58 protein-coding genes and 2 pseudogenes (1 of these 60 only partly in view) are annotated in these 57,087 nt (G+C 44.0%); 45 read left to right on the top strand and 15 right to left on the bottom strand.

Annotation, left to right across the window (positions count from 1 at the left end; genetic code table 11):
- Positions 1-174: the 3' portion of an energy transducer TonB gene (locus AB6E78_RS11155; protein ID WP_008219721.1), read on the top strand. The gene continues 447 nt to the left of window position 1, outside the view; only the last 174 of its 621 coding nucleotides appear in the window; the start codon falls outside the window, past its left edge; it ends in the stop codon at positions 172-174.
- The gene (locus AB6E78_RS11150; protein ID WP_372133455.1) at positions 171-1,349 is read left to right on the top strand and encodes a tetratricopeptide repeat protein; all 1,179 of its coding nucleotides are present in this window, start codon (positions 171-173) and stop codon (positions 1,347-1,349) included. Before AB6E78_RS11155 ends, AB6E78_RS11150 begins: the two co-directional genes overlap by 4 nt.
- Positions 1,350-1,479: 130 nt before the next feature.
- Here AB6E78_RS11150 and AB6E78_RS11145 read toward each other — a convergent pair whose 3' ends face one another.
- Positions 1,480-1,800, bottom strand: a complete 321-nt coding sequence (locus AB6E78_RS11145) for a hypothetical protein (protein ID WP_017062547.1) — start codon at positions 1,798-1,800, stop codon at positions 1,480-1,482.
- Between the two features lie 343 nt (positions 1,801-2,143).
- On the opposite strand from AB6E78_RS11145, the gene AB6E78_RS11140 reads away from it, so the two are divergent.
- The 9 genes from AB6E78_RS11140 (at position 2,144) to AB6E78_RS11100 (ending at position 8,832) form a co-directional block, all read left to right on the top strand.
- Complete coding sequence (locus tag AB6E78_RS11140; protein ID WP_017062546.1) at positions 2,144-2,773, top strand: PepSY-associated TM helix domain-containing protein; 630 nt, start codon at positions 2,144-2,146, stop codon at positions 2,771-2,773.
- 71 nt (positions 2,774-2,844) lie between these two features.
- Positions 2,845-3,363, top strand: a complete 519-nt coding sequence (locus AB6E78_RS11135; protein ID WP_017062545.1) for a DUF2271 domain-containing protein — start codon at positions 2,845-2,847, stop codon at positions 3,361-3,363.
- A gap of 118 nt (positions 3,364-3,481) precedes the next feature.
- On the top strand, positions 3,482-4,318 hold the full coding sequence (locus tag AB6E78_RS11130; RefSeq protein WP_136981836.1) for a DUF4198 domain-containing protein: 837 nt from the start codon (positions 3,482-3,484) through the stop codon (positions 4,316-4,318).
- Between the two features lie 116 nt (positions 4,319-4,434).
- Positions 4,435-4,770 (top strand): hypothetical protein, encoded by a 336-nt coding sequence (locus AB6E78_RS11125; protein WP_017062543.1) that lies wholly within the window; start codon positions 4,435-4,437, stop codon positions 4,768-4,770.
- Entirely contained in the window at positions 4,767-5,345 is a 579-nt protein-coding gene (locus AB6E78_RS11120) for a DUF6162 family protein (RefSeq protein ID WP_029235381.1), read from the top strand. Before AB6E78_RS11125 ends, AB6E78_RS11120 begins: the two co-directional genes overlap by 4 nt.
- Before the next feature lie 16 nt (positions 5,346-5,361).
- Entirely contained in the window at positions 5,362-6,297 is a 936-nt protein-coding gene (locus AB6E78_RS11115) for a metal ABC transporter solute-binding protein, Zn/Mn family (protein ID WP_104216034.1), read from the top strand.
- Positions 6,297-7,031, top strand: coding sequence for a metal ABC transporter ATP-binding protein (locus tag AB6E78_RS11110; protein ID WP_017067855.1), 735 nt, complete (start codon positions 6,297-6,299; stop codon positions 7,029-7,031). The genes AB6E78_RS11115 and AB6E78_RS11110 overlap by 1 nt, the downstream gene beginning before the upstream one ends.
- The gene (locus AB6E78_RS11105) at positions 7,031-7,906 is read left to right on the top strand and encodes a metal ABC transporter permease (RefSeq protein WP_136974576.1); all 876 of its coding nucleotides are present in this window, start codon (positions 7,031-7,033) and stop codon (positions 7,904-7,906) included. Before AB6E78_RS11110 ends, AB6E78_RS11105 begins: the two co-directional genes overlap by 1 nt.
- 2 nt (positions 7,907-7,908) lie before the next feature.
- Positions 7,909-8,832: an ABC transporter substrate-binding protein gene (locus tag AB6E78_RS11100; protein ID WP_372133451.1), complete on the top strand. Its 924-nt coding sequence runs from the start codon at positions 7,909-7,911 to the stop codon at positions 8,830-8,832.
- A gap of 114 nt (positions 8,833-8,946) precedes the next feature.
- Here the strand turns inward: AB6E78_RS11100 and AB6E78_RS11095 are convergent, their stop codons facing one another.
- On the bottom strand, positions 8,947-9,156 hold the full coding sequence (locus AB6E78_RS11095) for a DUF2986 domain-containing protein (RefSeq protein WP_017060973.1): 210 nt from the start codon (positions 9,154-9,156) through the stop codon (positions 8,947-8,949).
- A gap of 97 nt (positions 9,157-9,253) precedes the next feature.
- Between AB6E78_RS11095 and AB6E78_RS11090 the strand changes: the two genes are divergently transcribed.
- Together AB6E78_RS11090 and AB6E78_RS11085 are read left to right on the top strand one after the other, a co-directional pair.
- On the top strand, positions 9,254-9,769 hold the full coding sequence (locus AB6E78_RS11090; protein WP_017067858.1) for a GNAT family N-acetyltransferase: 516 nt from the start codon (positions 9,254-9,256) through the stop codon (positions 9,767-9,769).
- Positions 9,770-9,772: 3 nt separating this feature from the next.
- Positions 9,773-10,168, top strand: coding sequence for a nitrous oxide-stimulated promoter family protein (locus AB6E78_RS11085; RefSeq protein WP_017060975.1), 396 nt, complete (start codon positions 9,773-9,775; stop codon positions 10,166-10,168).
- A gap of 108 nt (positions 10,169-10,276) precedes the next feature.
- Here the strand turns inward: AB6E78_RS11085 and AB6E78_RS11080 are convergent.
- Positions 10,277-11,674, bottom strand: a pseudogene (locus AB6E78_RS11080) (MATE family efflux transporter).
- 50 nt (positions 11,675-11,724) lie between these two features.
- Between AB6E78_RS11080 and AB6E78_RS11075 the strand changes: the two are divergent.
- Positions 11,725-12,618, top strand: coding sequence for a helix-turn-helix transcriptional regulator (locus AB6E78_RS11075; RefSeq protein ID WP_372133448.1), 894 nt, complete (start codon positions 11,725-11,727; stop codon positions 12,616-12,618).
- Between the two features lie 134 nt (positions 12,619-12,752).
- Here AB6E78_RS11075 and AB6E78_RS11070 read toward each other — a convergent pair whose 3' ends face one another.
- Entirely contained in the window at positions 12,753-13,904 is a 1,152-nt protein-coding gene (locus AB6E78_RS11070) for an MFS transporter (RefSeq protein ID WP_029235229.1), read from the bottom strand.
- Between AB6E78_RS11070 and AB6E78_RS11065 the strand changes: the two genes are divergently transcribed.
- Positions 13,876-14,115 (top strand): hypothetical protein, encoded by a 240-nt coding sequence (locus AB6E78_RS11065; protein ID WP_017060129.1) that lies wholly within the window; start codon positions 13,876-13,878, stop codon positions 14,113-14,115. The genes AB6E78_RS11070 and AB6E78_RS11065 overlap by 29 nt on opposite strands.
- Before the next feature lie 57 nt (positions 14,116-14,172).
- Here AB6E78_RS11065 and AB6E78_RS11060 read toward each other — a convergent pair whose 3' ends face one another.
- Positions 14,173-15,198 carry an AraC family transcriptional regulator gene (locus tag AB6E78_RS11060; protein ID WP_372133445.1) on the bottom strand — a complete coding sequence of 342 codons (1,026 nt, stop codon included), beginning with the start codon at positions 15,196-15,198 and terminating at the stop codon, positions 14,173-14,175.
- Positions 15,199-15,567: 369 nt separating this feature from the next.
- Between AB6E78_RS11060 and AB6E78_RS11055 the strand changes: the two genes are divergently transcribed.
- Together AB6E78_RS11055 and AB6E78_RS11050 are read left to right on the top strand one after the other, a co-directional pair.
- Positions 15,568-17,172, top strand: a complete 1,605-nt coding sequence (locus tag AB6E78_RS11055) for a long-chain fatty acid--CoA ligase (RefSeq protein ID WP_372133442.1) — start codon at positions 15,568-15,570, stop codon at positions 17,170-17,172.
- A complete protein-coding gene (locus AB6E78_RS11050; protein ID WP_372133439.1) occupies positions 17,165-18,814 on the top strand; it encodes a GMC family oxidoreductase in 1,650 nt (549 codons plus the stop codon). The genes AB6E78_RS11055 and AB6E78_RS11050 overlap by 8 nt, the downstream gene beginning before the upstream one ends.
- Positions 18,815-18,958: 144 nt before the next feature.
- Here the strand turns inward: AB6E78_RS11050 and trxC are convergent, their stop codons facing one another.
- Positions 18,959-19,393, bottom strand: a complete 435-nt coding sequence (gene trxC, locus AB6E78_RS11045; protein WP_102566934.1) for a thioredoxin TrxC — start codon at positions 19,391-19,393, stop codon at positions 18,959-18,961.
- Between the two features lie 122 nt (positions 19,394-19,515).
- On the opposite strand from trxC, the gene AB6E78_RS11040 reads away from it, so the two are divergent.
- From AB6E78_RS11040 to AB6E78_RS11020, 5 genes are all read left to right on the top strand, one after another.
- Complete coding sequence (locus AB6E78_RS11040; RefSeq protein WP_017060124.1) at positions 19,516-20,613, top strand: ketoacyl-ACP synthase III; 1,098 nt, start codon at positions 19,516-19,518, stop codon at positions 20,611-20,613.
- Between the two features lie 22 nt (positions 20,614-20,635).
- Complete coding sequence (locus AB6E78_RS11035; protein WP_029235379.1) at positions 20,636-21,100, top strand: GNAT family N-acetyltransferase; 465 nt, start codon at positions 20,636-20,638, stop codon at positions 21,098-21,100.
- Between the two features lie 97 nt (positions 21,101-21,197).
- Entirely contained in the window at positions 21,198-22,430 is a 1,233-nt protein-coding gene (locus tag AB6E78_RS11030; protein WP_372133436.1) for a glycosyltransferase, read from the top strand.
- A gap of 202 nt (positions 22,431-22,632) precedes the next feature.
- Positions 22,633-23,094, top strand: coding sequence for a YeeE/YedE family protein (locus AB6E78_RS11025; protein WP_010429747.1), 462 nt, complete (start codon positions 22,633-22,635; stop codon positions 23,092-23,094).
- Positions 23,094-23,525, top strand: a complete 432-nt coding sequence (locus tag AB6E78_RS11020) for a YeeE/YedE family protein (RefSeq protein WP_016787649.1) — start codon at positions 23,094-23,096, stop codon at positions 23,523-23,525. The genes AB6E78_RS11025 and AB6E78_RS11020 overlap by 1 nt, the downstream gene beginning before the upstream one ends.
- 163 nt (positions 23,526-23,688) lie before the next feature.
- Here the strand turns inward: AB6E78_RS11020 and AB6E78_RS11015 are convergent, their stop codons facing one another.
- Positions 23,689-24,564 carry an endonuclease/exonuclease/phosphatase family protein gene (locus AB6E78_RS11015; protein WP_017064569.1) on the bottom strand — a complete coding sequence of 292 codons (876 nt, stop codon included), beginning with the start codon at positions 24,562-24,564 and terminating at the stop codon, positions 23,689-23,691.
- A 303-nt stretch (positions 24,565-24,867) separates the two neighbouring features.
- On the opposite strand from AB6E78_RS11015, the gene nrdD reads away from it, so the two are divergent.
- Entirely contained in the window at positions 24,868-26,988 is a 2,121-nt protein-coding gene (nrdD, locus tag AB6E78_RS11010; protein ID WP_102394372.1) for an anaerobic ribonucleoside-triphosphate reductase, read from the top strand.
- A 155-nt stretch (positions 26,989-27,143) separates the two neighbouring features.
- A complete protein-coding gene (gene nrdG / locus AB6E78_RS11005; protein ID WP_017069098.1) occupies positions 27,144-27,614 on the top strand; it encodes an anaerobic ribonucleoside-triphosphate reductase-activating protein in 471 nt (156 codons plus the stop codon).
- A 104-nt stretch (positions 27,615-27,718) separates the two neighbouring features.
- On the opposite strand, the gene AB6E78_RS11000 is transcribed toward nrdG, so the two are convergent.
- Entirely contained in the window at positions 27,719-29,146 is a 1,428-nt protein-coding gene (locus AB6E78_RS11000) for an MATE family efflux transporter (RefSeq protein ID WP_137001490.1), read from the bottom strand.
- A 169-nt stretch (positions 29,147-29,315) separates the two neighbouring features.
- Here AB6E78_RS11000 and AB6E78_RS10995 point away from each other — a divergent pair, with 169 nt between their 5' ends.
- The 4 genes from AB6E78_RS10995 (at position 29,316) to AB6E78_RS10980 (ending at position 34,211) form a co-directional block, all read left to right on the top strand.
- Positions 29,316-30,155, top strand: coding sequence for an AraC family transcriptional regulator (locus AB6E78_RS10995; RefSeq protein WP_137001489.1), 840 nt, complete (start codon positions 29,316-29,318; stop codon positions 30,153-30,155).
- 242 nt (positions 30,156-30,397) lie between these two features.
- Complete coding sequence (locus AB6E78_RS10990) at positions 30,398-31,582, top strand: amino acid aminotransferase (RefSeq protein ID WP_017064572.1); 1,185 nt, start codon at positions 30,398-30,400, stop codon at positions 31,580-31,582.
- 11 nt (positions 31,583-31,593) lie between these two features.
- Entirely contained in the window at positions 31,594-32,280 is a 687-nt protein-coding gene (locus AB6E78_RS10985; RefSeq protein WP_017069095.1) for an ATP-dependent zinc protease, read from the top strand.
- A 323-nt stretch (positions 32,281-32,603) separates the two neighbouring features.
- On the top strand, positions 32,604-34,211 hold the full coding sequence (locus AB6E78_RS10980) for an ABC-F family ATPase (protein ID WP_080582218.1): 1,608 nt from the start codon (positions 32,604-32,606) through the stop codon (positions 34,209-34,211).
- 137 nt (positions 34,212-34,348) lie between these two features.
- Here AB6E78_RS10980 and AB6E78_RS10975 read toward each other — a convergent pair whose 3' ends face one another.
- On the bottom strand, positions 34,349-34,873 hold the full coding sequence (locus AB6E78_RS10975) for a hypothetical protein (protein WP_017060115.1): 525 nt from the start codon (positions 34,871-34,873) through the stop codon (positions 34,349-34,351).
- A gap of 98 nt (positions 34,874-34,971) precedes the next feature.
- Positions 34,972-35,349, bottom strand: a complete 378-nt coding sequence (locus AB6E78_RS10970; RefSeq protein ID WP_048608277.1) for a YgiW/YdeI family stress tolerance OB fold protein — start codon at positions 35,347-35,349, stop codon at positions 34,972-34,974.
- 278 nt (positions 35,350-35,627) lie between these two features.
- On the opposite strand from AB6E78_RS10970, the gene AB6E78_RS10965 reads away from it, so the two are divergent.
- From AB6E78_RS10965 to modC, 4 genes are read left to right on the top strand one after another with little or no spacing between them, the layout of a single operon-like run.
- Entirely contained in the window at positions 35,628-37,094 is a 1,467-nt protein-coding gene (locus tag AB6E78_RS10965) for a cobyric acid synthase (RefSeq protein WP_372052282.1), read from the top strand.
- 56 nt (positions 37,095-37,150) lie between these two features.
- Positions 37,151-37,909, top strand: coding sequence for a molybdate ABC transporter substrate-binding protein (gene modA, locus AB6E78_RS10960; RefSeq protein WP_017060111.1), 759 nt, complete (start codon positions 37,151-37,153; stop codon positions 37,907-37,909).
- On the top strand, positions 37,910-38,608 hold the full coding sequence (gene modB / locus AB6E78_RS10955) for a molybdate ABC transporter permease subunit (RefSeq protein ID WP_017060110.1): 699 nt from the start codon (positions 37,910-37,912) through the stop codon (positions 38,606-38,608).
- Positions 38,605-39,711, top strand: coding sequence for a molybdenum ABC transporter ATP-binding protein ModC (modC, locus tag AB6E78_RS10950; RefSeq protein WP_017067812.1), 1,107 nt, complete (start codon positions 38,605-38,607; stop codon positions 39,709-39,711). Before modB ends, modC begins: the two co-directional genes overlap by 4 nt.
- Before the next feature lie 311 nt (positions 39,712-40,022).
- On the opposite strand, the gene AB6E78_RS10945 is transcribed toward modC, so the two are convergent.
- Complete coding sequence (locus AB6E78_RS10945; protein WP_017060108.1) at positions 40,023-40,460, bottom strand: DUF3069 domain-containing protein; 438 nt, start codon at positions 40,458-40,460, stop codon at positions 40,023-40,025.
- A gap of 131 nt (positions 40,461-40,591) precedes the next feature.
- On the opposite strand from AB6E78_RS10945, the gene AB6E78_RS10940 reads away from it, so the two are divergent.
- Positions 40,592-41,563, top strand: coding sequence for a diguanylate cyclase (locus AB6E78_RS10940; RefSeq protein ID WP_170791831.1), 972 nt, complete (start codon positions 40,592-40,594; stop codon positions 41,561-41,563).
- A 78-nt stretch (positions 41,564-41,641) separates the two neighbouring features.
- Positions 41,642-42,652: a Solitary outer membrane autotransporter beta-barrel domain gene (locus tag AB6E78_RS10935; RefSeq protein ID WP_029235232.1), complete on the top strand. Its 1,011-nt coding sequence runs from the start codon at positions 41,642-41,644 to the stop codon at positions 42,650-42,652.
- Between the two features lie 144 nt (positions 42,653-42,796).
- Here AB6E78_RS10935 and AB6E78_RS10930 read toward each other — a convergent pair whose 3' ends face one another.
- On the bottom strand, positions 42,797-44,038 hold the full coding sequence (locus tag AB6E78_RS10930; RefSeq protein WP_372112168.1) for a GGDEF domain-containing protein: 1,242 nt from the start codon (positions 44,036-44,038) through the stop codon (positions 42,797-42,799).
- Between the two features lie 476 nt (positions 44,039-44,514).
- Here AB6E78_RS10930 and AB6E78_RS10925 point away from each other — a divergent pair, with 476 nt between their 5' ends.
- From AB6E78_RS10925 to AB6E78_RS10885, 9 genes are all read left to right on the top strand, one after another.
- The gene (locus tag AB6E78_RS10925; RefSeq protein ID WP_017060104.1) at positions 44,515-44,883 is read left to right on the top strand and encodes a late competence development ComFB family protein; all 369 of its coding nucleotides are present in this window, start codon (positions 44,515-44,517) and stop codon (positions 44,881-44,883) included.
- A gap of 40 nt (positions 44,884-44,923) precedes the next feature.
- Positions 44,924-45,205, top strand: a complete 282-nt coding sequence (locus AB6E78_RS10920) for an HlyU family transcriptional regulator (RefSeq protein WP_004731023.1) — start codon at positions 44,924-44,926, stop codon at positions 45,203-45,205.
- Between the two features lie 300 nt (positions 45,206-45,505).
- Complete coding sequence (pntA, locus tag AB6E78_RS10915; RefSeq protein ID WP_372112170.1) at positions 45,506-47,053, top strand: Re/Si-specific NAD(P)(+) transhydrogenase subunit alpha; 1,548 nt, start codon at positions 45,506-45,508, stop codon at positions 47,051-47,053.
- Between the two features lie 10 nt (positions 47,054-47,063).
- Positions 47,064-48,461, top strand: coding sequence for a Re/Si-specific NAD(P)(+) transhydrogenase subunit beta (gene pntB / locus AB6E78_RS10910; protein ID WP_017064580.1), 1,398 nt, complete (start codon positions 47,064-47,066; stop codon positions 48,459-48,461).
- A gap of 289 nt (positions 48,462-48,750) precedes the next feature.
- Complete coding sequence (gene vxrA, locus AB6E78_RS10905) at positions 48,751-50,223, top strand: sensor histidine kinase VxrA (RefSeq protein ID WP_372133431.1); 1,473 nt, start codon at positions 48,751-48,753, stop codon at positions 50,221-50,223.
- Positions 50,198-50,857 (top strand): response regulator transcription factor VxrB, encoded by a 660-nt coding sequence (gene vxrB / locus AB6E78_RS10900; RefSeq protein WP_017060099.1) that lies wholly within the window; start codon positions 50,198-50,200, stop codon positions 50,855-50,857. Before vxrA ends, vxrB begins: the two co-directional genes overlap by 26 nt.
- Positions 50,857-51,744: a DUF2861 family protein gene (locus AB6E78_RS10895; protein ID WP_372133428.1), complete on the top strand. Its 888-nt coding sequence runs from the start codon at positions 50,857-50,859 to the stop codon at positions 51,742-51,744. The genes vxrB and AB6E78_RS10895 overlap by 1 nt, the downstream gene beginning before the upstream one ends.
- Positions 51,745-51,794: 50 nt before the next feature.
- The gene (locus AB6E78_RS10890) at positions 51,795-52,949 is read left to right on the top strand and encodes a conjugal transfer protein TraF (RefSeq protein WP_017069084.1); all 1,155 of its coding nucleotides are present in this window, start codon (positions 51,795-51,797) and stop codon (positions 52,947-52,949) included.
- A 41-nt stretch (positions 52,950-52,990) separates the two neighbouring features.
- A complete protein-coding gene (locus AB6E78_RS10885; RefSeq protein WP_004731009.1) occupies positions 52,991-53,143 on the top strand; it encodes a YoaH family protein in 153 nt (50 codons plus the stop codon).
- A 797-nt stretch (positions 53,144-53,940) separates the two neighbouring features.
- Here AB6E78_RS10885 and AB6E78_RS10880 read toward each other — a convergent pair.
- A complete protein-coding gene (locus tag AB6E78_RS10880; protein WP_372133425.1) occupies positions 53,941-55,248 on the bottom strand; it encodes a GGDEF domain-containing protein in 1,308 nt (435 codons plus the stop codon).
- Between the two features lie 393 nt (positions 55,249-55,641).
- Here AB6E78_RS10880 and AB6E78_RS10875 point away from each other — a divergent pair.
- Positions 55,642-55,836, top strand: a pseudogene (locus tag AB6E78_RS10875) (hypothetical protein); the annotation flags it as partial.
- Complete coding sequence (locus AB6E78_RS10870) at positions 55,833-55,991, top strand: hypothetical protein (protein WP_175400131.1); 159 nt, start codon at positions 55,833-55,835, stop codon at positions 55,989-55,991. The pseudogene AB6E78_RS10875 and the gene AB6E78_RS10870, both read left to right, overlap by 4 nt.
- A gap of 253 nt (positions 55,992-56,244) precedes the next feature.
- Here the strand turns inward: AB6E78_RS10870 and AB6E78_RS10865 are convergent, their stop codons facing one another.
- Both AB6E78_RS10865 and AB6E78_RS10860 read right to left on the bottom strand, forming a co-directional pair.
- On the bottom strand, positions 56,245-56,883 hold the full coding sequence (locus AB6E78_RS10865) for an HNH endonuclease (RefSeq protein ID WP_372099377.1): 639 nt from the start codon (positions 56,881-56,883) through the stop codon (positions 56,245-56,247).
- The coding region (locus tag AB6E78_RS10860; RefSeq protein ID WP_372133423.1) for a hypothetical protein at positions 56,873-57,087 on the bottom strand (215 nt) is incomplete at its 5' end. The genes AB6E78_RS10860 and AB6E78_RS10865, both read right to left, overlap by 11 nt.

The following is a 57,087-nucleotide window of genomic DNA, read 5'->3' as shown; positions in this document are numbered from 1 at the left end:
GAAACGGGACGTCCAATTGACATTCAAGTCACTGACGCAAACCCACGTCGTATGTTTGAACGTGAAGCGATGAGAGCACTTAAAAAATGGAAATATCAACCGAAAGTCGTCGATGGAAAAGCGATAGCTCAGGTTGGTCAAACCGTGAAACTAGAGTTTAAGTTGGCAAAATGATGAAACATATATGGATATTAGTGGGCTTGTTGTTAATGCCCCTTACAACACAGGCACAAGAGCTAACCCAATATACTGCTATTCGTGTTCAAAAGGCGCATAAGCTTGCTCAAGATGAACAGGTTAAACAGGCCATTGACGTACTAGCAGGTTTAGAGCTTTCTAAGGGCTACGACAAAGCGTACGTAGCTCGTATGCTAGGTGTTTTTTACTGGCAAGATGGCAAAACTGACGCGGCGATTAAGCAGCTCACTTATGCCGTCGATACGAATTTGTTAGTCGATGAGCAAGCTTGGATAACGAAGCGTATGCTGGCTGATTTGTTGTTGAACGATCAGCAGTTTAAAAACGCGCTTCCGCACTACTACGAGTTAGTGAAAACAGCGCCTGAAAAGGAAAAGAAAGACACGCTTTGGATGCGAATTGCACAAGCTGAATACCAAATTGAAAACTGGTCGAAAGTCCTAGTGGCCATCGGTAATCACGACAAGTTCAATTCAAAACCAGAGTTATCACCTCTATCGCTAAAACTGGGCGCACAGCTTCAGTTAAAGCAGTGGAAACAGTCGATTCCTACACTGGAAAGCTTGATTGAACTTCAACCCGAGAAAGATAACTGGTGGCGTCAACTGGTTGGTATTCAACTTAGGTTAGATCGTAATCGTGATGCATTGAACACGTTAGCACTGGCTGATCTACAAGGTGTTGAGCTGAAGAACTCAGATCGCCGCTTGTTAGCGCAGCTTTACGCGAAACGTGGCATTCCAGAGCGCGCAGCACAAGAAATTAGTAAGTTAGATGATGCGAACAGCGATGTTCAACTTCTGGCTGAGCAAGCAACCTACTGGCAGTTAGCGAAAGAGTGGGACAGTGCTATTGAAGTGTGGACGTTAGCGTCTAGAAAAGACACGCAATATCATTGGAATGTGGCTCAGTTACTGGTTCAACAAGGTTACTACGATCGTGCTCTGGTTGTTTTGGATAAAGTGAAAGACAAGAACAAGCAAGCTGATGTTGCTTTAGCGAAAGTACGTTCATGGTACAAGCTAAAGAATCTTGATAATGCTCTTGCTCAAGCGAAACGTGCGAACAACATTGAGCCTTCTTCTGAAGCAAAAGGTTGGATTAAATATCTGACTCAGCTAAGAACGGTTAGTGATAACGGCAACGTCTAACTGCTGTTAACGCAAAAGAAGACAAGAGAAAGTAGTAAATAGAAAAGGGTGTCATTTGATGGTTCAAATGACACCCTTTTTAATTTTTGGCGGTTAAAGCTTTTTGAACTTTATCGTTCCAGTACGTCAGTTAAGGCTCGCACATCGTACCGCGGGACGTCGCACTTTGGATTACGCCACTGGTATCAGCAACCCAGTTAATAGTGCAATCACGGTAAGGGTTTTTGAAGGCATGCACTGTATAACCATTGTCTAACGGTTTCTTGGTTTCAATCCAAGCATAGTTTCGAGACGCCCAAAAACTGATAGGGCGTGACCGTTCGGTGAGATAACGTTCTTGTACATCGGTTATGTCTGAACCGATGTATTCTTGAATATGTTCTTCCGTGCTGATTATTTGGCTGGTGCACGCCGTCACTAGCGCAGCAAAAGCCAAAACAAAAATACGCATTTCAAATCCTTTTAAGCTTCATTAGCTATCATCAAACCAGTGATCAAATAGTCCCAACTTTCTATCCTTAAAGCTACGACTGTTACCTTAAACCCATCTCAATCAAGCATGTTGAGATTGAGCTTTTTTGAGCTTTGACCCTGTTATCAATAACCTCTAATAAAACGAATCAAATCCCTTTAGTACACGTTAGCAAGAATATGCATACAGTTCGATTACTTCCCATGTAATGTTATGTAAATTTCCTTACGCCACTCGGCAAACGTAAACAATGTAAATTGAATGCCAATACGAATGATTATCAACTAAATTGTCGCCATAAAATTTATAGGTATTGGTTTGTATGTCGTTAAAAAGTAGGGCGGTTCAGTCATGGGCTCGTCGACTTCATGTTTATATTTCTATGGCGCTTCTGTTCGTGGTTCTTTTTTTCTCAGTAACCGGTATCACCCTGAACCGACCTGAGTTATTTGAATCAAGCCAACCCAATATCCAACGCTCTACGCTAACGCTTCCTACAAGTTTATTTACGGTTCAAGACGGACGTTTAAAAGCTGACGAGACAGCCTTTGAAACGTTTCTGTTCGAAGAAGCCAACCTCTCCGGCGTTCCTTCTGGTTTGGACATCTATGCAGAGATTGAAGATGGTGAGTTGCTCATCGGTGAGGTATCTATGGACTTCAAAGGACCCGGCTACAACGCTTCCGTTTTTGTTGACGTTACGTCTGAGTTTGTAGAAGTCGAAACCACTAATTACGGCGTTATCGCATTGTTGAACGATCTGCATAAAGGTCGTAACAGCGGTGAAGTATGGAAATGGTTTATCGATATCACTGCGCTATTGATGATCTTCTTTGTGCTTACTGGCGTGTGCTTACTGTTACCTAAGAAAAAGACGCTTAATACTTCCATCAAATGGACGGTGTTTGGGTCTGCAATCTCATTGGTTATCTATTTTGTCGCCGTGCCTTAACGCTTGATTCGATTGATGAATCGGATTGAAGAGCGAACTTAAGGTTAAACGGATTTAAAAGGTTGTTAAAAATGAAAAAAATGAACTGGAGCAAGGCGCTTCTTGCTTTATCTCTTTTGCCAAGCCTAGGTATGGCACAAGCGATTCCTGATACGGCAAAACTGGATGTCAGCTTTGAGCTTCCAAAGATTGATACCTCTATGTATGCACGTCCTTATGTGGCGGTGTGGGTAGAGAATAGCGAACGAAAGTCAGTGAAAACCATCGAGCTTTGGGTCGGTAAAGACGAATGGCTTAAGGATCTGCGCAGCTGGTGGAGAAAGGTTGGCCGTTACGATCGTGAACTGGTTGATGCTGTGACGTCTGCAACACGTCCTGCTGGCCAGTACCGTTTCGTGTGGGATGGTAAGAGCGACAGCGGTGAAACGTTAGAACAAGGCGAGTACACGGTTCATATCGAAGTGGTTCGTGAACACGGTGGCCGTAATTACCTTCGCCAAAAAGTATCACTCGCAGATTCAAACATATCTTACGAATTAAAAGCAACGGAAGAGACGGGTGAAATCACCCTGAACTACATCGCTAAATAGTAAGTGCGAACAGTAACTAGTAAGTACGAACTAAAACCAAGCTGAACAGAATAGACAGTGGTCATCGTAGGCTCAGATAGAGCGACACGGCTAACAATTATGAATAATGGAATTGAACATGATGAAACAGACAAAAATCAAAGCACTTGCTCTAGCGGGTGTGATGGCATTCGGCCTAGCAGCAACGACAACGGCACAAGCTCACCCACGTTGGATTTTGCCATCTCACTTTACTGTATCTAAAGAAGGTGGTGATTGGCTAACGTTCGATGTTACTGCGTCTCACGGTACGTTTGTTTTTGATAAGCCTGCTGGCAGCGAAAATGCTCATGTCATCATGCCAGATGGCCGCAGCGAGCGTCCTAACTTCGTTATTCGTGGCAAGCGTCGTTCAATCTTCGACTTCTATTTTGAAGAAGAAGGTACACACAAAGTGGCGATCAACAACCAGCCGTCTTACTACACGCAATACAAAGCGGGTCGCCGTGACACGGTGAAGTGGATTAAAGCAAACAAAGCTGAGCGTGACTCAGTTCTACCTGAAAAATCACGTGACGTGGTAACGCAGATCGGCTTCACTCGTGCAGAAAGCTACATCACGGTAGGTAAGCCAACGGATTCAGTGTTCAAAATTGAAGGCAAGCTTCTAGAAATGAAGCCTGTGACACACCCTTCAGATATCGTTGAAGGCGAACCTGTGACATTCCAGTTCTTCTACAACGGTGAAATCCAGAAAGACGTGAAAGCGGAGATTACTCGTGAAGGTACGCTTTACCGCAACCACCAAGAGCAGATTGATGTGGTGAGTGATGAGAACGGTGAAATCACGTTTACTCCAGACGTAGCAGGTCGTTACGTAATGAAAGCGAACTACAAAGGTGAGTTGATTGACAACCCACTGGCAGACAAAGCAAGCGCGAACGTTCACCTAACGTTCGAAGCGCTGCTTCAATAGTCTGTGATATTGGGGCTAGATCCCTGATTAAGAATCAAAAAAACTTAAGGGCTCATTTGAGCCCTTTATCGCTCAGTTTACTTCTGAGAATTTGCACTGTGGCTAGGGTACGAACCATGACAATAAAAACAAAACTTAACGCTTTAATGACTCCTTGCTTAGCATTGGGACTTGGTTTCGCTGCATTACCTGCGCAAGCACACTTTCCACTGATGAGCTGCTGGTTTGAAGGTAAGACTGTTGCTTGTGAAGCGGGTTATTCGGATGGCAGCAAAGCGATTGATTACGCAGTTGAGATGTACGATTACGAAGACAACTTGATTGCAAAAGAGATGACAGATAAACGTTCTATCGTTGAATTCCCACATCCTGACACTGAGTTCTACCTTGTGTTCGATTCAGGTCATGAGTTTCCAGTTGAAGTTGATGTTGTAGAGATCAGTGAAAAATGATGATTCAAAGCGTACGTGCTGATACGGGCGGCAGAGAGGGCAAATGGGTAGGACTGATCATTGTGTTCATCCTTTGCTTTGCAACTGTCGCAATCCCATTTCATCAGGCTGAATCCCACGTTAAAGCAGTGCTTGATCATCAAATTCTAGTGACTGATGTTGAACAAGAAAACTTGGCGATGCTATCAGAGCTGCGTTTAGCGCATGAAGAAATCCGTGACCTGCGCATGGACTCAGATGGTGAATGGCCGAGTGTTGCATCACTTAAAGATGAATGGGTTGCCCCGTTTGTAGAAGATCAGAGTTGGAAGCGCAAAGGTTCTCATGCTTGGGTACTGGACGAGCGTGGTTATTACTTTTCTACTCCAAGTGAACAAGCTACGCCTACCGATCATGGTTTTGCGGATTCCTTTATTTTAAATGCGAACAGCGTTTCTCCTGAAATCTGGATCTTCTTGGGCGGTGTAGCGAAACAGCCCGCTACTTTTGACCAACACACGCTAGAGTCTACGGGTTGGAAAATGGTCGTGAACGAATCAGAAATTGAACAGCATCATGAAAGCGATGCTCACTAATAATAAGAGAATTACTATGCGAATTATGACTCTGTTCATGTCGTTATTAGCGGTGTTCATGGCACCCAATGCATTGGCAAAAGAATATAAGATCGACAGCAACAAGCTGACGATTGGTATCACACTTCAACCTTACTACAGCTACGTGAAAGCCGTGGTAGGTGACAAAGTGAACATTCTTCCTTTGGTTGACGCAGGTTTCAACCCACATAACTACTTACCACAACCCAATGATTTAAAACGATTGAGCCAAATGGATGCAATCGTAGTAAACGGTATTGGTCACGATGACTTTGCGCTTAAAGTGATTTCAGCAGCGCAACGTGATGACTTAGTCGTGATCGAAGCAAACAAAGAAGTGCCTCTACTTCCTGCTCTTGGTCAGTCTGTTGGTCAAGGTGCCGTTAACCCACATACCTTTGTTGGGCTTTCGACAACAATTCAAAAGGTTTACACCATCGCGAGTGAGGTCTCTAAGCTCGACCCTGACAACGCGGCTTTTTATCGTAAGAATGCACGTAAATACGCAAAGCAATTTCGCTTTATGAAGCGCGATGCGATGTTGTCATTAGGTGAGTTAGATACTTCAGGTATGAAGGTGGCGACCACGCACAATGCGTATGGCTACATCCTTCAAGAATTTGGTGTGGATGTTGCGGCGGTGATTGAGCCTGCACACGGTGTTGAACCAAGTGCGAGCCAGTTGCAAGAAACGATCGAAAAGATCCGCGCATCGGGCATTGACGTGTTGTTCTACGAGCTAAACATGCCAAACCGTTTTGTTGACACGATTGAAGCGGAAACGGGTGTTCAGCTTTACCGTTTCTCTCACATGACGCATGGCGAATATGAAGACGACAAAGTCGAAGTTGAGATGCAGAAGAATCTCGAGACATTAATCGAAGCAATGAAATTTGCGGCGGCGAACCAAGCTAAAAGCGGGAACGCATAATGTTAGGTCCATCGATTTCAATCAATCAACTCGGTCTGCAATATGACAACAACGTCATTCTTGACGATATCTCACTAGAACTTAAAGCGGGTGAGTGCCATGTAATCATGGGGCCAAACGGCGGTGGTAAAACCTCTCTGCTACGCTCTGTTCTTGGTTTGACGCCTTTCTCTGGGCAAATCAATATTCATTGGCCAGAAAAGCCAAGTATCGGTTATGTTCCACAAAAAGCGACCTTCGAATCGAGCTTGCCTTTGACGGTCATGGATTTCGTGTTGCTTAACCAAACTCGAATTCCGCTATTTTGGCGTCGTAAGTCTAAGCAATTGGATCTTGCACTCGCACAATTAGATCGCGTTGGTATGGCTACTCGTAGCGACCGCCGCATGGGACAGTTATCGGGTGGTGAGCAGCAACGCGTGCTGTTTGCCCAAGCGCTATTAGATAACCCAAGTCTACTGGTGTTGGATGAACCAACCACGGGTATGGACGAGCAGGGCGTTCGTTATCTTGAATCGCTGATTCGTGAATGTGTTGACGAGGGTCGCACGATCCTTGCGGTTCACCACGATGTAACCGCAGTACGTCGCCTTGAAGCCAATGTACATGTTGTGAATCGATTCTTGGTTGATAGTGGTCCACACGAACAGGTACTACATCCAAGTAAGATTGAAAGCTTATTCCAGCATTACAGCAGTGGTGCTGCGATGAACAAACCGAAGGAGGTTGCGTAATGGATTGGCTACGACAACTTGCCGTAAGTGGTGTTGAAGCGGGTTGGTTATCTGACAGCTTCATGTATGCGTTCATGGTCAATGCACTGGTTGCTGCATTGTTACTGGGCCCGTTACTAGGTGGCCTGGGTACTTTGGTGATTGCTAAGCGTTTGGCTTTCTTCTCTGAAGCGGTAGGCCACGCGGCATTAACCGGTATCGCTATAGGTGTGTTGCTTGGCGAGCCACCAGAAAACCCAATTATTGGTTTGTTTAGCTTCTGTATGATCTTCGCTCTGCTTCTTCACTTTGTAAGAAACAGGACCAACGTTCCATACGATACCTTAGTGGGTGTTTTCCTTGCGCTAGCGTTGGCTGTGGGTGCGGCGTTACTGATGTATGTTGCTCGTAAGATCAATATCCACATGCTTGAAAACGTACTGTTTGGCTCGATTCTTACGGTAACAGACCAAGACTTAGCGATTCTCGCAGGTAGTTGCGCGATCATCATCTTGCTCTTGATACCGACATTCAACCGCATTCTCCTGACTTGTATCAGCCCTGATATAGCTAAGGTTCGTGGTTACAACACCAGCTTTTACGATTACTTGTTTGTCATGATGATCACCTTAGTGACAATTGCGGCCGTGAAGATCGTAGGTGCAGTTCTAGTGGGTGCGTTATTGTTGATTCCAGGTGCGACCGCTCGATTGTTAACTAAACGTATGGGGAGCTTTGTTCTCTTGTCGGCATTACTCGCAACCATCGCATGTTTGGTTGGAACCGTGTTGCCTATGGAACTCAAACTGCCAGTGCCATCGGGCGCTTCAATCATCATCGTTTCTGCAACGTTTTTCCTAGCAGCAACGCTATACCGAATTGTAAGAAAGGCGTAATCATGACTTGTTTAATGAATCGTATTTCAAGTTCACTAAAAGTAACGGCTCAAGTGAGTGCAGTCAGCAGCATGTTGTTAGGTACCTCAATGGTGTCGTTCAACGTAAATGCAGAGGATATCCTCACCAGTACGCCTGTGACTTACGCATTAGCGACGGAATTGACCAAAGGCACCGACATTACGACCGAATACCTACCCCCAAAACGCTACGGCATTGATCGTCTGCCAAACTGGTTTGGTACCAAGGGCGCAAGTAAAGTCCTTCAATCCGGCGAAAAGGCGACCGTAGCATTAACGTTGTCATCCATCTGGCAAGCTGACCCAACTTTTGTTTACGCAAGACAAGGCAACATCCGTTTGGTTGAGGTGGATGCGGCTCAAGCGATCACACCGCGTGCTCAAGGTGTTGCCGCGCTGACGTTATCAAATGGCGATGTGTCTAAATACGCATGGCTAAACCCAACCAACTTAACGCGCATGGCGGCGATTGTGGCTGACGACTTTAAGTTATTGTGGCCAGCGCAAGCAGAGACCATTGATAGCAACCTACAGCGTGTAATGCTTGATGTTCGTGAACTGATTAACAAGCAACAAGCGGTGTTATTGGATAACGACGTAGATTCAGTATTGTTGCTTTCAGAAAGTTTGGAAGATTTCGCTTCAGGTAGTCAACTGTTTGTTGAAGAGCGTATATTCAAAGCTGAACTGGAATGGACAGTTCAAGACAAAGCCAAACTCAAAGCGATGTTTTCGGAAGATGATGCTCTATGGTTAGTTACAGCGAAAAAGCCAAGCAACTTGATTAAATCATTGGTACCGAATGAGCGTATCTTGGTAGTGGATTCTGTTGATCGTTGGGGCAGAGCGGGAATCAACGCAAAAGCACCGTTTGCCCGTTGGGAAGTGCAGCCATTCAAAGGCTAACCAGCGCGATTAAAAATGGTAGGATCAAAAAAGCAGCCCAATTTGAGGCTGCTTTTTTGTTCTTGTCTGTTGGCTCTGAAAAGAGTGTCAGACAAGAGGACTGAGAGTATAAACTTACTCTGCAGCTTTTGTCTCTTCAGCTTCAACAGTTGCTTCTACTGAACCTTCAGCTTGCTCTTGAGCTGCTTTCGCTTGTTCTTCAGCTTCCATTTTTGCACGGTCAGCTTTAGAGATGTAGCGAGGCTTGTTGCTACTATGCAGTTTAGAATTCGCCTGTTTCTGCTTCTTTTTTAGAATTTGATTGATTTTTTTCTTACGGTTCATTGCTGCATAGCCTTGTATTTAGTTTAGGCGGTGGAGGATAATCATTTTAGCTCTAGAACTCAATATTTACATGGTATTCAGCAAGGAAAATATCACTATGCAGTCAGTCGAGACCGAACGTTTAAGATTAAGAATGATCACACCTCAAGATGCGGCGTTTATTCAACGACTATACAGCTCAGAAGATTTCCTGCGTTACATTGGTGATAAGGAAATCAACGACACTGAAAAGGCTGTCGAGTACATTGAAAACAACATTCTTAAGATGCATGAAGAGAAGGGTGTCTGTTTGTTGATGGTTGAAATCAAAGAAACTTCAACGCCAATTGGTATCTGCGGATTAATAAAAAGAGACACCTTAGCGTCGCATGATATTGGCTACGGGTTTGCTCCTGAGTTTTATGGTCAAGGCTTTGCCCAAGAAGCCGCGGAGGCGATAATTGAACAAGCTAAGCAGAATGCTGATATCGATCATTTAGTTGCCATCACTACCTCTGATAACATTCGAAGTATCACACTACTGACTAAGTTAGGCTTTGTGTTCGAGCGAGTTGAAGATGTGATAAGCGAAAGCGTTAATCTCAACCTGTACGGTTTCTCATTAGGTAATTAAAACATGTTCCAACATAACAATATTCTACAAGGTGAGCTCGCAACGGAGTACAAAACCGTTATTGCGATGGTGCACATCTATTGCAAAGATCACCACGGTGAAGTTCGTCAGAATAACGCGTTATGTGAGGAGTGTGAGCAACTGTTGCGTTACGCCGAAACACGACTGGATAGATGTCCTTATGGCGAAGCAAAACCGACCTGTAATAAGTGTCCGATTCATTGCTATAAACCAGACCCGAAAGAGCAAATGCGATTGGTGATGCGCTATGCCGGGCCAAGAATGCTACTTAAGCATCCGATATTAGCGATTCGACATCTGATTCATGAGAAACGGAAAGTGCCTGAAAAGCCGTTGCCGAATGTGTCGAACCGCCATATCCGAATGAACAAGAAGTAAGTGGCGCTTTAAAGTAATTTCTAAAGAAATGCAAAAGGTCTGATTTCTCAGACCTTTTTTATGTAGATACGTTTTATCTAAGTTTGAATATAGCCAGGTAACTGAAACTTACGCCGCTTGAGGCTCTTCGTAGGTCACCGTTAGGTTGTTGATCCAGCGTCGGCTCAAGTAACGGTGTGAACAGATGGTCAATTTCACGACTTCTTCTACCAACATTAGACCATAGATGTATTTAAAGTCCCATTCAGCGACAAACGCGCCGTAAACACATACTGGAATGCCCACCATCCACATCGCGATGAAATCCATGCGAAGGCAGAACGCATTATCACCACCAGCACGAATAATACCGTTAATGATCACCATGTTGAGCATGCGAATCACGACCGCAAAGCACATGATCATCATCGCAGGTGAAGCAAGCGGGTATAAAGCGTCTTTGGTCAGGTTTAGCCATGACAGAACGTGCTCTTTACCCATAAACAATAGCAAGCCTACAACCGCACTAAAACCAACCACGGCTTTGATGAACGTCAGACCCATACTCATAGCGTCATCAAACTCATCACGACCGAGTGAGTTACCAAGCAACACGGAACACGCTACAGAAATACCAAAGAATATCGAGTAACACAGCGACTCAAAAGGCGCGAGCATAGAGAACACAGCAAGTTCCGTTGTGCCCATGTGACCGAAGATCATTTGGTATGCCATAGTACCCATTGCCCATAACACGGCATTCATCGTTAGTGGCAAAGCAATACGACGGTAAGACAACCATAATGACGGACGATGTGGTGAGCTAGGCGTGGTTAACAACCAGTGTTTACGCATGCGCATATAGCCATACATCAAACCCACTTGAATCAAGCGCGCTAAAGTGGTTGCCAATGCCGCGCCTGCAACGCCCATCGCTGGAATACCGAAGGCACCTTTAATGAGTACGAAGTTAAGTGCGATGTTGAGGGCAATCGTGACCGCACCAAGCAATAGTGGTGTTACGGTGTCACCTGATTAGCGCATGCTTGCTTCTACCACGACCACAATGTGAGTCAGAAGAAGGACAGGGAATCCATACCACAGGTAAGTCGCGCCAAGTTCAATCACGGTTTGATCGCTGGTCTGCAACATCATTAAAAACTGAGAACCAAGAGTGATGATTGCAGTAACAGGCAGCAGAACTTTTAAGCCAAACACCATTGCGATAGATGATACCGTTCGCGCGCTTTTTCGGTCGTTCTTTCCCCAGTATTGAGCGACTAATGTTCCGTTTGCTGAGGCCAACCCTGCCATAATCATAATAGCAACGAAGTGCCATTTTGATGCAATTCCCACAGCCGCAGCTGCTTCCATACCATAATCACTGACCATTAATACGTCAGCAAGGGCAAGAATAGCGACAAGCGCACTTTGTAAAGCAACAGGTAAACCCAGTTTAACGATACGAGGTAAGATGCTCTCTGGCTTGTTATTCATAGATGAGTTAGGGTTGATGTTAGTTGTCATAAGCTCTCCGATTTATGGCAGAACTATAGTGATTTGAGCGAAGTAACAACATGTTTAAAAAACAACAAAACCTGTGCGAATCCGTCATTGATTCAATGAGACCAAAATCAACTTGGCATGATGATGTTTTTCTCGCTGAACAGTGCAAAGAACGTTTTTTGACCGTTGAAGATATTCCAGAGATGAAAAGCTTTGGTGTCTATATGGGCGGCATGGCGAAGCTATATGATGGCTACTGGGTTGAGCGCGAATCCGTTAATGTTCATACGTTGATTTTCACTATGGAAGGTGGCGGGATTCTAACAACCGCAGCATCGGTCAAAGCGATTACGCCTTATACACTCGTGGTGCTTCCTGCTGAAACCCCATTTCGTTTTGAACTCGATCCTCAATATAATTATTGGAAAATGGCGTGGATGTTGACGCCTGACACTAAGCAGTGGCAGCACATTGCAAGTTTAGGTCAGGGGGTTGTGCCTTTTGGAGAGTGTGAGCAGATCTGGTCATTAATGAACTTGGTTTACTTTGAGATAGGCGGTAGAGCCAGTTACCGTAAGTTACTCTTGAGTGAAATTATCCGAACATTGACGGGGTTTGAGCCTAAGTCGACCAGCACCACTGCACGTGTTCAAGCGCTCTATAACGAAATTGAAAGTAGTCTGCATCAGCCATGGACAGTGGCAGGGATGGCTGAAAGAGTGTTTATCAGTGAAGAGCAACTCAATAGAGTCACCAAGACGCTATTCAACCTCTCACCACGCAGTAAATTGATTCAATTACGCATGGACAAAGCCACCAGTCTACTGAAATATCAAGATTGGTCAGTTTCTATGATTGCTAATCGCTTAGGCTACAAAGATCCTTATAACTTTTCGCATCGTTTCAAAAAGCATTTCGGTTTGTCACCCAGTCAATATCGAAAGAGCCATCGACTTCTTGGTTAGCCTTGCACGATGAAATGAGAAGTGTGGGAGAAGAAGGTTACATATAGGCATGAGTTGAAAAGAGCCCTTCGCTTAGACATAAAGTCTGAACTCGGAGCCCTAATGACACGCATCTAGTGTCTGTCTATTTAAGCTTACTCGCCTGCAATCTGTAGGTGAGAGCGCTTTAGGCTAGCAATCAACATGTAGATCGTTGTAGCAAGTAGAGACGCGAACAGGTAAGTGAACAATCCTGCTTGTGAATCCATAAAGCTGTCTGCAACGATTGGTCCCGCAACAGAACCGATGCTGTAGCAAAGTAGCATGATTTGAGTCACTGACACCAAGTAGCTTGGGTCAAGGTTACGGCAACCTAAGTTAATCGCGATTGGGTATAGCGCAAATGTGGCCATGCCTAATACGAACAAGCTCATGCCTAGTACGTAGAAATCGTGATTGATAGTCAGCACACCAATGCTTGCAACCCCTAGCAGGCAGAACAAAGCCATTAATAACACTTGTCCTACGTGGTGAGATAACCAAGTCACCATCGGCTGTACAGCCATACCACCCATGATAACCAAAGCCATCAAACCACCAATGTCTTCGTGTGCAATGTTACGTTGAGCAAGTTCAACTGGCATCAAGCCGTAAATCGCACCTAGCGTTAATCCGGAAACAATGCAGCCAATTAGCGCGCTGTGGCTTAATTTGCTGATCTGCTTTAAAGACAAAGATTGCGCATCGTGGATCTGTGGTGGAGTTGCTTGTCCGTACATCAGCACAATGATCGCACCAAACAGAAGGGTGAACATTGCGATGAAAGGTACGCCACCAGTAATACCTAGGTAACCGATACCAAGCTGACCAACTGCAGAACCGCCGTACAGTGAACACATGTAGATAGCGAGACGTTTTGCGCGTTGTGACTCGTCGCCGCTCATTAGCCAAGACTCTACAATCACGAAGATACCTGCAACCGCCACACCAGCCACAAAGCGAGCTAGTAGCCATACTGCTTGGTGTGGGATCAATGGCAATACAAGGATCGTTGCGATGAACACACTCAATGCGATGACGAACGCATCTTTGTGGCCAACACGCGCAATGGCACGTTCAATCAATAATGTACCAGCCAGTAGACCTGCATAGAATGCACTCGCCAACCAACTCGATAGATCTTTGTCTAAGCCATACTCAGACAGCATTAATGGTAATGAACTCATTAAGTAGCCTGAAGCGATCGCGTAAAAAGACAATGCAATAACAGGAACAGTTATGCGAGTTGTTGGTTGGATGTTGTCCAATGCAGGAGCCTCTGATAGTAAAAGAAACGATGAATTTTCCGCGACTATGGGGGAGAAACTGAATTGGGTAAAACAAATAAAAATGGTCGTTAAGATAAAAGAAATTTATCGACCAACTAAACTAAAATACGGTTGCGATATTTGGTGGTTTGGCGAGATTTTATGCGGGCAAAAAGTCGTTAAGCCGTTGTTCATTGGTGGTTTAATTTAGAAAAAGATTGCAGCGTGATTGTCTTTTTATGATTTGGATTGAGTGGGATTTTAAGTGTTAGACCGTTTCGTTACGGTATTGACGTGGCGAGTTACCACTCCACTTACGAAAGGCATGACGAAAGTTAGCGCTATCAGAAAAGCCAACTCGTTCAGATATCTCTTCAATACTCATTCGAGTTGAAGAAAGGTAGTGCCGGGAAAGGTGAAAGCGAACATGGTCCAGTATCTTCTGATAGCTCGTATCCGCTGCTTTCAGGTGACGACGCAGAGTTCGAGAAGACATGCCCAGTTCTGAAGAAATGGATTCTATAGAAGGGTAACATCCTGGCCTTTCAATCAGCATCTGAGAGACTTTCTCTTTGAGGCTACTGGGTGCACTGACTTTTGCCAACATGTCATCACACGATTTTAAGCACACCTGTAAAGTGATGGGGTTGGCGGTAGGAAGAGATGAATACAAGGTGGTTGCGTCGAACTCCCATTCAAGCCGGTCACTATTGAATTCAACCGGGCAGCGGAAAATCTCTGTGTATAGATCGCCGTATTCAGGTTTTGGATAGGGGAAGCGGATCACTTGAGAAGGAAAGGGCTGCTGTAAGACCTCTTCGCACAAACTGTGTATCGCCGCGAACCAGTATTCACAACAAAAGGGCAGTAAAGAATCGAGTTCGATAAGTTGCTCTGCGCGAAAGTAACCAATGTTGTCTTCTACAGACATGGTTTTCCTGAGGACAGGGCCAGCAAGTTGCAGATACTTAAACCCGATTAAAAAGGCATCGAGTAGTGTTTCGCTGCTAAACACCGCATAACCGAGCACGCCGAAATCGCTGAACCTCGCTTGTTGGCCAACTTTAAGCCCCAATCCGTCTTCGTTGGAATTCGCTAACGCATTACTGAACACAGCAAGCTTTTGCGCCAAAGTGATGTGTGTATCGGGTGTGTTGAGTTGGAGAGCATCGATGTTACTGCCTTCGAGCAACTCTTCGATACTGAGAACAGGCGACAGGTAACGATGCAGCAACTGAAGATCCAGAATGCCGAATGCTTGCATGTCGGGTTCGTAAACTGCGGTGTATTCCATAAGCTGCCTCTTGTTGAATATCGATATCTTAACCGAACTTTTAACATTTACGCCTGTTGCTTGTTCTCACTTTCGCAAGCTTGTTCCAAATTTTGGTTTATGTGTGCAAGGTTTTATTGGGCTAGCGCAGGCTGTGTCCGAATATCACCGGTTTTTGTCTTTTTGAAACCTGTTCGAAATGTTATCGAAATGTTGTAATTTATTGGGCTGCACATTGGAGCGTCTCAAACATTTTGCTCAATAACGACTCTTATCTACATGACACACCAATGTGCAGGCTCGTGATGACAAGAAAGATACTTATTACAACGATTAGAACGTCTACGGTGACCGTCACAAACAGGTCTAAGCCGCACAAGGAGATCATGGATGCACAATCTTGCTGTTAATTTGGAGCGTAGCGCTTCGCTTTTTCCAACTAAAGCCGCTCTGCGTATGGGATCGGATGAAATCAGTTTTTCTCAGTTAGAACAACTTTCTGGAAACGTGGCTGCTAACTTGAAAAGACTTGGGTTGCAGAACGGAAATAAGGTAGCGTTGTCATGCCCGAACGTGACTTACTTTCCGATAGCCTATTACGGGATTCTAAAAGCGGGTTGTGTAGTCGTGCCTTTGAACGTGCTATTCAAGGCCAGAGAGATCGCTTATCACCTTAATGACTCTAACGCGAAGGCCTATTTATGTTTTGACGGCAGTGAAGAGCTTCCCATTGGTCGCTATGGTTTACAAGGTTTTGAGCAGGCAAACCACTGTGAACACTTTGTCGAGATGCCTATCCCAACAAACACAGACACTACTTTAGAAAGTAATGAGGAGCATGAATCAATCGCTGATTGGTTGGCACAACCTTTTACTCCTTTTGAGTCTGTGGCTTGTCATGGCGATGATACCGCTGTGATCCTTTATACCTCTGGCACGACGGGTCAACCAAAAGGGGCTGAGCTTTCCCACACCAACATGCAAACCAATGCGATGTCGTCACAGTATCTAATGAGATTGGAGTACAGCGACACCACAATGGCTACACTGCCTTTATTCCATAGCTTCGGTCAGACGGTGATGATGAACGCGAGTGTGCTAACAGGGTCCACCATGGTGTTGATTCCTCGTTTTGAACCGTCATTGGTTATTGAACAGATCATTAGCCATAAAGTCAGCCTGTTTGCGGGTGTTCCTACTATGTATATCGCGCTATTAAAGGCGGGAGAAGAGTCTTCTGATAGTTTAGAAAACACAAGCAAACGCTCTGAACAGGTTAAACACAGCTTGAGGTTAGGTGTTTCTGGCGGTGCTTCTATGCCGTTTGAGGTTATACGACAGTTTGAATCTCGTTTTGAATTACCAGTCTTAGAAGGTTATGGGCTCTCGGAAACGGCGCCGGTTGCGACCTTTAATCATATTGATGGCGATCGTTTATCGGGTAGTGTCGGTCAGCCTTTATGTGGCCACCTCATCAAGATTACTGATATACAAGGCAACTCTGTCGCTATGGGTGAACTCGGCGAAGTCTGCATTAAAAGCCCAAGTGTGATGAAAGGCTATTATCAAAGGCCAGAGGCGACAGCTGAATCTATTCGTGATGGTTGGTTCTTAACGGGAGATATCGGTCGCGTCGATGAGCATGGCAATTTGTTCATTGTTGACCGTGTTAAAGACATGATTATTCGTGGTGGGTACAACGTTTATCCACGTGAAGTCGAAGAAGTGTTGATGTGTCACCCCGATGTCGAAATGGTCGCGGTGGTAGGCGAGCATCATGAACATTTAGGCGAGGAGATCCACGCGCATGTGGTTCTTCACGAACATACGCAATGTGATAGTGCCGCCTTGATAGCATGGTGTCGTGAGCAACTCGCCGACTACAAATACCCGCGTAAGGTATTCATTCGTAAAGCCTTACCCATGACAGCAACCGGAAAAATCTTGAAGCGTGAGTTACACCCACTAGAAATAGCGGAGATGGCAAATGGATAGTTATGATTTTATTATTGTTGGCGGTGGTTCAGCTGGGTGTGTGATGGCTTCTCGGCTGTCGGAAGATCCTGATGTGACGGTTTGCTTGTTAGAAGCGGGTGGTAAAGACACCAGCCCATTCATTCACACACCCGTTGGCGTGGTGGCGATGATGCCAACCAAACTCAATAATTGGGCATTCGAAACGGTTGAACAGCCGGGTTTGAACGGTCGTAAAGGCTATCAGCCTAGAGGTAAGACACTTGGCGGTTCTAGCTCTATCAATGCCATGATGTACGCTCGTGGACATCGCTATGACTACGATAGATGGGAAAGCTTGGGCAATGCTGGCTGGAACTATGAATCCTGTTTGCCTTACTTTAAGAAAGCAGAAAACAACGAAGTCCACCAAGATGAGTTCCATGGCCAAGGTGGTCCTCTTAATGTGGCCAATCTTAGATCGCCAAGCCCTATGTTGGAACGTTATTTAACGGCGTGTGAATCGATAGGTGTACCTCGCAATGAGGATATTAACGGCGCTGCTCAGTTTGGGGCGATGCCGACGCAGGTAACACAGCTGAATGGTGAACGATGCAGTGCTGCCAAGGCTTACTTAACGCCAAACCTTTCACGATCGAATCTCACGGTCGTGACTAAAGCCACCACACATAAGGTTTTGTTTGAAGGCAAGAAGGCGATTGGTGTTGAATATGGTTCTAGCGGAAAGCGTTATCAGATACGATGCAACAAAGAAGTGATTCTTTCCGCTGGCGCGTTTGGTTCTCCCCAATTGCTGTTACTGTCTGGTGTCGGTGCTCAAACTGAACTAGAGACACATGGAATCGAACAGGTTCATGAATTACCTGGAGTGGGCAAGAACCTTCAAGATCATATCGACTTAGTACATTCGTATAAATGCGGTGAAAAGCGTGAAACTTTTGGTATCTCGCTGCAAATGGCCTCTGAAATGACCAAAGCCTTACCACTATGGCGCAAAGAACGCCGCGGTAAAATGAGCAGTAATTTTGCAGAGGGAATAGGCTTTCTCTGTTCCGAAGATCATATCGCTGTACCGGATTTAGAGTTTGTATTTGTGGTCGCTGTTGTAGATGACCATGCTAGAAAAATTCATACCAGTCATGGCTTTACCTCTCATGTCACCTTGTTGCGACCGAAGAGCCATGGCACCGTAACGCTGAATAGCAATGATCCCTATGATCCGCCTAAGATCGATCCTGCGTTTTTTAGTCATCCTGAAGACATGGAGCTCATGATTAAGGGCTGGAAGAAGCAGTATCAAATGTTAGAGAGTTCCGCGTTTGATGATATCCGTGGTAACGCTTTCTACCCCGTAGACGCCAGTGATGACAAGTCTATCGAGCAAGATATTCGTAATCGTGCAGACACACAGTATCACCCGGTGGGTACCTGTAAAATGGGACCTAGTAGTGATTCTTTAGCTGTGGTGGATAAAGATCTCAAAGTGTATGGATTGGATAATTTGAGAGTCATTGATGCTTCTGTGATGCCGACACTGATTGGGGCGAACACCAATGCACCAACCATTATGATTGCCGAGAAAGTCGCAGACCAGATCAAACAGGAATACGAGTTCGGTAAGCAAGAAGCGGGCATTCAAGCGAAAGGCGAAGCTGTGGTTTAAATCAAGAAGTTAAGTGATAACCATAAATAAAACAGTAGGTTAGATAGTCTTGGTTTGATAAGACTATCTAACTATTTTTGTGTGCTTACTTAGAATAAAGCAAAATCTAAATCAATAGCTTAATCAATAGCTTAAGTAATGGTGTTACTTGGTTAGAGCTTGATTAAGCCACTGATCAAATTGACCTTTTGGCAGTGCACCGTTAATCGTATCGACACGTTTACCGTCTTTAAACACCATCACGGTCGGAATGCTTCTGATTTGATAAACAGCTGCGAGCTGCTGCTGAGCTTCAGTATCAATCTTAACGAATCGAACATCTCCAGAGCGTTCTTTTGCAACGTCGCTGAACACGGGCGCGAAGCCCACACATGGGTTACACCATGTTGCCCAGAAATCGACAACTACAGGTTGTGAACTGTTCAAGATAGATTGGAAATTAAGTGACGTTCCCTCGATAGGAGCGCCATCGAGCAGTGCTGTTTTGCACTTACCACAAGTTGGGCTTTCTGAAATTCTTTCTGAAGGAACTCGGTTTACGCCATTGCAAGAAGGGCAGCGTGTGTTGAATGTAGACATAACTTTCTCTTTTTATTGCAACTCCGTGGCTAACGCGATTTACGAATCACGCACAGAGCGCTTATACTGTTTAAAACAAGAATACGATACTTAAATAAAAACAAACAATAAACAGGTAAATGATGACAAAATTTTACGCCGAAATTACTGGCTGGGGAAAGTGTCTGCCACCAGCCGTGCTATCCAATGATGATTTAAGCACTTTCATTGATACGTCTGACGAGTGGATTCGTACTCGAACTGGTATCGAAAATCGTCGTATCAGTCATGTAAATACCTCTGAGCTAGCGACCGTTGCTGCTCAACATGCAATGGCGTGTGCTGGTTTAACAGCCGAAGATATCGATCTTGTGATCGTAGCGACGTGCAGTCCAGACTCTCTTATTCCAAATACCGCGTCTAAAGTTCAACAGAACTTAGGCATCAAGAGCGCAGCAGCTTTTGACCTTAATGCAGCGTGTACAGGCTTTATCTACGGTGTTGAAACAGCAACTCGATTGATTCAAGCGGGCAACTACCGCAATGCGATCGTTGTGGGTGCAGAGCGTCTTTCATTCTTCATCGACTGGACCAAGCGTGATACTGCGGTTCTATTCGGTGATGGCGCTGGCGCTGTGGTTTTATCGCGTACTGAAGAACAAGTGGGTTTACAAGAAGCTCAAATCGGTTGTGACGCAGAGGGCCGTGACATTCTAGCAGTACCAAAATTCGGTACGTCTATGGACCGCTTTGCTGCTGATAACGGTTACTGGGATTTTGATTTCGTTGGTAAAGAGATCTTCAAGCGTGCAGTGAAAGGAATGGGCGCTGCAGCACATACAGTATTGAGTCGCACTGGCATCTCAACTGAAAACATCGATGTTGTGATTCCGCACCAAGCGAACATCCGAATTATTCAAACTCTGTGTGATATGGCGGGCATTGAACGTGAGAAAGCGTTTGTGAACATTCAAAACTATGGCAACACGTCGGCTGCGACTGTGCCAATTGCATTGTGTGAATCGTTAGAGCAAGGCTTTGTTAAACCGAACTCAAACATCCTTGTGGCGGCATTCGGTGCCGGTTTAACTTGGGGGGCAGGCCATATTAAGTGGGGTAGCCGTGTTGATCCGTTAGGTCAATCGGACGCTAAGCTTCCAGAAGCAGATAGCTCGGCATTAGAACTTCTAGAGAGAGCCATTTTACACTGTAAAACGCGTCCTAATTCTGAGAATGAGTAGCAGCATGGCGCAAGTTCGTTTTATGACAGAAGCCGACCTCGATGGAGCGGCTTTAGTTCACCAAGCAACTTTTGTTCGACAGCAAAACTCAAAAAATTGGTTACAATGTAACTTAAATGCTGCGCCACGCTTTCTTAACTTTGTTGCTGAAAGCGATGGCGAGATTGTCGGCTACATTATTTGGGTTCAAAAGAGTGGGTTTAGGCCTGAAGCTGTTTTGGAGCTAGAACAACTTGCTGTGTTACCGAGTGCTCAGGGGCAAGGATTGGGCAAAAAGCTGATTCTAGACTCTTTGCCTCAAGTGAAGCAGAAGCTATCAGAGCAGGGCTCGACACTAAAACATGTATTAGTGACCACCAGAGCAGATAACTTTGCACAAAAGCTCTATCAGTCGACATTGGGCGCTCAAGTCGAAACCACGATTTCAAACTTTTACTCAGCCGATGAAGTGCTTATGATAGCTCGCAATGTAGGTGAACGAATCTGATCGCTGAGTTCTTAGAACCATTATTATCAGCGGCATAACTCGATTAACGTTTTATTAGGGGCTTCTGTGGCCCTTTTGTTATTTCTTAGGAAGTATTTTGAAGAAAGTTTTAGCAATTGGCTACGTTTGGCCAGAACCGAATTCATCGGCGGCTGGCAGCCATATGATGTCTCTTTTACGTCTATTTAAGAGACAAGGTTGGTCAGTTGAATTTGCAACACCCGCTCAAGAAACCGAGCACATGATTGATCTCTCTGAAGAGGGCATCACAAGCCAATCTATACAGTTAAATTGCGATAGCTTTGACGATTACATTGAAGAGCTGCAGCCCGATGTTGTGATGTTTGACCGTTTTATGATGGAAGAGCAGTTTGGTTGGCGCGTGGAAAAGGTATGCCCGAATGCGTTTAAGTTACTGGATACGGAAGATTTACAGTTCTTACGTAATGCTCGACACGAAGCGGTTAAGAAAGAGACAGAACTGACTAAAGCGCATTTGTACAGTGACTTGGCTAAACGTGAAATTGCCGCGATTCTACGCTGTGATCTTTCGTTGATCATTTCTAGCTACGAGATGGAACTGCTTCAAGCTGAGTTCAATATCGATCCCAAACTGCTTCATCATCTGCCGTTCATGGTTGATCTTAATACGCTTCCTGAAAGCACGAAAAGCTTTGAAGAACGTAAGCATTTCATGACGATAGGCAACTTTAGACACGCACCGAACTGGGATGCCGTACTTCAGCTACAGAAGATTTGGCCGAAGATTCGTAAACAGTTACCTGACACTGAACTTCATATTTATGGATCGTATCCGCCGCCAAAAGCAACCGCTTTGCATAACCCTAAAACTGGCTTCCATATCAAAGGTTGGGCGAAAGACGCTCAAGAAGTGATGGAAGATGCACGTGTTTGTGTTGCGCCATTACGTTTTGGCGCTGGCATTAAAGGCAAGTTACTTGATGCGATGAAGCTGCAAACTCCGAATGTAACCAGCGAGATCGGCAGTGAAGGCATGCTACCGCAAGGTGAACTGCAATGGCCGGGCGCAGTGTCAGATGATATTGATGAGTTTGTTGAACAAGCTGTCGCTCTTTATAAAGATGAAAAGAAATGGCTTAAAGCTCAAAGCCAATGTCATTCAATTCTTGAAGCGCACTATGAACAGAATCAACTGGGCGACAAATTGATCGAGCGACTGACTGCGCTAGGTTCTGAGCTTGATGCGCATCGACTGAATAATTTCTTTGGTTCAATGCTTAAGCACCATAGTATGGCGAGCACTAAGTACATGTCGCAATGGATTGCTGAGAAGAACAAGGTCAAATAGCTGTTCTTTACCAAAGACAGAATAAATCTTAAGCCCTTAGGTTAACGCCTAGGGGCTTTTTTCATGCAGGGCGCTTGTTAATTCCAGACTTACAAAACGACACATACTCGCAGTACATTAGCATTGACTAATTTATATTTATTAGTAAACTCTAATTTATAGGTTGTTATGAGTTTATGATGTTTGTGGATAGGAGAGGTTTGTGCTTAGTTTGATTCCTTGGGATGCTTTTTTCGGCGGCATGTTGTTAGGCGTGTCGGCCATTGTTTTAATGTTGGGGATTGGTCGAGTTGCTGGCATTAGTGGCATTGTCAGCCGATTATTGCCAACTGGCACCAGCAACAAAGAACGTAAAGATGCGGATACAGCAAACACCGAAAAACACTGGCGTATCGCCTTTGTTGTGGGAATGGTCGCAAGTGGTTGGCTATTAATTCCGACGGGCTACCAACTTCCGCAGTTAGAAGAGATGAATCTCGCTTTAGTGATTATTGCTGGCCTTCTGGTGGGCTTTGGTACTAAAACAGCGAACGGTTGTACTAGCGGGCATGGCATTGTCGGAATGGCGCGTTTATCTAAACGTTCTATTGTTGCGACCTGTGTATTTATGGGTGTGGCAATCGTAACCGTGTTTATCAAGAATCTGACTGGCTTGGGGGCATAATGAAAAACGCTTCATTTACTATCGTTATCGGTTTGGTCGCAGGTATTCTTTTTGGCTCTGGCATGATCATCTCAGGGATGGTTGATCCTGAGAAGGTACTCGGCTTCTTAGACATTACCGGTAACTGGGACATTAGTTTGGCATTCGTCATGGGTGGCGCGCTATTGGTCTTTGCACCGTTTTATCATCTGGTCATTAAAAAGCGCGCTAAAGCCATCAATGGCGAGCCGTTAGATAGCCGTAACAATCCGTTGATAGACAGAAAGCTGATTCTTGGATCTACAGCGTTTGGCTTAGGCTGGGGGATTGCAGGCTTTTGCCCAGGCCCTGCGGTAACCAGCCTAAGTGGCGGCAACCCGACGGTGTGGGTGTTTATGATAAGCATGCTGGTGGGAATGTGGCTGGCGGATCGTATGAACAAAACGTGTTAGTAGCAAGCTTATAGCTGATTACATTGGCTTTGACGTTATCCGTTCTGAGCTGACCAAGCATAGAGGTTGACTCGCTTTCAGCACGAAAGTCAGTCAGCCTCTTTCTATATTTACTGTTTCTATTATTTTCAGTTATCTACAATCTGCTGTTATCTAAAATCTACTATTTAATAGTCGTTGAAACTGGACAGTGGTCGCTGAGTTTGTAGTCCAGAACATCTTGTGTTTCAAATACCTTCTGCTTTGCAGGAGAAGCATTTAGCGACTCACTCACCACAATATGATCAATAACAGAGCGGAACTGATGTGTGCGATAATTGTTGCGGTTAGAGCGTACCTTACAATCTGCACGGGTCTTTCGTGTCGCTAACTGCGCATCAGTATATTGTGATAACTCTTTCCACATCCAATCTCGTGAGTAAGCGAGGTTATGGTTAAAGTCGCCAAGAATGGCGTAGTCTTCGTTATTGCGCTCTCTTTGCTTTATCCACTTGTTCAGTTGCTGAGCTTGCTCTTTTAAACGAGAGCAATCGCGGTTGGACTTATACGCTCCGCTACAACCTGCCTTTAAATGCACAGACAACATGTGAATGGGTTTAAAGTTTGTTTCTACAACGATATAGCTGGCAAACCTAAGTTTACTGTTGGATGTGGTTTCAAGCGGAAAGTCAGCGTAGTCGGTGAGGGCTACTCCTTTACGAACTGCAAATCCCGTGTATTGGTTCACTTCTTTAAATTGGCGGTTGCTGTTCTTAGATAGCGCCCGGTCAGACATCAATATCTTGTATTGATCACCAGCCACACGCTGAATGGCATTTACGTTATCGACTTCTTGAAACGCAACCACGTCTGCGTCTAAGGATTGAAAATAAGTTGCGAGTTTGTCGAAATCAGCTTGATCACGTTTGTCAGAAAACTTATTCACAGCCTCGTTGGTTGATAACCATTCGATATTCCAACTGGATATGGTCAAAGGTTCAGCAAATGTCTGGCTACTGAGTAAGCAGCCTAACATTATCCAGTTTTGAAGTCGTTTCATGCCAAATATCCCTAATTTTGTCTGCCAATATTGATGAGCCGTTATCCTACAACACTTACCAAAAATTCAACTCTTTTTAGGAGTTTTTTTATTGTTACATTGTTTCTTTTCGACTTGAGAACTAGCGTAATAATATTGAATTGATCTTAGTCAGCGTTCTCTTTTTATTGATCCAAATCAATACTCAAAGTTGGTGGTTCTCGTTAAATACGCCACAATATCTAGTGTTAGTTAAACGATAAATCGCTCTATATAGTGTGTTTGTGGATAAGTCTGTGAATACCTCAAGAGTAAGGAGAAGTGGTGAAATCAATCGTAATCAAGCGTGATGGCTCAAGAGCTCCATTCAGTAGAGATCGCATCCAAGCTGCAGTGGAAGCAGCATCAGACAAAGCCGATAAGGAAATTGCTATTTATGCACTGAATGTGGCATTAGCAGTTGAGTTGAAGCTCGAAGACTACGATGAAGTTCATATCTCTGAAATTCAAACCATGGTCGAGAACGAGCTAATGCAGGGACCATACAAGTCTCTGGCTCGTGCCTACATTGAATATCGTCATGACCGCGACATCGCCCGTGAGAAGCAAAGCGCTTTAACTCGTGAGATCGAAGGTTTGATCGAAGAAAGCAACGTTGATCTAATCAATGAAAACGCGAACAAAGATGGCAAAGTAATCCCAACTCAGCGTGACCTGCTGGCGGGTATCGTGGCTAAACACTATGCAAAAACTCACATTTTGCCACGTGATATCGTACATGCTCACGAATGTGGTGATATTCACTACCACGATCTAGACTACGCACCGTTCTTCCCAATGTTTAACTGCATGCTTATCGATCTGAAAGGCATGTTAACGCATGGCTTCAAGATGGGTAACGCGGAAATCGACACACCTAAGTCTATTTCTACGGCGACAGCGGTAACCGCGCAGATCATCGCGCAAGTGGCGAGTCACATCTACGGCGGCACAACGATTAACCGCATCGATGAGGTTCTTGAACCTTACGTTATGGCGAGCTACGAGAAGCACTTATCGCTAGCGAAAGAGTGGGACATTCATAGCCCAGAAGCTTTTGCTATCTCTCGCACAGAGAAAGAGTGTTACGACGCGTTCCAATCTCTGGAGTACGAAGTAAACACGCTGCACACCGCTAATGGTCAAACACCATTCGTGACGTTTGGTTTTGGTTTAGGTGAAAGCTGGGGCTCGAAATTGATTCAGCAATCAATCTTGAAAAACCGCATTGCAGGTTTGGGTAAGAACCGTAAAACAGCCGTGTTCCCTAAACTGGTATTTGCGATCAAAGATGGTTTGAACCACCAGAAGCAAGATCCAAACTACGACATCAAGCAATTAGCGCTAGAGTGTGCGTCTAAGCGTATGTACCCAGACATTCTTAACTACGACAAAGTAGTAGAAGTGACAGGGTCATTTAAAACGCCTATGGGTTGTCGTAGCTTCTTGAATACTTATGAAGAAAATGGTGAGTTGATTCACGAAGGCCGTAACAACTTAGGTGTTGTTAGCTTGAACTTGCCACGTATTGCGATTAACGCAAAACAAGATATGGCTAAGTTCTACGAACTGCTTGATGATAAACTCAAGCTGGCTCGTCGTGCATTAGAAACTCGTATTTCTCGTCTAGAAAACGTGAAAGCGCGTGTTGCTCCAATCCTATACATGGAAGGTGCGTGTGGCGTTCGCTTGAAAGCAGACGACTCTATTGCAGACATCTTCAAGAACGGCCGTGCGTCTGTTTCTCTTGGTTACATTGGTATCCACGAAGCGATGACAGCACTTTACGGTACTGACGTTCACCTGTACGACGATGGCGAAATGCGTGCTAAAGCGCTTGAGCTGGTGGAGTACATGAAGCGTGAAGTGGAATCTTGGACGAAAGAGACAGGTTACGCATTCAGCCTATACGGCACACCAAGTGAAAACCTATGTAGCCGTTTCTGCAGCATCGACACCAAAGAATTTGGTGTGATTGATGGTGTGACAGACCGTGGTTACTACACCAACAGCTTCCACTTAGATGTGCAGAAGACAGTGAACCCATACGACAAGATCGATTTCGAGATGCCTTATCCTGAAATTTCTAGCGGTGGTTTTATCTGTTACGGCGAATTCCCGAACATGCAGAAGAACATCGAAGCACTAGAAAACGTATGGGATTACAGCTACACACGTGTTCCTTACTACGGCACTAACACACCGATTGATGAGTGTTACGAATGTGGTTACAACGGTGAGTTCGACTGTACAAGTAAGGGCTTTACGTGTCCTAAATGTGGCAACCATGACTCAACCAAAGTATCGGTGACGCGCCGTGTTTGTGGTTACCTTGGTAGCCCAGATGCACGACCATTTAACTTCGGTAAGCAAGAAGAAGTTAAACGCCGCGTGAAGCATCTTTAGTAAGCTCTAAGATTATTAGCTAGCTTACTTAGAAGAGCTACGTTTCAAGAAATATGTTTGGTATCGGCGCTATGTCGATACCAATTCATTTGTTTCAACTCTCGCTACTTTTCGAGTTAAACCATTAAGCCATCACGAGTTTTCAATACTGCCTTATGAATTATCACCAATATCACCCAATCGACGTTGTAAATGGCCCTGGAACACGCTGCACTTTGTTTGTGTCGGGTTGTGTACACCAGTGTCGCGGGTGTTATAACCAATCAACGCAAAGGTTGGACTCCGGGCATTTGTTTACTCAAGAGCTGCAAGACCACATTATCGCTGATCTCAATGATCCACGAATCAAGCGTCGTGGCTTGTCGCTTTCAGGTGGTGATCCTCTGCATCCTGCAAATGTATCTGAAGTGCTTAAGCTTGTTCAGCGTGTAAAAGCAGAATGTGAAGGCAAAGACATCTGGATGTGGACGGGCTACGAGCTCGACGAACTCGACGAAAAGCAGAGGCAAGTACTTGAATATGTTGATACTTTGATTGATGGTCGTTTTGAGCAAGATAAAGCGGATCCAATGTTGGATTGGCGTGGTAGTTCAAACCAAATCATCCATCGATTTACTGATATATAACTGCTGTCGTGACTTTGCACACTCGTAAACGAAAAAGGGCTTCATCGTTAGCGCAATGCTACAAATCAGCCCTTGGGTGTGAGTTCTTTGAATCTATCGCCTGTTTATATAGGAATGTGCTCAGGCTCGTCGATTAGATTGTTGATCCATTTCTTAGAGTGAATTCGCTGGCTAGTTAAAGCGATCTTCGCTAACTCCTCCAGTAACACAATCATCAAAACCCATTCTAGCGGCCAACCCAACACCAGCGCAGTAAAGTAAGCAAGGGGAATACCGATTGCCCATTGGCCAAACAGGTCGATGAAGATACTGTAATTGATGTCTCCACCACTTTTCAGCACGCCACCAATACCAACCATATTGAAGACTCTTAGTATCATGCCGAGTGCCATGACTAAGGTGACGTTAACGGCTGTCTCTTTGAGCTCTAAGTGAGTAAGGCCGATCATGTATACGATCGCGGGTTTAGCAAACCAACACACCAAGGCTAATATAGCCGCAAGCCCACAGCTGACCAATACATAACCCCATGCGGTGTTCTCAACACGTTGATAGTTCTTCGCGCCGATCTCGTTGCCTAGAATGATCGAAGCGGCGACCGCAAACCCCATGAACGCCGAGATCAAGATACTTTCTACTGGCGATAACAGCGAAATGATCGCAAGCTCTCCAACACCCATTTGCCCAACTATCACGTTATAAATAAGAATCCCGCCCGCCCATGCTGTGTCATGAACCAACATAGGTATTGCTATCGTGAAGTACTTCTTTCTATGCTTCGGTAATATCGCTTCTCGCCAATTACTTAATGTCGGGAATAGATGCGCGTAGTGTTTCTTCGCCATGATAAGCAGCGCTATCGTCTGAAAGAATCGAGACACCGTGGTGCCAATAGCCGCACCAACTACGCCCAGTTCTGGAAATCCAAACAAACCAAAGATCAGCAATGCATTGAGAATCGCATTAACGATGATTGCCCAAATACTGATCTTGGTGGGTAGCTTGGCTTCGCCGACCGATCGCAGTGCGCTTTCTAAGGGCACTACGATCGCGGTACCAAAAAGGCTGGCTCCTGTTATCCAAAGGTAATCCGTTGCCAAGCGGACGTAATCAGGGTCTGAGGCCACCACAGACACGACTGATTCAGGAGCCAATGTATAAATCAACACAAAGGGGATGATGGTAAAGACAGACAATGCCCATGACTGTGCTAATGTGCGTCTAATTCCGTTGAAATCTCCCGCACCGAAATATTGCGAAGCTAGCACACTGACAGCGCCGCTAATCCCGGATACCATGATCAAGTTGAAGAAAAATATGCGGTTACCCACACCAACCGCCGCAGTTGCAGAGTCACCCAGTTGGTTAACCATAAAAATATCGACCACGCCGAGTAATGAAAACAACATGGTTTGTAGCGATACAGGCAAACCGATGTGTAAAAGCTTTTGCCAAAAATCTTTGTCTAGATGACGATATGTCGAGCGCATCGCATTTCCCCTGTGGTTAATATGCGAGAAGTTTATCGGCATTTGTTTAGGCTGTATTGTTCAGGTTCATCACAAACTTTTGCCAAACTATCTATTTTCAAAAGCTGTCTATTTGTCAAAACGATCTGTTTTCAAAATCATCTATTCCAAAACTATCGAATGACTAAAGTGGCGATTTAATTGCAGGCAAACCTAATGAGCGATCAGTGAAATGAGTGAGAAACACGAACGGTACGAGATCTCTGATCAGACACACCAAGAGTTTGTCGATCAAAGCCATGTATTGGCATTCGAAGAATTGGGTATCGTTCAGTGTGGGACGGCGTCGTGCCGAGATTTCTTTTCTGTCCATCGGAAGAATCCACAGAAACACATGCTGCTTTACACGGTTAGGGGCAAAGGGTGGTTAGAAAGTGGGGCGTGTCGCTATATTCTAGAGCCGGGGTCGTGCATTACTGTGCCTGCAGGCGTTGAGAATGGCTTTGGGATTGAAGAAGAAACATGGCAGATAGCGTGGATCTTTCTATCGCCTGATAAGCATTGGGATAATGTCGTCAATGATGAAGTGAGTTATACGCTCTCTCCTGCAGCCGAAGTCGTCTCGTCTTGTATTCATACCTTGCTGAGAAGTATTGCCTTGCCCATTGATTTAGGCGGAGCGATTGCCATTCACAGCGTAGCCCAAATAGAGTTCATGATTAATGCACCAGTCCCGCAGCAACAGTCTCGAAATTTGATTCGCTTGAGACGTGTGTTCGACAGTGTTCAAAAGCAGCTTCATAAAGAGTGGAATGTGCATGAGCTAGCAAACCTATTTCCTTGTTCAGAGCCGCACTTCCATCGTTTGTGCCAACGTTATTACTCTCATAGCCCGATGACTCATATTATGCGTATGAGAATGGAATACGCTGCAAGGCTGCTCAGGTCGAGTGATTGGTCGATTCAACACATTGGCGAGATAGTTGGATATCCCAATGCCGCTAACTTTAGCACTCGGTTTAAGGCTTGGTCAGGAATGACACCAAGACAATTCAAACAGAGTGCCCAGTAGTAATCTTAATAGAGCACGTGCAAACATAAGAATATAGGAACATAAGACGCATAGAAATAAAGCAATTTGAATTGTGCAATGGGTCATTAGGTGTTTGAAATTTGCACTATTTATCCGTTTGAAACGACCAATCTCTGATTACTTATGGTAACTAAGCGCTTCTATTAAAAAATGTTTCTGATTTTAGTACGAAAATGTTAACGTGAAATCCATTACTTGAATTTCAAAGGGTTGTGACTTTCATGTTTTCACATCTACCAAAACCAACTTTAGATCCAATTCTATCTCTTTCTGTTGCTTACCGCGGCGATACTCGTACTGATAAAGTCGATTTAGGCATTGGCGTTTACAAAAACGACCAAGGCGAAACTCCGATCATGAAAGCCGTTTCTAAGGCTCAAGATATCGTTGTTGAGACTCAGAAAACCAAAGCTTACGTTGGCCTAGCAGGCTGTGAAGAGTTCAACCAAAGCATGGTTGATCTGCTGCTTAAAGGGACTTCTGCAATGGATCGCGTTGCTGCGATTCAAACACCGGGTGCAAGTGGTGCACTTCGCATGTTGGGTGACTTAATGAAAGTTTCTCAACCAGACACCACGGTTTGGATTTCAAACCCAAGCTACGTTAACCACAAACCGGTGATGGAAGCGGCAGGCTTAAAAGTTCGATATTACAATTACTTCAGTCCTGAAACGAAGCAAGTTGATACTGCAAGAATGTTGGATGACCTTTCAAAAGCGGGTCCATCAGATGTGGTACTACTGCACGGTTGCTGTCATAACCCAACGGGTGCGGATATCGACTTTGAGGCGTGGCAGGAAATTACCAAACTATCGCAGAAAAATGGCTTCTTGCCGTTCGTTGATATTGCTTACCAAGGCTTTGGTGATGGCTTAGAAGAAGACGCAAAAGGTCTTCAACACATGGCTAACAACGTCGAAGAGATGTTGATTACGACATCTTGCTCGAAGAACTTCGGTTTATACCGTGAAAGAACGGGTGCCGCTATCGTGATTGGCAAAAACAGCGAACACGTTGGCAATGCTAAAGGTAAGCTTCTAACGCTTGCTCGTTCAACTTACACAATGCCGCCAGATCATGGTGCAGCTTTGGTTAAAACAATTCTTCAGAATCAAGAGCTAACCTCGATTTGGAAGCAAGAATTGAGTGAAATGCAGCAACGTTTGTTAAATCTGCGCCAAAGTTTATGTGATGAATTGCGAAATACTTATAACACGTCACAATTTGACTTCATTGAAAGCCATAAAGGCATGTTTAGTGTACTAGGCTTTAAAGAAACTCAAATGAATCAATTACGTGAAGAATATGGAGTCTATGGTGTTGGTGATGGACGCATCAATATCGCAGGCCTTTCCGAATCTCATATTCCTTATGTAGCAAAAGCGATAGCAAACGTTTCAAAATAGAAGGTGACTGAATGTATAATTGGAAAGCGATTGTAGTTTTAATGCTAAGTGGTGGCCTGTTTGCTTGTTCGGCTACAACTCAAGCTCCTGTTGAGCCAGAGCAAAAGCCTCAAATCGAACAACCTGTTGTGGATGACTCTTCAAAAACTGACGCAACAGAAGGCGAGAAAGTAACGGAACCTACTGAGAAGCCTGAAGAAGTAAAACCAACTGAGCCGGAAGTAAAACCTGCACCTGTTGAAAAACCAGTAGAGAAGGTTAGAAAAACAAGTGACGGCAAACTGATTCTTGGTGAAGAAGAGTGGGTGTTTGTTCCTGGTTTAAAAGAAGCGTTTAAAGCACGTGTCGATACCGGTGCAACAACCTCTTCAATCAGTGCAGTTGATATTGTTGATTTTGAACGTGACGGCAAAGACTGGGTTAAGTTCAAGATTGAACACGACGGAATTACAACTGAAGAGATCAGCTTACCAGTAGAACGCTGGGTTAAGATCAAGCAATCAAGCGCAGAAGGCACACAACGACGCGCTGTGGTTGTAGCTTCGATTCAAATTGGCGATCTAAAAGACAAAACTGAATTTACGCTAGCCGACCGAACGCATCTTTCTTTCCCACTTCTGTTGGGTAGAAGCTTCTTTAGAGATGTTGCGGTTGTCGACGTGAGCAAAAAATACGTTCAGAAGAAAATTACTAAATAACAAGTTCTGCTCGTCATCAAAGCTTTTCGTTTGAAGAGCTATAGTTTCAAAGGTGACGAGCTTAAAAGACTTTTAGTGTTGATAAATGAAATCCCTACCAGTTCTGCTGGTGGGGATTTTTTTATTTACACCCCATAACGTATGAAAAGCATCTAAATGGTCTATGTTTACTATTCGTTTACTGTTTAGCCTCGACAACGTGATCGAGATCTCTATATAATCCGCGCTTCGATTTTTGTTTAATCCATACTTTCGTACTTCTTATTTAGGTTCTTGAAATAGCCTAATAATTATCTGTCAGTACACGCTTAGGAATTAGTTCTTTGATATCTACCGCGAACATCACAATGCAATTTGGCGCAGAGCCGCTGTTTGAAAACATCTCTGCTAAATTTGGTAACGGCAACCGTTATGGTTTGATCGGCGCTAATGGTTGCGGCAAATCAACGTTCATGAAAATCCTAAGTGGCGCATTAACGCCAAGCTCGGGCAACGTTTCTATCACTCCAGGAGAAAAACTGGGTGTGCTAAGCCAAGATCAGTTCGCTTTCGAACAGTACAGCGTTATCGACGTTGTGATCATGGGCGACAGAAAACTTTGGGAAGTAAAACAAGAACGTGACCGCATTTACTCTTTGCCAGAAATGAGCGAAGACGACGGCATGAAAGTCGCAGAACTTGAAAGTGAATTCGCGGAAATGGATGGCTACACAGCAGAAAGCCGTGCTGGCGACATCCTAATTCAAGCGGGTATTGAAGAAGAGTTCCATTTCGGCTTGATGCAGCAAGTAGCTCCAGGTTGGAAACTGCGTGTGCTATTGGCACAAGCTCTGTTTGCAAACCCAGATATCCTGCTTCTTGATGAACCAACCAACAACTTGGACATTCACACGATCAACTGGCTTGCTGAAGAGCTAAACCAGCGTAAATGTACAATGATCATCATTTCGCACGATAGACACTTCCTGAACTCTGTGTGTACACACATGGCAGACATCGACTACGGTGAGCTACGTGTCTACCCTGGTAACTACGAGTACTTCCTAGAAGCATCTGGCTTGATTCGTGAACAGCTTTTAGCAAGCAACGCTAAGAAAGCGGCTGAAATCAGCGAGCTTCAAGATTTCGTAAACCGTTTTGGTGCTAACGCATCTAAAGCAAAACAAGCAAGCTCTCGTGCCAAGAAAATGGATAAGATCACGCTTGATGAAGTGAAATCATCGAGCCGTATGAGCCCATCTATTGATTTTGGCGAAGGTAAGAAACTACACCGTCAAGCGCTTGAACTTCAAGACCTTGGTCACGGCTTCGATGGCGAAACATTGTTTGCCGGTGGTAACTTGCTGCTTGAAGCGGGTACTCGTCTTGCGGTTATCGGTGAGAACGGTGTAGGTAAAACCACGCTGCTACGTTGCCTAGTTCAAGAGCTAGAGCAAAACGAAGGTATCGTAAAATGGTCTGAAAACGCATCTGTAGGCTACTGCCCACAAGATAGTACGTCTGACTTTGATAACGACCTGAGCATCTTCGATTGGATCTCACAATGGCGCACAGTGAAGCACGATGACCTTATGGTACGTGGCATTCTAGGTCGCCTATTGTTTACTGCTGACGATGCGAACAAAAAAGCGCGTAACTGTTCTGGTGGTGAGAAGAACCGTCTGTTATTCGGCAAGCTAATGATGCAAGACATCAACGTGCTTGTAATGGACGAACCAACCAACCACATGGACATGGAAGCAATCCAAGCCCTGAACGACGCGTTGAAGGTTTACACTGGCACGCTTATCTTCGTAAGCCATGACCGAGAGTTCGTTTCTTCATTAGCAACACACATCATCGATGTAAAAGATCAACAGCTAGTGAGCTTCCAAGGTACTTATGAAGAGTACTTAGATCACCAGAAAAAGATGCTGATGGTTAGCTTATAAAGCAAGTCGCTGGCTCAGGTCGTGAACGACTAAAAGCCAGCGAAACTAACAAACAAAAAAGCCCCGAACATTAATATGTTCGGGGCTTTTCTATGTAATACGTTTAGCTATTTATTACTCAGTAATTGAAATCTAGATTAGAATCCGAATCGAGCCGACATTAAGATTTGGTGGCCATATGTGCCGTTATTGCGCATATCAAGACCAACAGACAGTTGATCAGTTGAATGGAAACGAGCACCGATACCCAAAATTGAACGAGTGTCATCGTTGTCGATCAGTTGACCAAGGCGTGCGTTAACTTCAACGTTTGCCATTAACCAAGCTCTCAAGCCAAGGTTAATTTCTGTTTTGATGTGGTTATCGTCATTCCGTTCAATGTTGTGCAGTAACATTTGGCCAGTAACGTCAGCAAATTGACTGATTGGGCCGTTGAATCCCATACCTACCGCTGCATCCCAATCACTTTCAAATTCTGAATCGATACGAGCAACAAAATGAGAGTTCTGAGTGAACATTGTTGTGACTTCACCACCGAAAGTACTTGGGCTAGTACCCATGCGCAGCTCGAATGTGTTGTAGTTAAAGTTGTTTGCAGACGCAGAGAATGAACACAGTGCAGCGAGTCCTAAAAGGACAGTCTTATTCGTGCAACCTAGCATGGTGACTCCATATAAATTGTATTTTGCGGCAGTATAATACAAAAAAGCCTGCAATATGCAGGCCAATTATTTGAAGTCGGTATTTTTATATTAATCGCTTATAGAACCTGGATGTGGTCCACTTCGATTTCAGGTGTCTTACCACCTTCATATTCACCGAAGATACGAACTTTTGTATCAGCGGTCAGTGGTTGTGCTAGGCGGATATCATCATCAAGTTCGATTTGAATTTCACTCTGGCCATCAGAGAAGACAAACGTGTCATTCTTAAGTTGACGAACGATCTTGCCATCCACAATTGCTTCTTGCTCTGCGAACATGCTTGTGTCGGCAAGTAGTGTCGCAACAGAAACGGTTTCAATTGGGCCAGTATAAGCAATAGCGCTTTCGTGCTTGTTGCTGTTGTGGTCACTAGCCATTGCGAAAGTAGGAGCAAGGATAATAGTAGATGCGATAGCTAATACAGTTTTTTTCATGGTGAATCCCTTAATGTTGTTTTTAGTAGAAACGTTTTTCTGAATTTGAAACGTTTCTTTTCGTTAGTACGTTTTTTGTTGAAGCGCCTGTTATCGTTCACAAGCTTCGTTTCGATGGAGCTATTAAACAACACTGGGGTTGAATCCAGAGTGAGTAACACATTCATTTTCCATTCATTTTATTGAGCATCTACTCGGCAATGACGTTAAGATGGTCGCAGAGAAATATTGCCCACAGCTATAAATTGAAAATTAAGAAATTAAGGATTTAAGTACAAATGCGAGCACCATTAAGTGCCCTTATGGTTCAAGGGACAACGTCAGATGCCGGAAAAAGTGTTTTGGTGGCAGGTTTATGCCGTGTTTTGGCAAGGAAAGGAATCAAAGTGGCACCTTTTAAGCCACAAAACATGGCGTTGAACAGTGCTGTGACAAAAGATGGTGGCGAAATTGGCCGTGCTCAAGCGGTTCAGGCGCAAGCTTGTAATATAGAGCCAACCGTTCACATGAACCCTGTATTGCTAAAGCCCAACTCAGATACCGGCGCGCAAGTGATTTTGCAAGGCCGAGCGCTGAGCAACATGGAAGCGACGGGTTATCATGATTACAAGAAAGTGGCGATGGATACAGTTATCGATTCGTTTGACCGACTTTCTGAAGAATATGAAAGCGTGATGATTGAAGGTGCGGGGAGCCCAGCCGAAATCAATCTTCGTGAAAATGATATCGCTAACATGGGATTTGCTGAGAAAGCGGACATCCCTGTGATCATCGTTGCTGATATTGACCGTGGTGGCGTTTTTGCGCATCTCTACGGGACATTAGCTCTATTGTCTGAATCTGAACAAGCTCGTGTAAAAGGCTTTGTGATAAATCGTTTTAGAGGCGATATCGCACTGCTTCAATCTGGCCTAGATTGGCTAGAGGAAAAAACCGGCAAGCCAGTCATTGGTGTTTTGCCATATCTGCATGGTTTTAACTTAGAAGCGGAAGATGCCATTACCTCTGCTCAAGAGTCTGACGGAGAAGCTAAGCTTAAGGTGGCGGTGCCAGTGCTAACCCGAATCAGCAACCATACAGACTTTGACGCGTTAAGATTGAATCCTTCGATTGATTTACGTTATGTCGGTAAAGGCGAACGTGTAAACAATGCTGATTTAATTATCTTGCCGGGTACAAAGTCGGTAAGAGCAGATTTGGATTACCTAAAAGAACAAGGCTGGGATAAAGATATTCAACGCCACCTGCGCTTAGGCGGCAAAGTGATGGGTATCTGCGGTGGCTACCAAATGTTAGGTAACATCATCCACGATCCTGATGGCGTTGAAGGGGAACCCGGCAGCAGCGAAGGGTTAGGGTATCTGGATACTGAAACGACCCTTACACAGCAGAAAACCTTAACCAACGTACGCGGCACCATGACGCTGGATGGCAAAACAGCACAAGTAAAAGGGTATGAAATCCACGTAGGTAGGACTGATGTCAAAGAAACAGCCTTACCGGTTCAGTTAGAATCTGGCAGCCTAGATGGCGCTGTGAATCAAGATAACTCGATTTTTGGTACTTACTTGCATGGCGTATTCGACAACAGTGATGCGTTGTCGCTTATTTGCGAATGGGCAGGAGCCAACGATGTGACCGCGATTGACCACGAACAGCTTAAAGAGCTGGGTATTAATCGAATCGCTGATGCCATCGAAGAGTACTTAAATCTTGATCTGCTTTGGCCAGAGTTAACAGCTTAAGCCGCCATTTAGAAGTTAGCTAAAGAACTTAAACGAACAATAGATAAGTGATAACAATGAAAAAGCGAGTCTTCCTTTTAACCATGGCTTTAACTTCGGCATTGAGTTCTAGTCATCTTTTTGCTGCGGAAAAGCTACGAGTTTACGCTGCATCGTCGATGACCAATGCGGTTAATCTGTTGGTTGAAGAGTTTGAGAAAGACCATTCTGTCGATGTGATTCCTGTGTACGCGAGTACATCGTCTTTGGTGCGACAAATCGAAAGAGGAGCACCAGCAGACATTTTTATCTCGGCAAATGAGAAATGGATGACGCATTTAGTCGATCGTAAATTGGTTTATAGTGACAATGTCACAAACCTATGTGAAAACGAACTGGTGCTGATTGCTCCTAAAGAGACATCGGTAACGTTAGACCTATCAAAAGGTGAACAATGGGCTAAACTGCTTACTAATGAAAGGCTTGCAGTGGGTAACACCATGTCGGTTCCTGCTGGTATCTATGCAAAAGAAGCGTTAGAAACGTTAGGTGTATGGGACGATGTGAAAACTCGATTGGCACCAAGTAACAATGTTCGTATGGCCTTAGCCTTAGTCGAGCGCAGTGAAGCTAAGCTTGGCATTGTCTACAAAACGGATGCGTTGCTTTCTAAAGAAGTAAACCTAGTGTCGACCTTCCCATCAGATCTGCACACACCAATACGTTACCCTGTAGCGAAGTTGAGTGATAAAGTTGTGGCAGAAGAGTTCTATACTTTCCTAAAGAGCGAAAAAGCGAAAGACACCTTGAACAGTTTTGGATTTGAAGTGCGTTAAATGATGTATTTATCGGAATACGAATACCAAGCCTTAATGCTGAGCTTAAAAGTCGCTGGGTTTGCAATCTTATGGCTTATCCCTATCGGTATTGGCTTAGCATGGCTACTTGCTAAGAAACAATTTGTAGGTAAGAGCATTGTTGAGAGTATTGTCCATTTACCTTTGGTACTTCCACCTGTGGTTATTGGCTATTTACTGCTAGTGATGATGGGCAGGCAAGGTATCATAGGTTCGTGGCTCAATGACGTGTTTGGTATTGTATTCAGCTTTAGCTGGAAGGGCGCGGCACTCGCTTGTGTGGTTGTGGCGTTGCCGCTGATGGTTCGCTCTATTAGATTGAGCCTAGAAACCGTAGACAGTAAGCTTGAAGAGGCGGCTGCTACATTAGGCGCTTCACCTCTTCGTGTGTTTTTCACGATCACTTTACCCTTGATGATCCCAGGGGTCATTACCGGCACCATGCTTTCATTCGCAAGAAGCCTAGGGGAGTTTGGCGCGACCATCAGCTTCGTTTCAAATATTCCCGGTGAAACTCAAACCATTCCTTTGGCTATGTATACCTTTATTGAAACCCCTGGCGCTGAAATGGAAGCCGCGCGTTTGTGTGTCATTTCTATTGTGATAGCGCTGGGTTCATTGATGCTATCTGAGTGGCTCAACAAAAAGTCAGCACAACGCTTGGGAGGCAATGCATGAGTGCTTTGATCCTCCAATATCAACAACAACTTGGTGAAACGTTCTTTGATATCGACTTGGAATTACCAAGTAGCGGCATTACGGCAATTTTTGGTCGTTCTGGCGCGGGTAAAACCTCACTTATCAATGCAATCAGTGGCCTTAAACAGCCCGATAAAGGTCTGATCAGCGTATCTGGAACCACACTGTTCGATAGTGAAAATGGCATTAATTTGCCGACTCACAAACGCAACGTCGGTTATGTGTTCCAAGAGTCGCGATTGTTTCCACATATGAAGGTGGCAGCGAACCTTAAATACGGTATGAAAAGCGTCGATCAAGCGCACTTTGAGCAAATAGTCTCGCTGTTGTCTTTGGGTTCATTGCTTGACCGATACCCAGCTCGTTTGTCTGGCGGTGAGAAGCAACGTGTGGCGATTGGCCGCGCTTTGTTATCAAAGCCGAGCATTTTGTTGATGGATGAGCCTTTAGCGTCTCTCGACTTGCCTCGTAAGCGCGAAGTGATGCCATTTCTGGAAAACTTATCCGAAACCGTCCAAATACCGATCATCTATGTCACCCATAGCCTCAATGAAATTTTACGCTTGGCAAATCACCTTGTGATTATTGACCAAGGCAAAGTGATTTCGTCGGGTGTGACGGAAGAGGTTTGGGCATCGAGAGCCATGCAACCTTGGCAATCTTTCTCAGAGCAAAGCTCGTTGTTTGAAGCGACATTAGCGGAACACAATGACGATTATGCGCTGTCTCGCCTGATGCTAGGAAAGTCGACGTCGTTATGGGTTCAGAAAGTATCGAGTGAGCTTGGTACGACAGTGAGGCTGCAAGTTAGGGCAAATGATGTCTCTATCACGCTAGAACGGCCGAAAGGGACTTCTATACGTAACATCCTTCCTGTCACCATTAAAAGCGTAGAGACGCACCAACAAGGCACAAATAAGCAGAGTGTCGCGGTCGAGCTAGAGTTAGAGTCTGGGTGCTACCTATGGGCAACCATTACATTGTGGGCGCTGGATGAGTTAAATCTAGAAATCGGGCAGCGTGTTTACGCTCAAATTAAAGGTGTGAGTGTCGCTCAAAGAGATATCGCGGTAACGCATTAAACCTGACAAGGTCAGTTTTTCGATATTGTCGCGATACTGCCTGTTATAGGTTCTGAAAATTCGATCTTGATTCCATGAATGGATACATGCGTCATTTTTATACGGTATAACTGCCAGTTTTGCGCCACACTATATGAATGTTAAAGCATATGATTTGTCGAATCATATGAACATTAGCAACAAGAACATACAGACGTAACGATCGACGAACAGAAAATAGCGGATATAAAAAAGCCGCGTGTTTAAAGAAACATGCAGCTTAATTCTAAGTAGTACTGTTAGCGCTTAGCCTAGTTTAGGCGACTAGCGACTTACTTAGTAAAAACTTCTTTGAAATCACGCTTCAAGATTGCATCACGACGAGCTTTCTTGATTTGTTTAACCATGTCTTTTACACAGTTGTGTAGAACTTGGTCTAGCAGTTGAGCACGGTACTCTTCTTTTTCTTCGTCAGACATGTCTTCTGGAAGTTTAAGAGTAGGGAACTCTTCCATCACGTTAACACCAGCGAAAGCTTGGCTAACTGAGATTAGAGCGTGGAACTGCTCGAAGTTGTCTAAAACATTTTGTGCGCTTGCTGGAAGACTATCCCAAGCTTCGCGTACTGCTTCTTCAGACACTTCGTGAATAGAAGTAACCATAAAGTGCATCTCTTTTGGTACGCCATCAAATTCGATAACTTGACGAAGTTCTGGTGAGATGGTGGTTAAATCGATTTCTTGTTGTTCGTTGTTTGTAGCGTCTGACATAGTATTTCTCTTTAAAAAGAAACAATGCTAAAAAGATCTGTAAAAAAGTCAATATAATATAGAGATTAGGGCATGATTTAAGCCCAAATTTGAGCTACTTTGAATATTCAACACTAGATAAAGGTGATGTGATGATAGAAAAGGGATCTTCAATGCGCATATTGCTGGTTGATGACGTTCAACTAGACAGGATGCAACTTGCTATCCGACTCAAGCAACTGGGTCATATTGTAGAAGCTGTCGGTAGCGGAAAAGAAGCCCTGAGTGTTTATTCTGATTTTGATCCTGAACTCGTGTTACTTGATATCAGCATGCCTGATATGGATGGTTTTGAAGTGGCGAATGAGGTTCGAAGCCGATTCCCAGAATGGGTTCCCATCATCTTTCTTAGTGGTCACGAAGAACCTGAGATGATCGCAAAAGCGATTGACGCTGGTGGCGATGATTACCTGATCAAGCCAGTAAACAAGGTTGTTTTGAATTCTAAGCTGATTGCGATGCAACGTATCGCGCACATGAGACGAGAGCTAAAACAAAGCACAGCCAAACTCGAAGAACTGAACATCCTTCTGCAGCAACAAGCCAACGAAGATGGCCTGACCAAATTGTATAACCGTCGATATATGGATACTAAGCTTGAAGAGAGCATAGCGTGGCACGGAAGACGTAATATATCCATGACAGTCATACTTCTAGATGTAGACTTCTTTAAGCCTTACAACGATAATTATGGTCATATTCAAGGGGATAAGTGCTTACAAGGGCTTGCTAATACCTTGAAACAGCTGTTTGTTCGTGCGGGAGAATTTGTCGGTCGTTATGGCGGTGAAGAGTTTGTTCTGATTCTTAGCGATACAGACAGTGAAGGCGCTAAGGTACACGCGACTCGAGTTAAAGAGGCATTGCATGAGATGAACTACGCTCATGAACACTCAACGGTATCGGATAGAGTGACAGCGTCACAAGGTGTGTTGTCATTTGTGCCAGAAGGTGGCGAATCTATTGCGTCTATTTACGAAAAGGTCGATCAAGCGCTTTATCAAGCGAAGCAAAGTGGTAGAAATACCTTTGTACAACGTAACATTTTGGAGCTTGCGCGTTAGTTGGCGAGCTCTTTAAGATATTTGAATTTATACTTCTAATAGCGTTTGAGCTAGGAAGTGCTTTAAGTGATAAAAGAAATGCCACATTCGAAGTCATTTTCTATGACTAACACATCTTGGACGCTTGCGGTTCCTCTATTTTTTACCGCTTTGGCGACCACTGTTAATGCCAATACGCTATCTGATCTTTTTCGAAAGGATCTAGAGCAGAGCTTTGCCACCAGTGTATTGCTCAACGACACCGATGTTTTCACTTTTGGTATCAATAACTTTGACCCCAATAAAGTGTTTAGTTTGGACAATGAAGACATCGGTTCGAATGATTCGGTAAGTCGTCGCCAAAACATCACCTCCCTGAGTTTGCCTTACACATTTGAATTACCCAGTTACATCGAAGACAACCATCAAGAGGTGACGCTACGCTTGTCTGCATTGCGAATCGAGAACGATGTCGAGTACGCGGCAGCAAACAGAAACGATTTTCAAAAAGAGTCGGTAGTGTCTGGCTACGTCGAATTCGCGAATGTGTCCCAGCTAGACGAATATTGGAGCTTCAGCTCTGCAATCGGTAACCACATCTCTTACTACCGCAATGATTATGAATATCGCGCTTCGTTGCTAAAGCCTATTCAAGACCAACTGGATGGCGTATATCTCAATACTGATGCTTGGGCTTACATCATCGAGCCTAAAATCAAGCTGATGTACGAAGATAAGAATGACTGGGGAAAGTATAAATTGAGCACCAGTTGGCATTACTTTAATGGCATCGGCTGGGGCGAGGCGAATAATGGCAATGTCGGTCATCCTGAAGGGTGGTATATCGCCAATGAAGCCAAGGTTTTCTATGATCTCGTACGTTGGGATAAGAACATCACATCGATGTACTCGAGTATAAGACGAATTGATATTGGTGGTGACACGGTGGCCTCTATGGGCACCACATCTTACTACGAGGGCAGTGTTGGCTGGCTGCTTAACCCAAACCTATTTAATGAGTGGGTCGATAACGTGGGAATAGGTTTTACGATTAACTACGGAAGTAGCTTAAAAGGTGGTAGCTTGGTTATATTCTTCAACCAAGATTAAGCTCTCTTTTTCCACTTGAGCTATACGGCCTCAAATCAATGAGGCTCGTTGAACTTGGAAGTGATAGTTATTGAAGCAGTTCGCTATTAATGGCTTAAGCTATTTAGATCTCTAGTACTTAATATCTTTAGCTTTTAACCATCGTTAACGGTCAATACATAATTTGTTTCGACCGGTTTCTTTCGCTTTATACAGCGCTTGGTCAGCAAGCTTCAATACCTCTTCAGGATGTCTGGTGGTTGTACTATCAGACAATCCAATACTCACCGTCACATTCACCACTTCCGATGGTTTACCGTTCTTGCCACGCTTTTTCATACCCACTTCATGATCGTCGGGGCGCTCATGGCTATTCCGAATCGTCATGTCGTAGTTTTGAACTTCGGAAATCAGAGCTTGAAGGTGCTCTTTAACTTGTTCCGAATGTTTGCCTTTGAAGATAATCGTGAACTCTTCTCCACCATAGCGATAAGCTTTAGCGCCGCCTGTGGTTTCCCTCAGAATACGCGCCACCAGTTTTAACACATCGTCGCCAATGTCATGGCCGTAGGTGTCGTTGAATTGCTTAAAGTGATCGATATCGACCATCGCCATCGAATACTTACGCCCTAAGTGCTTCATATCGACTTCTAAGGCGTGTCGACCTGGAATGTTAGTCAGTTGGTCATTAAAGGCCATATCATGACTAGCGGACATGACATAGACGATGATCAACGTGCCTGACAACGAGAACATGGTGCTCGAGATGTACTGAACGTCGAAGAAGATGAACGTGCAAGAAGAAAGCAGGATAGCGCTATAAACCACAACATCGATAGAGCGGTTATACACCAACACGAGAATGGCAGTAAGGCCAAGTAAGCAAAGGCTATACAACACCAAAACAAAAGGCAGTTTGGAGAAGTCTCTGACAATAAATAGAAGACCATCACTCCATGATTCAAAACCGCCGGCATGGAAGTGAGAGACGATCAATTGTGCCCACACCATAAACAGAACAAGAACGATGGCGTAGAGCAGCATCGACTTTGAGTTTACGCCGTTATCAGGGAAGGCATAAACAAGTAAGCAAGTGACAGGTACTAATGCCGCAAGTAACGAGAGCTCTAATAGCGTTGTGCCAGTATTGAGAGGCGTTTGTAAGCGAACTTGGATGATCAGATAAGCGACAAGCATGCTCACCGATACCATCGCCATTCGACCTTGTCTGAACGTATGGCATAGCAGAACCGCAACGCTCAATAAAATGTAAGGGAGGTTGCTAGCAAACCCTAAATTTGAGTCCGTCACGAGAATGACGTTGTCCATACCAACGAGCAAAATTGTTAACAGGACTAAAGGGAAGCAAAATCGAAACATGCTCGACGTTACAAAAGATGATGCCATTTATGTGGTGAGCCTAACTATATTGATGATCTTATTATTTAATACTATGCGTAGGATACGGTTAAACAAGCGATTGCCAAGCTTTTTGCCTAAATTAGAGCAAAAACATAGTCATAGGTCGCTATTGGTGCAATCATTTTTATATGTATTTTGAGTTGCTATTAACCTTAGAACGAACTACACAGTATATATGAGAAATTAATTAGTCGTTATAGATACTTAACAAAATCTGCTCTGCTGCTCTTACGTTGGCGCTGTCACTTAAAGGGCTTGATGATCAGTTATCATTGAGTGACCTTTTCATTAAGCGACGAAGACCTGTAATGAAGTCAGAGTAAGATTAAATAATGCCTAAGTTTCAACTATGGACAGTAAAACCTATAACTGAGTTATAGAAAGCTATTAGGAATTGCATGGTTTCAAGTGACTTTAGAAACGACTGCGACTAGAAAAACCGCTACAAATGGAGGTGTGGTATGCAAATTAGTGTTGATGTACATAACTATATGGAAACTCTGGTCGGTCATGTATTGGCTACCGAGGAATATGTGTCTAGTTATACCAACGAACAGTTGGCCGATCTCGCGTGCTTGGCTTTGGGCCAGCTAAAACCTATCTATATTCGTTTTGATATCGATTTTCTGTCAGCATTGCCAGAAGACAAATTGGTGCTCTATAAACGCAATAGTGAGATCGCGGTCAAAAATGCAGAAAGTATGATTATTGACGATCGAAGACGTGAACGTGACGACAATGTGCCTGTTATATTTAGTCAACACAATTTTGACGATGACGTAGAATTGCAATGGTATGAAAAGCCGTTGTTGAACCGTAAACAGTCATGATAGTTTAGGGTGAATACGGTCATTTAAGGAGTAAAAAAACGTGGGATTCTTTTCTAGATTATTTGGTGGCAAAGAAAAAACCGAACAAAAAGTAGAGATTGAGCCAGTCGAATATAAGGGTTTCAATATCTATCAAGATGCCATTGCAGAATCTGGTCAATACCGTGTTGCTGGGCGAATCGAGAAAGAATTCGATGGTGAAATCAAAACTCACCGTTTTATTCGTTCAGATGTTGTTTCAAACAAACAAGATGCCGATGAATTGATGCTCAAAAAATCGCAGATGTTCATCGACCAAATGGGCGACAATATATTTAGCTAACCAATTAGGGTTAGAATTGATGTTGGTCATAATTTAGAGAGCTTTCAGTGTATATGCTGAAAGCTCTTTTTAGTTTTATGGATAAAGAACAGCTAGTGAGTTGTTATTAAAAGGATTATTTGCAAGTGGTTTGACCTCTTCGTTCGAGACGGTCGTCATTTATCCGAATGAAGCGCTCAAATTCCGTCCAAATCGTTATAAGTAATAACTTTTCCTGTTCTTTGAACAAAACGCTTGAAGTATTAGTTGTCGTTAGATACAAACGAATAAGTCATTCGTGCCAATAGTCAAGGAATAGCTATGCAAATTGGTGTACCAAGAGAAACGCTCGCTGGTGAAACGCGAGTCGCTGCTTCGCCGAAATCGGTAGAACAGCTTCTAAAATTAGGATTTGAAGTTTGTGTTGAATCACAAGCAGGTGCGTTAGCAAGTTTTGAAGATGCAGCTTATGAACAAGCTGGAGCAAAAGTTGTCACCGCAGATGAAGCTTGGAAATCCGATATTATCTTTAAAGTTAACGCTCCGATCGTTGACGAGTCTAAAAATGAAATCGATCTTCTTAAAGATGGCGCAACATTGGTCAGCTTTATTTGGCCTGCCCAAAATCCAGAATTAATGGAACAATTGTCCAGTCGTAACATCAACGTGATGGCGATGGATTCTGTACCACGAATTTCAAGAGCTCAGGCGTTAGATGCATTGAGTTCTATGGCAAACATCGCGGGTTATCGTGCTGTTGTTGAAGCGGCGCATGAGTTTGGTCGATTCTTCACGGGTCAGATTACGGCTGCGGGTAAAGTTCCGCCAGCAAAAGTACTGGTTGCAGGTGCTGGTGTTGCTGGCCTAGCGGCAATCGGCGCTGCGGGTAGCTTAGGTGCAATCGTTCGTTCATTCGATGTTCGTCCTGAAGTTAAAGAACAAGTTGAGTCGATGGGTGCTGAATTCTTGGAAGTGGATTTCAAGGAAGATACCAGTGCTGGTGACGGCTACGCAAAAGAGATGTCTGAAGCATTCAATAAGAAAGCCGAAGAACTTTATGCAGCTCAAGCGAAAGACGTTGATATCATCATTACAACAGCGCTAATTCCAGGTCGCCCGGCTCCGAAGCTGATTACCAAAGAGATGGTAGACAGCATGAGTGCAGGTAGTGTGATTGTAGACCTTGCGGCAGCCAATGGCGGTAACTGTGAATACACGGTTGCGGATCAAGTCATTACAACCGCTAACGGCGTTAAGGTGGTTGGTTACACTGATATGGTTGGTCGACTGCCGACTCAATCATCTCAGCTGTATGCAACGAACCTAGTTAACCTTTTGAAACTGCTTTGCAAAGAGAAAGATGGCAACATCAATATCGACTTTGAAGATGTTGTTCTGCGTGGTGTTACTGTCGTTAAAGAGGGCGAGGTCACTTGGCCAGCTCCACCAATTCAAGTTTCAGCTCAACCACAACAAGCTAAGCCAAAAGCGGCCAAACCAGAGCCTAAAGTTGAAGAACCTGTTTCTCCAATTAAGAAAGTGGCGGGTATGGCGGTAGCTGTTGGTGCATTCGCTTGGGTAGCTTCGGTTGCTCCAGCTGCGTTCTTATCTCACTTTACCGTTTTTGTTCTCGCTTGTGTGGTGGGTTATTACGTAGTTTGGAATGTAAGCCATTCTCTGCATACGCCTTTGATGTCCGTGACTAACGCGATTTCAGGCATCATTGTAGTAGGTGCACTGTTACAGATCGGACAAGGAAGTGGCGTCGTCACGTTCTTATCATTTATTGCCGTATTAATTGCAAGTATCAATATCTTTGGTGGCTTTACCGTGACCAAACGTATGCTTGAAATGTTCCGTAAAGACTAAGGAGTAACAGATGTCTGAAGGATTAGTACAAGCAGCTTATATTGTTGCTGCTGTATTTTTTATTATGAGCTTGGCTGGGTTATCGAAACAGGAATCTGCGCGTGCAGGTAACTATTACGGTATCACGGGTATGGCAATCGCGTTGATCGCAACGATCTTTGGCCCTCACTCTGCTGGTATTGTGTGGATCATCATTGCTATGGTGATCGGTGGTGGTATTGGTATCCACTACGCAAGAAAAGTAGAAATGACTGAAATGCCAGAGCTGGTTGCAATTCTGCACAGCTTCGTAGGTATGGCTGCAGTACTTGTAGGTTACAACAGCTACATCGATCCACCTGCTGCTGTTTCTATCAACCCTGCAGATATTCATGCAGAGCACGTTATCCATCTAGTGGAAGTGTTCCTTGGCGTGTTTATCGGTGCGGTGACGTTCACGGGTTCTATTGTTGCGTTTGGTAAGCTTCGTGGCGTTATCTCTTCGTCTGCATTGAACATCCCTCATAAGCACAAGTGGAATCTAGCGGCTATCGTAGTTTCTACACTGCTGATGATCATGTTCGTTAAAGCAGACGGCAGCATGTTCGCACTAATGGTGATGACACTTATCGCATTCGCATTCGGTTACCACCTAGTGGCATCGATTGGCGGTGCAGATATGCCAGTAGTTGTCTCTATGCTGAACTCGTACTCTGGTTGGGCAGCAGCAGCGGCAGGTTTCATGCTTGCAAACGATCTGCTTATCGTAACTGGTGCATTGGTTGGTTCGTCGGGTGCGATTCTGTCTTACATTATGTGTAAGGCGATGAACCGCTCTTTCATCAGCGTTATTGCTGGTGGATTCGGCCAAGAAGTGGTTGTGTCTGATGGCGATGAAGAGCAAGGTGAACACCGCGAAACATCAGCTGAAGATGTGGCTGATATGCTGAAAAACTCTAAGTCAGTAATCATCACTCCTGGATACGGCATGGCAGTAGCTCAAGCACAATACCCAGTGCATGAAATCACTGAGAAGCTAAGAGCGCAGGGCATTAATGTCCGATTTGGTATCCACCCAGTTGCTGGTAGGTTACCGGGTCACATGAACGTACTGCTTGCTGAAGCGAAAGTGCCTTACGATATCGTTCTAGAAATGGACGAAATCAACGATGACTTCGATGAGACAGATACTGTATTGGTAATTGGTGCGAATGACACCGTAAACCCTGCAGCACTTGAAGATCCAAACAGCCCAATTGCTGGTATGCCAGTACTTGAAGTTTGGAACGCTCAGAATGTTATCGTATTCAAGCGTTCGATGAACACAGGTTACGCCGGTGTGCAAAACCCACTGTTCTTCAAAGAGAACACGCAGATGCTGTTTGGCGATGCTAAAAAGAGTTGTCTAAGTATCTTAGAACATCTATAGAGATCACCTCTAAACAATATGTAACAACTCGATAAGGAGCTCATTTGAGCTCCTTTTTTTATCTTACGAAAGCGACTCTATGTGTGATCTCAGTTGATACGAAGTTGACGAAGCCTGATGCAAAACTTGTCGCAATTGAGGTTTGGCTTGCCAATCAGCCTACTAGTACGTATGTACAATGTGGCCGTAATATATTGGCCTTTATCTCTGTAGCTCGCCATTCTCAAAGTTTTTCATGCGGTTAAAAATTTATCTTTGATAGCGAATGGTATATATTTGGTTGATCTATATGAATTTGCGTTGGTTTGTGATCATCAAAAGAACATTTACTCTTCTTATCGCTACGTTGTCTGTGTCTGCAAACGCATTTGCTGACTCTTTACCTGAGCGTATCGATAATTTCACCAAACTCTTTGATCATGAAACGGCAATCGAATCTTACGATATTCGAGTGCTACAGGCTGATTATCCAACAGGTTTGATCATGCCGTCTTCTATGCTGCCACAAACAGCAGAGTACCCGTTAAAAGACATTCAGCGCTTGTACCAGTTATCAAAAACCTGTAGTGGTAAACTGCCGTTAAGCCCTTTGATTACTGAGCCTTTAGTTTTTACTCGTGCAATGTGTAAAGGCACCAAGCTTTCTGACCGTTGGTTTAGCCGTAGTGGTTTGATTCACCCTGGCGGCGGTTCTTATGCGGCACGATACGTTGAGAAGTACCCAGAAAAATTCGACTCTCTGAAGCGCTTTATGCATATTCAAGAGCGACCAAACACCGAACACGATGAACTACTGTCTCGCTTGCAACAAATGGATAGCGAAGCAATCACCGCGCTGTTAGCGGGTGACAGTATGTTTGTTGAGCTTGATGAGATGTGGGTAAAACGCGGCGACAGATATTACCTGTATAAAAAATCAGTCTGGAACGAAAATGCCACGCTTGCTGGGTTATCGTTTAGCTTGTCTTCAGAAGGTAAAAGCTGTTTTGTCCAGCGTGGTAATGTGTGTTGGGAAATAGAAGATCATTCAGAGCTTCTGCAAGTCGCCATGTTTATCTTGGTTATTGCCAACATCATGCTTGTCTTAGGTTGGGCGATTTACCGCTGGAACAGCAAGAAACAAGAGATGAAGAGTCGTATGCTGGTTCTTCAAATCCTAACGCACGAATTAAGAACGCCGATTGCGAGTTTGTCATTGACGGTGGAAGGGTTCAGGCGTGAGTTCGAACACTTACCAGAATCGGTATATGATGAGTTCCGTAGGCTGTGTGAAGATACACGCCGTTTAAGACAGTTGGCGGAAGCAAGTAAAGATTACCTGCAATCAGATAATCAACCGCTCGCAACAGAGTGGGTGCCAAGTGTTGAAGAGTGGCTCCAATACAAAGTTGAAGAAGAATTTGCGCCGGGGATTGAACTCCGTGTAAACAAAGATATAGCTGCAAAAGTGAACGTATATTGGTTGGGAACGTGCATCGATAACCTAATCAGAAATGCCGTGAAATACGGTGTGGCTCCAGTAATTCTAGAACTGAATACTTCTGACAAGAAGCTGACATTCAAAGTTATAGATAATGGAGACTTGTCTCGCAAAGATTGGGGGCAACTAAGAAAGCCATTCGTAAGTAAGAGTGGACTCGGTTTAGGTCTGACGATAGTGGAATCTATGGTTGGAAAAATGGGCGGTCACATGACGCTTATCGGCCCCCCAACAACATTTATTTTGGAGATACCTTGTGAAACAGACATTGCTTCTCGTTGAAGATGATAAAAATTTAGCTGACGGTTTATTAGTTAGCCTTGAGCAAGCTGGATATGAATGTTTGCATGCAGAACTGATCTCTGAAGTTGAAGGCTACTGGGAACAAGCGGATCTAGTGATTCTAGACCGTCAACTTCCAGATGGCGACTCAGTAGATTCACTTCCAGGTTGGAAGAAAAAGAAAGATATCCCAGTTATTTTGCTGACGGCTCTCGTGACAGTAAAAGACAAAGTAGCGGGCCTAGATTCAGGTGCAAACGACTACTTAACAAAGCCATTCGCAGAGGCTGAGCTATTTGCTCGAATTCGTGCTCAACTTCGCCTGCCAGATTCTGAAGAACAAGATGCATCAAAAGTTATCGCTCAGAATCTTGTTATCGATAAAGCGACACGTGAAGTGTTTTTCAATGAACAGGAAGTAACGTTAACGCGCACTGAATTTGACCTTCTACTGTTCTTGGCAAGTAACCTTGGACGTGTGTTTACACGTGATGAACTGCTTGACCATGTATGGGGTTACAACCATTTCCCAACAACACGTACGGTAGACACGCACGTTCTGCAACTAAGACAGAAACTGCCGGGTCTAGAAATTGAAACGCTGCGTGGCGTTGGTTACAAGATGAAAGCGTAATGAGAATAGCCTTACTTCCACTATTAATGTTTTCTTGCGTAGCGAATACCGCGCAAGCAACGGATTGGTTTAAGAGCAGCGATGCTCTGACTCAAGTTCATAAACATCTGCTAGATAATGATTTACCTCAGATGTTTGACTCATTAGTGGAAGTTTGGCAAATCAACTCGTCTCAATCACGAGAAGATCACCTCAATGAACTGTTCGATCAAGCATTGAACAAAGATTGTGGTAAAAGTCTCACCAGAAAAACACTCCCAGATTGGATTAGTTCAGTCGTCGTTAAAAGACACATCATTCAAAGCCCTGGCCGAGATACCTTTCGTGTATCGATTAATGTTGAATCCGAAAACAACATTCAAGACATTACCTTCGAGAAGTGGGTCGATAAGATCGTTTCTTCGGACAGTGAGTTAACCAAAGACAGTGAAGTGGTTAACAACGAATCGGTGAGTCTATACCGCAAGCGTTACAATTTAGCCTCTCAACTTGAATCGGGTTTGTATCGTTTAAGTGTGAAAGGCGATGGTGGAAATTCTTGGAGTACTTGGATTATCCTTGGTGAAGTTGCAATGCGTCAGCAAGTTCGCTGGTCTTCAAAAGACACCTGGCGAATCGATAAAAAAGAACTTCTGAACCCTTATTGTCCTCTTCCTAAACTCGAAATTGGTTTGTACGATTATGTCGATGAACACTATGAGCAGGTGTGGGGCAAGAGCTATGAATCTGATTATCCAATGAACCTTAATGGTGAAGAACTTCCTAATGATCGCTATGTTTTAGCGGTTTCAATGGTGCATTCACGCTGGCAAGGCGACATAGCGATAGAACAAGCACAAACTATCAGTAAAACTTATGATATTTCTAGCGAAGAAGAGTTAAAGTAATTTAAAATTGTGCCGTTAACTATGTAAGGGATCTAACAAAGATAAACGGCATGAAAAAAACTACAAAACTACTCGCAGCGTCAATTGCATTCGCCAGTCTTCCTCTTTCAGCAGCAAACTACGCCATTGAAGCGCGTGGTGATGCGATGGGTGGTGTTGGTGTTGTTTCAGCAAACTTCCTAACTGCTCCATTCTATAACCCAGCACTTGTTGCGATTTATCGTCGTAATGATGACATGGGAATGATCACGCCAAGTTTTGGCGGTAATTATAATGACCCTAATAACTTAGTTGATGATATCGATAATTTAGTTGACAGCATTGAGTCAGGTACTGTGACTGGTTCTGATCTAGATGCTCTTAATGGTGATAGCCTGAATGTTGATTTAGGTGGTGTTGTAGCATTCGCTCTACCAAATCAGTATATTGCAGCAAACGTATTTGCAAAAGCATACACTGAATCATTTGTAACCCCTGATACATCTAGTGACGCTGCTAATAGTGACTTGGTTAATGCTGAGTTAACTGCTGTTAAAGCTGTTTCTATTGGCATTATGGAAGCTGGTATATCATTAGCAAAATATCAAACGTTCATGGGACAACATTTGTCGTTTGGTATTTCTCCAAAACTCCAAAGAATCTATACGTATAACTACATTGCCTCGGCACAAAACTACGATCTAAGTGATGTTCGAGAAAACGACACCGCGGAAACTACATTTAATATTGATGCAGGTGCGCTTTGGTTTTACGGCCCATTTAGAGTGGGTTTTTCTGCAACGAATATTATAGACCGTGAGATTGAAACTAAATCCGTTAGCCAACAGCTAACAAGCAGCACAGGGGCTACAAGAACAGTAACATCGAGTCATTCTTATAACCTGGGGCCTGTCTACACTGTTGGTGCGGGGATCGTTTCTGATTACTTTACGTTGAGTGTTGATTATGATTTGAATGAAGCAGAGAAGTTTACTTCGTTCGAAGACAACGAACAGATGATTCGTGTTGGTACAGAAGTCGACCTGTTACGTCAGCTTAAGCTAAGGGGAGGGTATTACAAGAACCTGGCTTACTCTGATTCAGAAGGAACAGTGACAGCTGGTGTTGGTATCTCGCCATTGAACTTGTTTCAGCTAGATCTAAGTGCTAACTACACAAATGAAAATGCAATGGGTGCATCCATCAATTTCCTTGCTAGTTACTAACAGTCCTTATATAGTTCTGCTCTTAAATCAAGGAGCAGAGCATGCTAAACGACTTACCAACCCTTTCTCACGAAGAACAACAGAAAGCTGTTGAACGAATTCAAGAAATGATGACTCAGGGCATCAGCACAGCACAAGCGATTAAAATCGTTGCTGAGCAAATTCGTGAAGAAATGAGTAATAAAGAAGAGTAGGGCATCAGCCCTTCTTTTTTAACACCTTAGTGCACTATAACTAAATATATTACCCTCTAGTATATTATCTCGTACATACCAACTCTTTAGCTACCCTAAATTCCCGACCTATCCAAAACCGTTAAACTCCGTTTATTCAGTAAGTTATGTCGGAATAATCCACTTTTCAGGCTTTCCTTGGTTTTGGGTTGTAATTAAATTACAGCAAGATCTGAAAGTAAAACAATCGCCATTTTAGGTGTCAGTATTTATGTCACCACGTCTAAGTGTTTAAATATATGGTGTTTTTTAAGGCTAGTGACGTTGTTACTTCTATTTTTAGCGGATACGAGTGTATGAATGTTCAGAAGCAGACAAATGAGGATTTCATCTAAGAACAGAGTGAAACAATCCACAGCGGTAATGTTCAAAACCGATATCGCGAGTGACTAACCACTGGTTAGAGCGCGCTTTACTAGCCAAATATGTAGACTTTTAAAACAAGTGGTTAGGAAGCTTAGAGGCGTACGGAAGAGCGGTTTATAGAGCGATTCGTATCACCCCAGATTGCTATTGATGGCGTTATTACAGATGGTCTTATAGCAAACGGTGTTATAGCAGATGGCGAGAGCGCGCTTATAGGCATACGAATCGATTTAAGTTCTGATGAGACAGCAAAGCTTATGAGCTTGTTTGGTCAGCACTTAAGAATCTAACGGGTGCTTAATTGGAGAGTAGATATCGACAGGGCATTAATGGCGTGTGATTGAGTATTAGCAGAGAGTTGAATGTGTAACTGCAGTCCAGTCTAGCGAGGCTTAATAAAACGTAACGACTTGGTTTCGTCCGTTGTCTTTCGCTTGGTAGAGCGCTTTGTCTGCACGTTTGATGGCAGTACGCATCGATTCATGCTCCTTAAGCTGCGTTACTCCGGTCGAAGCCGTTACTTTAAGCGCATTAGGCCAAGGGCTTTGGTCCATTGCTAGGTAAAAATCATTGATAGATTCGTTACACTGTAGCGCAGTTTGTTCCAGGCAAACGAGTAGAAACTCCTCACCACCCCAGCGATAAAGCAAGTACTGCTCACCAAGGCTCTCGTTCGCCGTTGCGACAAACTGAATAAGTACTTTGTCACCCACTTCATGGCCATGTTGATCATTGATCTGCTTAAAATGGTCTAAATCAAACAACGCGATGTGAATGGTTTTTCCTTGTTGCACCAGCCATTCGAAATCATAGAAGGTATCTAACGCTTCGGTTCGGTTTCTACATCCGGTCAACGGATCGGTTGTTGCCTTTACCTTTAGCTCTTCAATTTCTTGGGTTAAATAGCGTTGTTGCTCTGCTGCGCGCGTTTTGCTTCGCTGTGCGATATGTAATGCACAGCCCACATAATAGATGGCATACGTCACCCATAATCCAATTAGGAGTTCGCCTAACAAAGCTTTGCTGATGACTTTACCGTGGAAAACAATGCTCGAGATCTTAATTGAATGGTGGCCATCAAGCGTGCTGGCTCCGAGCCCAAGCTCAACAGACACCGCGTTTGTAATGTCTACCGCGCTACTCGTAATAGGTTGATTGTAATGGTCAATCCACCAAAAAGGAACGTTGAAGTAGTTTAAGTCGATGTGGTTTTTATCTGGTAACGAGAAGTCTAAGCGATTGAACTTATTCGACATAGCATCGCCTTTCACGCTGTAATTCTTGTCGTAATTACGAATGTAGAAGCGAAACCTTGGGTCTTCTTGGCCTTGGTAATCCATATTAATGGTGACCGAATCGAACGTAGAGAGATCGAGCCCTTTACCTTGTGTCGATATAACGAACTCAATTTCACAGAAGGGTAAACTATAGGTCCGTTCAAAGTCACACTGTAACTCAATTCCATCTTCTGACTTATGTAATGAGCCTACGGTGCCACCATCGTGGTCTCTGTCTGTGTTGACGCGTGTAGGGTATTTGTCGGGTGTAATAACGTAGCTCTTATTCATGAGCGTATTAAAAGAGATCAACGACACTAGCGTGATTGCTAGGCAAAAAATCGAAAGGAATATGTTGAGTTTTCGGAATGCTTTGTCGCTCATGATACTAACCCGTACACGTGATTCGAATGTAATGCGCAATGCCTTAGAGTTGGCGCAATCGATGATTCTATTTGAGTATTGCCTTAGGTGGAATCGGTATACCTAAAACTAACGCAGAGCTGAGGTTATACAGTAAAGAGATTCATTTAACCAAATGGAAGTTTAAAATTCGAACGCAGAGCCTTGATTCTGAATGTTATTTGCTCATTAAGTGCAGTTTTTACGGGGGTAACTATTTAACTGTATGTTTATACAGTTAAATTTAAAATGGCTAGGTTTGTTGTAATCAGAGTAGTGTGTGCGAGTTATAAGGCTTGCTGTGATAACGAGTCACGAGGCCACTGTTACTGTTCATCAATTAAAGTGGAGGGCAGTTATGTTGCAGTGTCACTTTTTTTGAGCTCGTTTTATCGAAACACTTTGTTGTCTATGAGAGTGTTCGTACCACTCATTTTGTCTTTCATTGCCAATTACGCACCATACGTAGAACAAAGCTTCAATGCGCTGCAGGTTATCCCGAATCCGTATTAGTTTGTAGTGGGTGCTGTTGTGGTTGATACGCTAGGCATGCGCGCCATGGTGCGATACCTACTTGAATACTACGCATCTCGATGGAAAACGAAGTGATGGCGTACCTCGATGCGTTAATCATCGCTCTGATTACCGGTGGAGTCTCAAGCCTTGGCACAATTGCGGCTTTGAAAACGGACATTAATTGGATAAAGCGACTGCAGCAAGACCAAGAGCAACGGATACGAAAATTGGAGGACCCCAATGGCTAAGAAAGGTTATAAGTGCAAATGTCGCAAAAAATAGCGAGTTAATGAAAGAACGAGGGTTCAGTACAAACACAACTCGAAAACGCTATAAGAAACGCAGGTAAAACCGACTAGTCCTACCTATTAACAATTTACACAGCATTAAATTAGATTGATACGTTACTTGTGTTTATTCACATCCTTGTTAACGAAACAGTGCCCCTTTGCTTGCTGCACTGGAACCTAAAAGGCGAACTCATTGATTGAGTTCGCCTTTTTATAATAAAGATCTAAGAGTTAATGATGTGATTTCAGTAAATATTGACTTTTTTATCTCCACATCATCTGTTTTATTGGCCAAATCAGCCAACTTACTAATTCTTAGCCCTGTCTCATCAAGAGATACGTAACCTGCGAATTCATAAAAACGATTTAACCCACAATCATCTATAGTTTTTCTGCCTTTAGAGCCTTTAGGATAATAAAAAAGACCGATCTCTATAGGGACTATATTATCCGTATACACATCTAGATGAGGATGAACAATTGTGAACATATCACTTGTCTTTGGGTACCTTACCTTTGCGGTACTCTTAGTTGTTTTACTATTACTTTTTTCTTTATTGCAATCTATGCATGACATGCATAAGTTTAGCGGTTCAAACATGAATTCAACCGTTTGGTCGCGTGAGACAATGTGCTCTATATCCCAATAGCGACCATGGTTAGACTTGAACTGCTGCAAGCAATACGGGCAAGTGTGATTCTGAGCCTTCAAATAATAGCTTTTAATGTACTTTTTTAAGTCAGCTAAGTCGTCATCTTCCCATGTTTTGTTCGATAAGTTCGGAGATGTGATTTTAGTTTTAATTAGAGCCTGCAAGTCATCAGGGTAGGCGATTGGCTTAAGATTCACCTAAAACCTCCAGTGCATTCTTAATGATTTCGATTAACTGATACACCGTATCCTCAGGTAGTAGTTTTTCCTGATAAGTAATTAAAAACTCCGCATCATTACGATAATCGTCAGTCAACTTCTTACCCTTGCTCAAAGCTGCCAAAACAGGCTTTGTTGCGTAATTAAATTTAAAGATAGAACTACCCCGTTTCGCGTATTTCT

The sequence above is a fragment of the Vibrio sp. 10N.247.310.98 genome (assembly GCF_041467395.1).
In the GTDB taxonomy this organism is placed as follows: Bacteria; Pseudomonadota; Gammaproteobacteria; order Enterobacterales; family Vibrionaceae; genus Vibrio; species Vibrio crassostreae_C.
The sequence above is the reverse complement of the archived record's forward strand: the minus strand, read 5'-3'. Positions and strand labels throughout refer to the sequence as shown.

Bases quoted from the DNA above. Each gene is read 5' to 3' on its own strand.
- AB6E78_RS11150 (WP_372133455.1), top strand. From the start codon at position 171: ATGATGAAACATATATGGATATTAGTGGGCTTGTTGTTAATGCCCCTT.
- AB6E78_RS11145 (WP_017062547.1), bottom strand. From the start codon at position 1,800: ATGCGTATTTTTGTTTTGGCTTTTGCTGCGCTAGTGACGGCGTGCACC.
- AB6E78_RS11140 (WP_017062546.1), top strand. From the start codon at position 2,144: ATGTCGTTAAAAAGTAGGGCGGTTCAGTCATGGGCTCGTCGACTTCAT.
- AB6E78_RS11135 (WP_017062545.1), top strand. From the start codon at position 2,845: ATGAAAAAAATGAACTGGAGCAAGGCGCTTCTTGCTTTATCTCTTTTG.
- AB6E78_RS11130 (WP_136981836.1), top strand. From the start codon at position 3,482: ATGATGAAACAGACAAAAATCAAAGCACTTGCTCTAGCGGGTGTGATG.
- AB6E78_RS11125 (WP_017062543.1), top strand. From the start codon at position 4,435: ATGACAATAAAAACAAAACTTAACGCTTTAATGACTCCTTGCTTAGCA.
- AB6E78_RS11120 (WP_029235381.1), top strand. From the start codon at position 4,767: ATGATGATTCAAAGCGTACGTGCTGATACGGGCGGCAGAGAGGGCAAA.
- AB6E78_RS11115 (WP_104216034.1), top strand. From the start codon at position 5,362: ATGCGAATTATGACTCTGTTCATGTCGTTATTAGCGGTGTTCATGGCA.
- AB6E78_RS11110 (WP_017067855.1), top strand. From the start codon at position 6,297: ATGTTAGGTCCATCGATTTCAATCAATCAACTCGGTCTGCAATATGAC.
- AB6E78_RS11105 (WP_136974576.1), top strand. From the start codon at position 7,031: ATGGATTGGCTACGACAACTTGCCGTAAGTGGTGTTGAAGCGGGTTGG.
- AB6E78_RS11100 (WP_372133451.1), top strand. From the start codon at position 7,909: ATGACTTGTTTAATGAATCGTATTTCAAGTTCACTAAAAGTAACGGCT.
- AB6E78_RS11095 (WP_017060973.1), bottom strand. From the start codon at position 9,156: ATGAACCGTAAGAAAAAAATCAATCAAATTCTAAAAAAGAAGCAGAAA.
- AB6E78_RS11090 (WP_017067858.1), top strand. From the start codon at position 9,254: ATGCAGTCAGTCGAGACCGAACGTTTAAGATTAAGAATGATCACACCT.
- AB6E78_RS11085 (WP_017060975.1), top strand. From the start codon at position 9,773: ATGTTCCAACATAACAATATTCTACAAGGTGAGCTCGCAACGGAGTAC.
- AB6E78_RS11075 (WP_372133448.1), top strand. From the start codon at position 11,725: ATGTTTAAAAAACAACAAAACCTGTGCGAATCCGTCATTGATTCAATG.
- AB6E78_RS11065 (WP_017060129.1), top strand. From the start codon at position 13,876: ATGCGAGTTGTTGGTTGGATGTTGTCCAATGCAGGAGCCTCTGATAGT.
- AB6E78_RS11060 (WP_372133445.1), bottom strand. From the start codon at position 15,198: ATGGAATACACCGCAGTTTACGAACCCGACATGCAAGCATTCGGCATT.
- AB6E78_RS11055 (WP_372133442.1), top strand. From the start codon at position 15,568: ATGCACAATCTTGCTGTTAATTTGGAGCGTAGCGCTTCGCTTTTTCCA.
- AB6E78_RS11050 (WP_372133439.1), top strand. From the start codon at position 17,165: ATGGATAGTTATGATTTTATTATTGTTGGCGGTGGTTCAGCTGGGTGT.
- trxC (WP_102566934.1), bottom strand. From the start codon at position 19,393: ATGTCTACATTCAACACACGCTGCCCTTCTTGCAATGGCGTAAACCGA.
- AB6E78_RS11040 (WP_017060124.1), top strand. From the start codon at position 19,516: ATGACAAAATTTTACGCCGAAATTACTGGCTGGGGAAAGTGTCTGCCA.
- AB6E78_RS11035 (WP_029235379.1), top strand. From the start codon at position 20,636: ATGACAGAAGCCGACCTCGATGGAGCGGCTTTAGTTCACCAAGCAACT.
- AB6E78_RS11020 (WP_016787649.1), top strand. From the start codon at position 23,094: ATGAAAAACGCTTCATTTACTATCGTTATCGGTTTGGTCGCAGGTATT.
- AB6E78_RS11015 (WP_017064569.1), bottom strand. From the start codon at position 24,564: ATGAAACGACTTCAAAACTGGATAATGTTAGGCTGCTTACTCAGTAGC.
- nrdG (WP_017069098.1), top strand. From the start codon at position 27,144: ATGAATTATCACCAATATCACCCAATCGACGTTGTAAATGGCCCTGGA.
- AB6E78_RS11000 (WP_137001490.1), bottom strand. From the start codon at position 29,146: ATGCCGATAAACTTCTCGCATATTAACCACAGGGGAAATGCGATGCGC.
- AB6E78_RS10995 (WP_137001489.1), top strand. From the start codon at position 29,316: ATGAGTGAGAAACACGAACGGTACGAGATCTCTGATCAGACACACCAA.
- AB6E78_RS10990 (WP_017064572.1), top strand. From the start codon at position 30,398: ATGTTTTCACATCTACCAAAACCAACTTTAGATCCAATTCTATCTCTT.
- AB6E78_RS10985 (WP_017069095.1), top strand. From the start codon at position 31,594: ATGTATAATTGGAAAGCGATTGTAGTTTTAATGCTAAGTGGTGGCCTG.
- AB6E78_RS10975 (WP_017060115.1), bottom strand. From the start codon at position 34,873: ATGCTAGGTTGCACGAATAAGACTGTCCTTTTAGGACTCGCTGCACTG.
- AB6E78_RS10970 (WP_048608277.1), bottom strand. From the start codon at position 35,349: ATGAAAAAAACTGTATTAGCTATCGCATCTACTATTATCCTTGCTCCT.
- AB6E78_RS10965 (WP_372052282.1), top strand. From the start codon at position 35,628: ATGCGAGCACCATTAAGTGCCCTTATGGTTCAAGGGACAACGTCAGAT.
- modA (WP_017060111.1), top strand. From the start codon at position 37,151: ATGAAAAAGCGAGTCTTCCTTTTAACCATGGCTTTAACTTCGGCATTG.
- modB (WP_017060110.1), top strand. From the start codon at position 37,910: ATGATGTATTTATCGGAATACGAATACCAAGCCTTAATGCTGAGCTTA.
- modC (WP_017067812.1), top strand. From the start codon at position 38,605: ATGAGTGCTTTGATCCTCCAATATCAACAACAACTTGGTGAAACGTTC.
- AB6E78_RS10945 (WP_017060108.1), bottom strand. From the start codon at position 40,460: ATGTCAGACGCTACAAACAACGAACAACAAGAAATCGATTTAACCACC.
- AB6E78_RS10940 (WP_170791831.1), top strand. From the start codon at position 40,592: ATGATAGAAAAGGGATCTTCAATGCGCATATTGCTGGTTGATGACGTT.
- AB6E78_RS10935 (WP_029235232.1), top strand. From the start codon at position 41,642: ATGCCACATTCGAAGTCATTTTCTATGACTAACACATCTTGGACGCTT.
- AB6E78_RS10930 (WP_372112168.1), bottom strand. From the start codon at position 44,038: ATGGCATCATCTTTTGTAACGTCGAGCATGTTTCGATTTTGCTTCCCT.
- AB6E78_RS10925 (WP_017060104.1), top strand. From the start codon at position 44,515: ATGCAAATTAGTGTTGATGTACATAACTATATGGAAACTCTGGTCGGT.
- pntA (WP_372112170.1), top strand. From the start codon at position 45,506: ATGCAAATTGGTGTACCAAGAGAAACGCTCGCTGGTGAAACGCGAGTC.
- pntB (WP_017064580.1), top strand. From the start codon at position 47,064: ATGTCTGAAGGATTAGTACAAGCAGCTTATATTGTTGCTGCTGTATTT.
- vxrA (WP_372133431.1), top strand. From the start codon at position 48,751: ATGAATTTGCGTTGGTTTGTGATCATCAAAAGAACATTTACTCTTCTT.
- AB6E78_RS10895 (WP_372133428.1), top strand. From the start codon at position 50,857: ATGAGAATAGCCTTACTTCCACTATTAATGTTTTCTTGCGTAGCGAAT.
- AB6E78_RS10890 (WP_017069084.1), top strand. From the start codon at position 51,795: ATGAAAAAAACTACAAAACTACTCGCAGCGTCAATTGCATTCGCCAGT.
- AB6E78_RS10885 (WP_004731009.1), top strand. From the start codon at position 52,991: ATGCTAAACGACTTACCAACCCTTTCTCACGAAGAACAACAGAAAGCT.